Source organism: Acinetobacter sp. (genome assembly GCF_041919735.1).
GTDB lineage: Bacteria > Pseudomonadota > Gammaproteobacteria > Pseudomonadales > Moraxellaceae > Acinetobacter.
The window spans coordinates 173,015-230,685 of the sequence record NZ_JAYRTF010000001.1 but is presented as its reverse complement, the minus strand read 5'-3'; the positions used below and the strand labels follow the sequence as shown (position 1 = coordinate 230,685).

The 57,671-nt window shown below is 46.5% G+C and carries 51 protein-coding genes (2 of these 51 running past the window's edge); 25 read left to right on the top strand and 26 right to left on the bottom strand.

The annotated features are described in order from the left end of the window. The 4 genes from ACE3T3_RS01000 to ACE3T3_RS00985 all read right to left on the bottom strand — a co-directional run. Positions 1-327 carry the beginning of an amino acid permease gene (locus tag ACE3T3_RS01000; RefSeq protein WP_374663176.1) on the bottom strand. 1,080 nt of this gene lie to the left of the window's left edge, so only the first 327 of its 1,407 coding nucleotides appear in the window; it begins with the start codon at positions 325-327; its stop codon lies off the left edge, out of view. A 190-nt stretch (positions 328-517) separates the two neighbouring features. Further along, positions 518-1,579: a 4-hydroxyphenylpyruvate dioxygenase gene (hppD, locus tag ACE3T3_RS00995; RefSeq protein ID WP_374663174.1), complete on the bottom strand. Its 1,062-nt coding sequence runs from the start codon at positions 1,577-1,579 to the stop codon at positions 518-520. A gap of 542 nt (positions 1,580-2,121) precedes the next feature. Beyond that, complete coding sequence (locus tag ACE3T3_RS00990) at positions 2,122-2,577, bottom strand: very short patch repair endonuclease (protein ID WP_374663172.1); 456 nt, start codon at positions 2,575-2,577, stop codon at positions 2,122-2,124. 390 nt (positions 2,578-2,967) lie between these two features. Continuing rightward, positions 2,968-3,162 (bottom strand): hypothetical protein, encoded by a 195-nt coding sequence (locus ACE3T3_RS00985; protein ID WP_374663170.1) that lies wholly within the window; start codon positions 3,160-3,162, stop codon positions 2,968-2,970. Between the two features lie 572 nt (positions 3,163-3,734). On the opposite strand from ACE3T3_RS00985, the gene sbmA reads away from it, so the two are divergent. After that, the gene (gene sbmA / locus ACE3T3_RS00980; RefSeq protein WP_374663168.1) at positions 3,735-4,931 is read left to right on the top strand and encodes a peptide antibiotic transporter SbmA; all 1,197 of its coding nucleotides are present in this window, start codon (positions 3,735-3,737) and stop codon (positions 4,929-4,931) included. 250 nt (positions 4,932-5,181) lie between these two features. Then, the gene (locus ACE3T3_RS00975) at positions 5,182-6,159 is read left to right on the top strand and encodes a hypothetical protein (protein WP_374663239.1); all 978 of its coding nucleotides are present in this window, start codon (positions 5,182-5,184) and stop codon (positions 6,157-6,159) included. 146 nt (positions 6,160-6,305) lie between these two features. Here the strand turns inward: ACE3T3_RS00975 and ACE3T3_RS00970 are convergent, their stop codons facing one another. Next, on the bottom strand, positions 6,306-6,884 hold the full coding sequence (locus tag ACE3T3_RS00970) for a DJ-1/PfpI family protein (RefSeq protein WP_374663166.1): 579 nt from the start codon (positions 6,882-6,884) through the stop codon (positions 6,306-6,308). A gap of 770 nt (positions 6,885-7,654) precedes the next feature. Between ACE3T3_RS00970 and ACE3T3_RS00965 the strand changes: the two genes are divergently transcribed. The 3 genes from ACE3T3_RS00965 (at position 7,655) to ACE3T3_RS00955 (ending at position 9,353) form a co-directional block, all read left to right on the top strand. Continuing rightward, positions 7,655-8,110, top strand: a complete 456-nt coding sequence (locus ACE3T3_RS00965) for a hypothetical protein (RefSeq protein ID WP_374663237.1) — start codon at positions 7,655-7,657, stop codon at positions 8,108-8,110. A 139-nt stretch (positions 8,111-8,249) separates the two neighbouring features. After that, complete coding sequence (locus ACE3T3_RS00960; RefSeq protein WP_374663164.1) at positions 8,250-8,546, top strand: hypothetical protein; 297 nt, start codon at positions 8,250-8,252, stop codon at positions 8,544-8,546. A gap of 309 nt (positions 8,547-8,855) precedes the next feature. Further along, positions 8,856-9,353 (top strand): DUF2505 family protein, encoded by a 498-nt coding sequence (locus tag ACE3T3_RS00955; protein WP_374663162.1) that lies wholly within the window; start codon positions 8,856-8,858, stop codon positions 9,351-9,353. Between the two features lie 140 nt (positions 9,354-9,493). Here ACE3T3_RS00955 and ACE3T3_RS00950 read toward each other — a convergent pair whose 3' ends face one another. The 3 genes from ACE3T3_RS00950 to ACE3T3_RS00940 all read right to left on the bottom strand — a co-directional run bounded on the left by ACE3T3_RS00950 (position 9,494) and on the right by ACE3T3_RS00940 (position 11,996). Next, positions 9,494-10,807, bottom strand: a complete 1,314-nt coding sequence (locus tag ACE3T3_RS00950; RefSeq protein WP_374663160.1) for an MFS transporter — start codon at positions 10,805-10,807, stop codon at positions 9,494-9,496. Between the two features lie 170 nt (positions 10,808-10,977). Next, positions 10,978-11,181, bottom strand: coding sequence for an amino acid transport protein (locus ACE3T3_RS00945; protein WP_374663158.1), 204 nt, complete (start codon positions 11,179-11,181; stop codon positions 10,978-10,980). A 239-nt stretch (positions 11,182-11,420) separates the two neighbouring features. Further along, positions 11,421-11,996 carry a DedA family protein gene (locus ACE3T3_RS00940; protein ID WP_374663156.1) on the bottom strand — a complete coding sequence of 192 codons (576 nt, stop codon included), beginning with the start codon at positions 11,994-11,996 and terminating at the stop codon, positions 11,421-11,423. 488 nt (positions 11,997-12,484) lie between these two features. Here ACE3T3_RS00940 and def point away from each other — a divergent pair, with 488 nt between their 5' ends. Beyond that, complete coding sequence (def, locus tag ACE3T3_RS00935) at positions 12,485-12,970, top strand: peptide deformylase (RefSeq protein WP_374663154.1); 486 nt, start codon at positions 12,485-12,487, stop codon at positions 12,968-12,970. Positions 12,971-12,984: 14 nt separating this feature from the next. Here the strand turns inward: def and ACE3T3_RS00930 are convergent, their stop codons facing one another. Beyond that, complete coding sequence (locus tag ACE3T3_RS00930) at positions 12,985-13,767, bottom strand: helix-turn-helix transcriptional regulator (protein ID WP_374663152.1); 783 nt, start codon at positions 13,765-13,767, stop codon at positions 12,985-12,987. Positions 13,768-13,872: 105 nt separating this feature from the next. On the opposite strand from ACE3T3_RS00930, the gene ACE3T3_RS00925 reads away from it, so the two are divergent. From ACE3T3_RS00925 to ACE3T3_RS00910, 4 genes are all read left to right on the top strand, one after another. Beyond that, positions 13,873-15,093: an MFS transporter gene (locus ACE3T3_RS00925; RefSeq protein ID WP_374663150.1), complete on the top strand. Its 1,221-nt coding sequence runs from the start codon at positions 13,873-13,875 to the stop codon at positions 15,091-15,093. Between the two features lie 158 nt (positions 15,094-15,251). Further along, the gene (locus tag ACE3T3_RS00920) at positions 15,252-15,695 is read left to right on the top strand and encodes a hypothetical protein (RefSeq protein WP_374663148.1); all 444 of its coding nucleotides are present in this window, start codon (positions 15,252-15,254) and stop codon (positions 15,693-15,695) included. A 95-nt stretch (positions 15,696-15,790) separates the two neighbouring features. Beyond that, positions 15,791-17,905 (top strand): 3'-5' exonuclease, encoded by a 2,115-nt coding sequence (locus tag ACE3T3_RS00915; protein WP_374663146.1) that lies wholly within the window; start codon positions 15,791-15,793, stop codon positions 17,903-17,905. Between the two features lie 181 nt (positions 17,906-18,086). Then, the gene (locus ACE3T3_RS00910; RefSeq protein ID WP_374663144.1) at positions 18,087-18,449 is read left to right on the top strand and encodes an endonuclease domain-containing protein; all 363 of its coding nucleotides are present in this window, start codon (positions 18,087-18,089) and stop codon (positions 18,447-18,449) included. Positions 18,450-18,540: 91 nt separating this feature from the next. On the opposite strand, the gene ACE3T3_RS00905 is transcribed toward ACE3T3_RS00910, so the two are convergent. Then, the gene (locus ACE3T3_RS00905; protein ID WP_374663142.1) at positions 18,541-18,936 is read right to left on the bottom strand and encodes a hypothetical protein; all 396 of its coding nucleotides are present in this window, start codon (positions 18,934-18,936) and stop codon (positions 18,541-18,543) included. A 425-nt stretch (positions 18,937-19,361) separates the two neighbouring features. After that, entirely contained in the window at positions 19,362-23,051 is a 3,690-nt protein-coding gene (metH, locus tag ACE3T3_RS00900; RefSeq protein ID WP_374663140.1) for a methionine synthase, read from the bottom strand. Between the two features lie 487 nt (positions 23,052-23,538). On the opposite strand from metH, the gene ACE3T3_RS00895 reads away from it, so the two are divergent. Further along, the gene (locus ACE3T3_RS00895; protein WP_374663138.1) at positions 23,539-25,161 is read left to right on the top strand and encodes an inorganic phosphate transporter; all 1,623 of its coding nucleotides are present in this window, start codon (positions 23,539-23,541) and stop codon (positions 25,159-25,161) included. Positions 25,162-25,314: 153 nt separating this feature from the next. On the opposite strand, the gene ACE3T3_RS00890 is transcribed toward ACE3T3_RS00895, so the two are convergent. Continuing rightward, the gene (locus ACE3T3_RS00890) at positions 25,315-26,859 is read right to left on the bottom strand and encodes a hypothetical protein (protein ID WP_374663136.1); all 1,545 of its coding nucleotides are present in this window, start codon (positions 26,857-26,859) and stop codon (positions 25,315-25,317) included. Positions 26,860-27,528: 669 nt separating this feature from the next. Here ACE3T3_RS00890 and ACE3T3_RS00885 point away from each other — a divergent pair. Continuing rightward, positions 27,529-27,822 carry a hypothetical protein gene (locus ACE3T3_RS00885; RefSeq protein ID WP_374663134.1) on the top strand — a complete coding sequence of 98 codons (294 nt, stop codon included), beginning with the start codon at positions 27,529-27,531 and terminating at the stop codon, positions 27,820-27,822. A gap of 187 nt (positions 27,823-28,009) precedes the next feature. Here ACE3T3_RS00885 and ACE3T3_RS00880 read toward each other — a convergent pair whose 3' ends face one another. Beyond that, a complete protein-coding gene (locus ACE3T3_RS00880; protein ID WP_374663132.1) occupies positions 28,010-28,627 on the bottom strand; it encodes a rhomboid family intramembrane serine protease in 618 nt (205 codons plus the stop codon). Positions 28,628-28,785: 158 nt separating this feature from the next. On the opposite strand from ACE3T3_RS00880, the gene nfuA reads away from it, so the two are divergent. Beyond that, on the top strand, positions 28,786-29,424 hold the full coding sequence (gene nfuA, locus ACE3T3_RS00875) for a Fe-S biogenesis protein NfuA (RefSeq protein WP_374663130.1): 639 nt from the start codon (positions 28,786-28,788) through the stop codon (positions 29,422-29,424). 167 nt (positions 29,425-29,591) lie between these two features. Next, complete coding sequence (locus tag ACE3T3_RS00870) at positions 29,592-31,652, top strand: TonB-dependent receptor domain-containing protein (protein ID WP_374663128.1); 2,061 nt, start codon at positions 29,592-29,594, stop codon at positions 31,650-31,652. 49 nt (positions 31,653-31,701) lie between these two features. On the opposite strand, the gene ACE3T3_RS00865 is transcribed toward ACE3T3_RS00870, so the two are convergent. The 3 genes from ACE3T3_RS00865 to ACE3T3_RS00855 all read right to left on the bottom strand — a co-directional run bounded on the left by ACE3T3_RS00865 (position 31,702) and on the right by ACE3T3_RS00855 (position 34,168). Further along, on the bottom strand, positions 31,702-32,709 hold the full coding sequence (locus ACE3T3_RS00865; protein ID WP_374663126.1) for a hypothetical protein: 1,008 nt from the start codon (positions 32,707-32,709) through the stop codon (positions 31,702-31,704). Positions 32,710-32,749: 40 nt separating this feature from the next. Beyond that, positions 32,750-33,811, bottom strand: coding sequence for an alpha/beta fold hydrolase (locus ACE3T3_RS00860; RefSeq protein WP_374663124.1), 1,062 nt, complete (start codon positions 33,809-33,811; stop codon positions 32,750-32,752). Between the two features lie 228 nt (positions 33,812-34,039). Further along, positions 34,040-34,168, bottom strand: a complete 129-nt coding sequence (locus ACE3T3_RS00855) for a hypothetical protein (RefSeq protein WP_374663122.1) — start codon at positions 34,166-34,168, stop codon at positions 34,040-34,042. A gap of 58 nt (positions 34,169-34,226) precedes the next feature. Between ACE3T3_RS00855 and ACE3T3_RS00850 the strand changes: the two genes are divergently transcribed. Beyond that, positions 34,227-34,841: a carbonic anhydrase gene (locus ACE3T3_RS00850; RefSeq protein ID WP_374663120.1), complete on the top strand. Its 615-nt coding sequence runs from the start codon at positions 34,227-34,229 to the stop codon at positions 34,839-34,841. Between the two features lie 148 nt (positions 34,842-34,989). Here the strand turns inward: ACE3T3_RS00850 and ACE3T3_RS00845 are convergent, their stop codons facing one another. Beyond that, positions 34,990-35,631 carry an arylesterase gene (locus ACE3T3_RS00845; protein ID WP_374663118.1) on the bottom strand — a complete coding sequence of 214 codons (642 nt, stop codon included), beginning with the start codon at positions 35,629-35,631 and terminating at the stop codon, positions 34,990-34,992. Between the two features lie 32 nt (positions 35,632-35,663). On the opposite strand from ACE3T3_RS00845, the gene ACE3T3_RS00840 reads away from it, so the two are divergent. Further along, the gene (locus ACE3T3_RS00840; protein WP_374663116.1) at positions 35,664-36,389 is read left to right on the top strand and encodes an ABC transporter ATP-binding protein; all 726 of its coding nucleotides are present in this window, start codon (positions 35,664-35,666) and stop codon (positions 36,387-36,389) included. A gap of 1 nt (position 36,390) precedes the next feature. Beyond that, the gene (locus ACE3T3_RS00835; RefSeq protein ID WP_374663114.1) at positions 36,391-38,883 is read left to right on the top strand and encodes an ABC transporter permease; all 2,493 of its coding nucleotides are present in this window, start codon (positions 36,391-36,393) and stop codon (positions 38,881-38,883) included. Between the two features lie 73 nt (positions 38,884-38,956). Here the strand turns inward: ACE3T3_RS00835 and ACE3T3_RS00830 are convergent, their stop codons facing one another. Continuing rightward, a complete protein-coding gene (locus ACE3T3_RS00830) occupies positions 38,957-39,772 on the bottom strand; it encodes a rhomboid family intramembrane serine protease (RefSeq protein WP_374663112.1) in 816 nt (271 codons plus the stop codon). A gap of 76 nt (positions 39,773-39,848) precedes the next feature. Between ACE3T3_RS00830 and mtgA the strand changes: the two genes are divergently transcribed. Together mtgA and ppk1 are read left to right on the top strand one after the other, a co-directional pair. Beyond that, positions 39,849-40,523, top strand: coding sequence for a monofunctional biosynthetic peptidoglycan transglycosylase (gene mtgA / locus ACE3T3_RS00825; protein WP_374663110.1), 675 nt, complete (start codon positions 39,849-39,851; stop codon positions 40,521-40,523). Between the two features lie 127 nt (positions 40,524-40,650). Beyond that, the gene (ppk1, locus tag ACE3T3_RS00820; protein WP_374663108.1) at positions 40,651-42,732 is read left to right on the top strand and encodes a polyphosphate kinase 1; all 2,082 of its coding nucleotides are present in this window, start codon (positions 40,651-40,653) and stop codon (positions 42,730-42,732) included. Positions 42,733-42,787: 55 nt separating this feature from the next. Here ppk1 and ACE3T3_RS00815 read toward each other — a convergent pair whose 3' ends face one another. The 5 genes from ACE3T3_RS00815 to rubA form a co-directional block, all read right to left on the bottom strand. Further along, a complete protein-coding gene (locus ACE3T3_RS00815; RefSeq protein ID WP_374663106.1) occupies positions 42,788-43,432 on the bottom strand; it encodes a LuxR C-terminal-related transcriptional regulator in 645 nt (214 codons plus the stop codon). A gap of 703 nt (positions 43,433-44,135) precedes the next feature. Next, complete coding sequence (gene oxyR, locus ACE3T3_RS00810; RefSeq protein ID WP_374663104.1) at positions 44,136-45,041, bottom strand: LysR family transcriptional regulator OxyR; 906 nt, start codon at positions 45,039-45,041, stop codon at positions 44,136-44,138. Between the two features lie 13 nt (positions 45,042-45,054). After that, positions 45,055-45,993 (bottom strand): esterase EstB, encoded by a 939-nt coding sequence (estB, locus tag ACE3T3_RS00805; protein WP_374663102.1) that lies wholly within the window; start codon positions 45,991-45,993, stop codon positions 45,055-45,057. A 56-nt stretch (positions 45,994-46,049) separates the two neighbouring features. Further along, positions 46,050-47,231, bottom strand: coding sequence for an NAD(P)/FAD-dependent oxidoreductase (locus ACE3T3_RS00800; protein WP_374663100.1), 1,182 nt, complete (start codon positions 47,229-47,231; stop codon positions 46,050-46,052). Between the two features lie 76 nt (positions 47,232-47,307). Continuing rightward, on the bottom strand, positions 47,308-47,472 hold the full coding sequence (gene rubA / locus ACE3T3_RS00795) for a rubredoxin RubA (protein WP_005008208.1): 165 nt from the start codon (positions 47,470-47,472) through the stop codon (positions 47,308-47,310). A 506-nt stretch (positions 47,473-47,978) separates the two neighbouring features. Here rubA and ACE3T3_RS00790 point away from each other — a divergent pair. Next, on the top strand, positions 47,979-48,521 hold the full coding sequence (locus ACE3T3_RS00790) for an adenine phosphoribosyltransferase (protein WP_374663098.1): 543 nt from the start codon (positions 47,979-47,981) through the stop codon (positions 48,519-48,521). 43 nt (positions 48,522-48,564) lie between these two features. Here the strand turns inward: ACE3T3_RS00790 and ACE3T3_RS00785 are convergent, their stop codons facing one another. Then, the gene (locus ACE3T3_RS00785) at positions 48,565-49,071 is read right to left on the bottom strand and encodes a YqiA/YcfP family alpha/beta fold hydrolase (RefSeq protein WP_374663096.1); all 507 of its coding nucleotides are present in this window, start codon (positions 49,069-49,071) and stop codon (positions 48,565-48,567) included. A 468-nt stretch (positions 49,072-49,539) separates the two neighbouring features. Between ACE3T3_RS00785 and lysS the strand changes: the two genes are divergently transcribed. Both lysS and ACE3T3_RS00775 read left to right on the top strand, forming a co-directional pair. Then, a complete protein-coding gene (gene lysS / locus ACE3T3_RS00780; RefSeq protein WP_374663095.1) occupies positions 49,540-51,069 on the top strand; it encodes a lysine--tRNA ligase in 1,530 nt (509 codons plus the stop codon). 243 nt (positions 51,070-51,312) lie between these two features. Further along, the gene (locus ACE3T3_RS00775; protein ID WP_374663094.1) at positions 51,313-52,776 is read left to right on the top strand and encodes a capsule assembly Wzi family protein; all 1,464 of its coding nucleotides are present in this window, start codon (positions 51,313-51,315) and stop codon (positions 52,774-52,776) included. 413 nt (positions 52,777-53,189) lie between these two features. On the opposite strand, the gene trpS is transcribed toward ACE3T3_RS00775, so the two are convergent. Beyond that, positions 53,190-54,203, bottom strand: coding sequence for a tryptophan--tRNA ligase (trpS, locus tag ACE3T3_RS00770; RefSeq protein ID WP_374663093.1), 1,014 nt, complete (start codon positions 54,201-54,203; stop codon positions 53,190-53,192). Positions 54,204-54,393: 190 nt separating this feature from the next. Between trpS and ACE3T3_RS00765 the strand changes: the two genes are divergently transcribed. After that, positions 54,394-55,314, top strand: coding sequence for a DUF808 domain-containing protein (locus ACE3T3_RS00765; protein WP_374663092.1), 921 nt, complete (start codon positions 54,394-54,396; stop codon positions 55,312-55,314). A gap of 54 nt (positions 55,315-55,368) precedes the next feature. Further along, a complete protein-coding gene (locus ACE3T3_RS00760; RefSeq protein WP_374663091.1) occupies positions 55,369-56,274 on the top strand; it encodes a neutral zinc metallopeptidase in 906 nt (301 codons plus the stop codon). An 84-nt stretch (positions 56,275-56,358) separates the two neighbouring features. Here ACE3T3_RS00760 and ACE3T3_RS00755 read toward each other — a convergent pair whose 3' ends face one another. After that, on the bottom strand, positions 56,359-56,913 hold the full coding sequence (locus tag ACE3T3_RS00755; protein ID WP_374663235.1) for a hypothetical protein: 555 nt from the start codon (positions 56,911-56,913) through the stop codon (positions 56,359-56,361). 225 nt (positions 56,914-57,138) lie between these two features. Between ACE3T3_RS00755 and ACE3T3_RS00750 the strand changes: the two genes are divergently transcribed. After that, a protein-coding gene (locus ACE3T3_RS00750) for a cation:proton antiporter (RefSeq protein WP_374663090.1) crosses the window boundary here: on the top strand, positions 57,139-57,671 show its 5' portion. The gene runs 967 nt beyond the window's last position; only the first 533 of its 1,500 coding nucleotides appear in the window; its start codon is at positions 57,139-57,141; its stop codon lies off the right edge, out of view.

Genomic DNA, 57,671 nt, shown 5'->3' with positions numbered 1-57,671 from the left:
GACCAAAATATTCAGCACCCAGTAATTCCAGCCCGACATAAAGCCGGCAAATTTGCCCCAGTATTTATAGGCAAAATGGCTGAATGATCCGCTGACGGGTTCTTCCACAATCATTTCGCCTAATTGGCGCATCATTAAAAAAGCGATCAGCCCGGCGATGGCATAGCCTAAAATGACCGAGGGGCCAGCCAGTTTGATGGTTTGCGCGATGCCGAGGAAGAGTCCGGTGCCGATAGACCCGCCAAGCGCAATGAGCTGAATATGGCGGTTGCTTAAACCCTTTTTCAGGTTTCCTTGAGGAGGTTGATGTAGAGGTGTTTGAGACATGTGTTTCTATCATCCGTGTCGTGATGGTACTCTATCATTGAATATCCGCTTTGTTCTTGTTTTAGCTGCGGCATGAGAGCAATATCGTCATTATTTGAATATCCTGTCTACAAAATACGCAGGTCTGGGCATCACATGAATGCAAGCGCCTAAACCTGCTGCGCTGCTGTTTTAAGCCGCGCGCATGCAATCAGGCATTGGAAATATCCAGCACGCCGCGCTTGATCTGATCGCGTTCAATCGATTCAAACAGGGCTTTAAAGTTGCCTTCGCCAAAGCCGTCATCGTCTTTGCGCTGAATAAATTCGAAGAACACAGGGCCGAGCATATTTTCAGAGAAAATTTGCAGCAGCAGGCGGTTGCTGCCGTCTTTGGTATTGCCGTCCAGCAGGATGCCGCGTTTTTGCAGTTCCTCAGCCGGTTCGCCGTGATTCGGCAGGCGTTCGGGCAGCATCTCGTAATACGTGTTTGGCGGCGGGGTCATAAACTTCGCGCCGAGCGCTTTGAGCTTATCCCAGGTGCTGATCAGATCGTCCGTAATAAACGCAATATGCTGAATGCCTTCACCATTAAATTCATTCAAAAATTCGGCAATTTGGCCGTTGCCTTTGTCTGAGTCTTCATTCAGCGGAATGCGGATTTTACCGTCCGGCGCTGTCAGGGCTTTAGAGGTTAAGCCGGTGTATTCGCCTTTAATGTCGAAGTAGCGGATTTCCTGAAAATTGAAGATTTTTTCATAAAAGTTGGCCCAGTAATCCATGCGGCCTTTGTAGACATTATGAGTTAAATGATCAATTTCGCGCAGGCCCGTGCCCGCAGGGTGCGGGTCTTGGCCGACTAAGAAGATAAAATCGCTTTCGTAGATGTCGCGGTCAACCAAGAAAATAGGTGAGCCGCCAATGCCTTTAATCGCTGGAATATTCAGCTCCATCGGGCCGATTTTGCTGTAAATAGGCTCTGCGCCCAGCTCGATGGCTTTATGAAAGGCTTTGGCTGCATTTTGGGTTCTAAAGCCCATCGCGCAGGCGGATGGCCCGTGCTCTTTAAAGAAATAATCCGCATAAGACTCCGGCTGGTAATTCAAAATAATATTGATGCTGCCCTGACGCCATAAATGCACATTTTTAGATTTATGCTTCGCCACTTTGCTGAAGCCGATGGTCGAAAAAATATCGTCCAATGCACCGTCTTGAGAGACAAACTCAATAAATTCAAAGCCGCAGAGTTCTAAAGGGTTTGCTAACTCATTCATAAAACGTCCTCATTTTATTCAGGCAATCCAATTGCCTTATTTTCAACTTATTGTCATGAGCAAATGGATTTCATATCCACGATATCTATACGCAATGATATCCCACTAATTTTTATGACAATTCCATTTGCCCGAAGCTTGATTTTCCAGACTCTCTTCCAAGAGTCAGATCCGATAAAATCAATATCTGTCCTCATCATATCGGCTGATAATAATTATTCAATACATAAATCAATTATGTAATTCGTAATTTTTAAAAGTTAAGTTTTATTTTTATAACATAAAGTAATGAAATAAATAACAAAAAGTTGAATAGTGCCTGCGGGTTTTTAATTTCATGAATTGTTAATTTTTGTAAACTTTAAATTGCTATCCAGCATGGCTGAGGAAAAGAAGGTTCTGCCTTAAGCCTGTGATGAAGATGCTCAAAGCTAATGACAAACAGGAAAGAGGAATAAGCGGCCTGCAGGTTTTTAAGTTTGAACAGCCGGAACAAAAAGAGGGGGGCACTGCTGGGGATCGGATCAGCAGCCATCCTGCATTTAAAGCTCTAAATATTTATTTCCAGCATCCGGCAGCCAGTCCAAAAAGCGCTGCAGCGACCATGCAAAATCATCAGGCTTGCGGGTGGAGCATTCCCACCAGATGCAGACTTTCCAGCCATGGTGCAGCAAGCTGAGGGTCTGCGCAGTATCGCGCTCCACATTTCTTAGAATCTTTGGCTGCCAGTAATCCAAATTGCTTTTCGGCCAATGAAAATATTTGCAGTCATGCTTATGCCAAAAGCACCCATGCACAAAGACGGCGGTTCGGTATTTTTTCAGCACAATATCCGGTGTTCCTGGCAGTTTTTTATCGTGCAAGCGGTAACGCAGTCCAGCGTGATGCAGCGCTTTACGGATTTTAATTTCAGGCGCGGTGTTTTTAGAATGAATGGCGGCCATATTTTCTGAACGGGTCAGCGGCGGGTGCGGTTTCTGCTGAATGCTGTCCGGCATGGTATTTCCTTGATAAGATCAGCGCAGTAAATGCTGAACGTTCTGACGTAATAATCATTGGACGGACGGTAATTTTTATTGTGCTGTGGGCCGTTGAGAATATGCAAGCAATGCAGTTCTGATCTGAGAAAGGCCGATTCTAAAGAATCGGTTTAAAATAATCGGGTGTGGATAAAATACCGCGGATATTTAAATACCGCTAGGGGCGAAAAGATAATCACGAGATGCCGTATATTGCGTCCCGCCCGGCTTAAAGGGATTGTACCGGATGATTTTAAATAAATGCTGTCTTTGCCCAGCAGGCGTTTCAGCCTATTGCCAGATATTGCATCTATTTTCGGGGAAAATAACAAGACATAGATGCAATATGCGGTGAAACGGCGGGCCGGATTAGATTTCGCGCCAAACCGTATTTTGATCTTTGAGGGAAACCAAAAAGTTAAAGTTATTGTCATTGCTGACAAGAAGGCCCTTAGGCGTTTGCATGACCACTTTGAGCACCGTGCCTTCTTCAAAAGTTAAAGGTTCGCAGTTTTCTTTTTCAAGCGTTACCGGTTTCAGCAATTCTATAATTAAGTTGTTCATTTTAATCCCCTTAAGTTTTATATCGATTATTTAAATATATTAGCATATTCTAAGTTTTTTTAACGGTCGTTGTAAATACTGCCGACTGCGTCATATAAAATTCAATAATTGCAGGGGAGTTAATATAAAAATCCAGTAGTATTTTTAAGCACAGATTCATTTTTGCAGGATAGGCAAGCAAAACGCCGGCAGTATTTGGCGGCGGGATTGGTGCAATTGCTGCTGAATGGTGCGGATCGCGGCAGCAAGCAGCAGCGCAGGTCATTTTTTAGCATTGCTATGGCGGGAAGGGCTTATTGCGCATTAGGACTAGGCAGATTTTTACACGCAGTATTATTGCCGCATTAAAAGCCTGCTCCGCAGGCCGTCAGCTCAAGTTGCCTGAAGAGTCATCTAATTTTTTGCGCAGTGAATGTGCAAATTGGGATTAAAGCGTAACATCAGCAGCAGGACGTTGAAAAAAATCAACAAAATATCTGAAGAAATTGCAAATTTTTAAAAGAAAAATTAAGGTTTAAGTTTTATGATCGGCTCATATTTTCAAAGCAATAATAAAGGAGGCCTGCAGCAGAATGTTTAAATCCTTTTTTCCCAATCCCAAATGGTTTTTTGGATCATTGGTCCTGTGGTTCATCATCAATATCGCGCTTTGGTATAGCGGCGGCAGCGGCTGGGGGACTTTTCTCGGCATGCCGCAAGGCTATGACTCGGCTGAATTGCCCATCGGCGTCAGCCGTTTTTGGTCGCCGGCCTTTATTTGGTTCTATGTGTGGTTCTTGGCTGCAACCATCATTTTTGCCTTGTTCTGGAAATTGAAATCCAACAACCCTTGGCAGCGCTGGTCGGTGTGGGGTTCCGCCTTTATTCTGTTCAATATCTGGTTTGGCGTGCAGGTCAGCGTTGTGGTCAACGCATGGTACAACCCCTTTTATGACCTGATTCAAAAGATGCTCAGCAATGGCGGCGGAGATGCCGCAGAGCTGTATAGCGGCACGCTGACTTTTTTATATATTGCAATGGTTTACGTAACGACTGCGGTCTTCAATCTATTCTTTGTCAGCCATTATGTGTTCCGCTGGCGTACGGCAATGAATGAATACTACACTGCAAATTGGAAAAAACTGCGCCATATTGAAGGCGCATCGCAGCGTATACAGGAAGACACCATGCGCTTTGCCAAAACCATGGAGGGGCTGGGGGTGAGCTTGGTGGAGGCGCTGATGACGCTCTTGGCTTTTCTGCCGGTGCTGTTCAGCTTGTCATCCCATGTTAAGGCGCTGCCGATTGTCGGCGAAATCCCGCATGCCCTGATGTGGGCGGCAGTCACCTGGTCCATTGCCGGTACAGTGATCTTAATGGCTGTGGGCTATAAGCTGCCCGGATTGGAATTCAACAATCAAAAAGTGGAAGCGGCTTACCGTAAAGAATTGGTTTACGGTGAAGATCAAGCTGAACGCGCAGAGCCTTTAACTTTGCAGGAGCTGTTTTCAAAAGTCCGTTTCAACTATTTCCGCCTGTATTTTCACTATGCCTATTTTAATTTAGTGCGCATTTGGTACATGCAGCTGGACAATCTTTATGGCCTGTTCGTGCTGTTTCCAAGCATTGCGGCAGGTGCGATTACGCTCGGCTTGATGATGCAGATTTCTAATGTCTTTGGCAAAGTGCGTGAATCTTTCCAGTATTTGATTGCCTCTTGGCCAACAATTATCGAATTGCTGTCGATTTACAAGCGTTTAAAGGCTTTTGAATCGACCTTAGATGATTAACGCTGCTGCGCAATGGCCCGCAATCTGCGGGCTTTTTTTCGCGTGATGAAAAAGATCAAAATGCATGAAAATTTAAATCGCTGCTTTTTGGCCATTTAAAAATGATGATTGATTCAAAAAATTGTGCGAATCAATTATGGAATTGGCGCTTATTGTTAAAAAGATCAACTGCATCATTAAAAATGGGTATAAAAAACAATATGTTGTATTTGAGCTTTAGATGCTTTTGGTATATGTTCAATTTCTCAGCATGATTGAGAATGTATGTGTGAATTTCAAAGCAATAGTGTTGATGGGCAGCTTAGGCATGCTGCTGCACGGCTGCGCCAGTGTCGGAAAAATAGGTTCAGAATCTTGGGGCAATTATGATTCTGCAGAAGAATTAATCGATAAAAAAAATTTAAATGACAGCAATGGCCGTGCCAAAGACTACGTGTATGCATGGGGGCGAAAGCAGGGCAATGCCGAACCGCAATCGCTGTATCCGCGCAAGTATTTAAGCAATTACTGCAGCGCTCAAAAAGGCAGTTTTTCTTTGCTGTATAAAAGCAATTTAAGTCTGGTGAAAGACAGCAGAGCCAGAAATACGCTGGCTGCGAATGCCAATGTGAAGCAAGGCATCGGCGCGTATCAATGCGTGCAGAATAATGGCAAGCGCTGGATTGTATCCATTGAGCCTGTTTCTGAGTCCGGCTCTGAACAATATGCCGGCGCGCGTGAAGTCGCGTTAAAAACCGATGTCATGAGCGCTGAAGAAGCGCGCAAGTTTTATAAGTCCAGCAGTACTGTCGCGCAAAATAGCGCTGCCAAAAAATCTGCACCTGCAGCGCCGGTAAAAAATACCGCTGCAGCCAAAACCGCAGTGAAAGAGGTGGAAGAGAAAAAAGAAGCGCCAGCAGAGCCCGTCAAATCAGCGGCGGTTGTGCTGACACCGCAGCAGCAGCAAATGAAGCTCTATGCCGATGCGCGCAGGGACATTAACAGCGGGAAAAATGTGAACAATGCCTGCAACAATGCGCAGCTGGCATATAATTACGGCAAATTGCAAGGCACGGAAGGCACACGGGTCTATACCGAATCCGGCATGCTGGTGGCGCGCTGCCTGACCAGCACCTCGTATAGCCGGCGCTTTCCCAATGCCAAAGCGCAAGCGCAGCGGGTGCTGCAGAATTTAGCCACGAATTATAACCATGCGGGCGCAAAGCGCATGCTGAAGCAGATCAAGTAAGCATAATCCTGACGCTTCTTCAGGATGGGGCTCAGAGGATGATTTAGAACAGGCTTTGATGCTCTGATGATCGATTCAAAAAAAGCTCAGCGCCAAGGCGCTGAGCTTTTTTATTTATGAGCTGTTTAAAAGTGACGTATCAGCGCTTAAATGCTGATGCTGGCGCCCAAGGCTTTCACATATTGCGCCATCCATGCTGGATGTGCTGGCCAAGCCGGCGCTGTCACCAAATGGCCGTCGGTGACGGCTTCAGTGACGGCAATATCAGCATATAGGCCGCCAGCCAATTTAACCTCAGCGGCGCAGGCCGGATAGGCAGAGCAGGTTTTGCCTTGAAGAATATTGGCTGCGGCCAATATCTGCGCGCCGTGGCATACTGCCGCAATCGGCTTTTGCGCTGCATCAAACTCGCGGACAATTTCCAGCACGCGCGCATTCATGCGCAAATATTCAGGCGCACGGCCGCCCGGAATCACCAATCCCACATAATCCTGAGTGTTCACTGCGCTGAAATCATAGTTGATGGCAAAATTGTGGCCGCGTTTTTCGCTATATGTCTGCTCGCCTTCAAAGTCATGAATGGCGGTGGCGATGCTGTCTCCAGCTTTTTTATCCGGACAGGCCGCATGAACCGTATAGCCTAGCGCCGTTAAAAACTGAAATGGCACCATGGTTTCATAATCTTCAGCATAGTCGCCTACCAGCATCAAAATGTGTTTAGACATGATTTTTCCCCTCTGTTTTATGCATTTATCGTCGTTATATGATTGTGCTTCAGCTTAGCATAGCAAGATGACGTTTTTTTAACAGGGCTTGTTTATAGCCGGTTTTTTTTGAATCACTTGAATGAAATCATCAGCTTGAGGGTAGCATCCGGCAGAAAAATGGCACAGATCGCTGAGGCCCGCGCGGTTTATTGGCGCATGCGCTGCGGGCCAGCAAGCGGTTTAAGCAAGATGCTGCACATCAGGATAAAAATGCCTTTCAGCATCAGTCCGATCCTATGCAGCCGGTCCATGATCAGCATTTCCCAGAGCAGATGGCCGCAGGCAGCTTCAGAATTTGAAAATCATCAAGATGGCGTTATAGAGAGCATAAATAGGGAAAAATAGTGCATTCAGCGCCTTGCGTAAAAAAACAAGACAGCCCAAACCCAAACCGCTGTTCAGGCGCATGCAGGGATTTATGGTGATGAAAACAGTAATGAAAGCAGTAATGAGAAATTGCGGATAGGCCCATCCGCTCAAATGCTATCAATCTGGCTGCAGTTCCCCAATTGCGATCGTCTTTTTTGAATGCAGATTGTTTCGGCGCTGATGATCGGCATTGGACTGCAGTATTTTCAATCTGCCTAAATCCAGCGTTACAGAGTCAGCATAGGCGCATGCCCAATAATTGTGTTACAAGAGCTGTAAATTTGAGGAGTCCGCTCATGCCGTTTCAAAATAAACCAGCTGTCATTTCCAACGTTTTAAACTTATGCCGTGCCCTGTGCATGGCTGGCGCCGCATTGGGCGCAAGTCAAATGGCTGCTGCAGGCCCAACCGTTGACCAGCTCAGCGACTGCTTGGTGAAATCCACGACGGCTGCGGACAAAACTGCGGTTTTGCAGTGGACGTTTGTGGCGCTGTCTGCGCATCCAGAGCTGAAAAAGTTCAGCAATGTCAATGAAGAGCAGCGGACTCAGCTGGATAAAAACTTAGCGCAAGTGCTGCAGCGCATTTTGACAGAGCAATGTTCTGCGCAGGCCAAAGCCGTGATTCAGGCGGAAGGCATGCAAGCGGTCGGCGACAGCTTTCAAGAGCTGGGCAGCATCACCGGCGAAGAGATTTTGAAAACACCGGAAGTCAAAGCTCAGCTGAAAGGCGTCGTGCGCTATATCGATTTGAATAAATTGGTCATGACATTTTTAACGCCTGAATTGTGGAATAAGCTGGGCATTATCCGTTAGACCTTTGCCGGCGCGCTGGCAGGAAAAATGATAATCCAGATGCAATGAATCGGGCGGCAGATGGACCTCCTCAACAGGGCAAGCCATCTGCGCTATACTGCTTGAACAGGTCAAACCGGCTTCAGCACTGAGGATTAAAATGCTCATCGATTTTCATTATGAACAGCAGAAAAAATTTGATGCGCTGGTATCAGAAATATTGCAGCGGCCGAAAGCCTATCTGCATTTTGACAGCATCCATGATTTTTATCAGGCAGACTGGCTGCAGCGCTTTCCGAAAGGCACGGTCTGGTCCGTGACCGGTTTGGACGATGGCGCAGAAGAATACTGCATCTGCATTGAATATAAAGCCCATCGCCTGTTCATTGATTATGCTGAAACTCGACTGTCATTAATGTATGAGACACTGGGCGTAAAGCAGCATTATCAATTTTAACTGCAGCGGCGGCTGTTGAGCGTTTTTCATAGCAGGTTAGGGCGACGCCGTATTCTTTATCTATTTTGATTCGATCTTCATTTTTAATGCATCTGAATTGTGCAGCGCCTGCGCTTTTGAGGCGCTGTACTAAGTGTTTCCCAAACATCTAAAACCAGCTGAGCGCAGCGGCATTGATGTGGCAGGGCTGCGCAGGAACATTGCCCTTACAGTCAATGACAGCAAACGGACAACAGGATTTAATGTGCTGCAGGCTTACCGAAGATAAGCAATAAAAACAACGAAAAATATTTCAAACAGGAAAGTAAAATGGCGCATCAATTTACTGTACATGCCGACATTCAAGGCGTTTCATTGGATGATTTCAAACGCTTGGCGGCAGATATTTCACTGCATGAAGCGGTGTGCAAGCGCATACCGGGAGACAATCTCCAAATTCTGGAGTCGCAAAAAGCTGGAGATATGTATACCTTAAAGCGTGCATACAATTTGGATGTCAACATTCCAGACATCGCTAAAAAATTTTTAAAAGACGCTTTCCGCTTAACGCGCACCGATGTCAGCGATTTATCACAGATGACTTCTGTGGTGACTTTAGACCCGAATCTGCCTTTAGAGGCCCATTGCCAGCGCAGCGTGACTGGCGATGCATCGCAAATTAAATTTCAGCTGGAATGGACCGTGAAGGTCAAAGTGCCTTTAATTGGCGGCATGCTGGAAAAGCATGCGGAAGGTGAAATCCGCCGTTTCAGCCAGCTTGAAATTGAGATCGTGGCCGATGAGCTGCGCAAAAATCTGCAGGCTTAAGCCGAATAGATTTGCTCTGGCTTTTGCAGTGAATCATCCATGAAAAAAAGAGCGCTATTCCGCTCTTTTTTATGCTGTTTTTTTCGGCTCAAGATCTGCCTTCGCAGAGCAATGCCGCAGCGAGAGGCTGGCCGCGGCACTTAGCCGAAGTCCGCTTCTGCAGGGCTGGCGCTGGGCTGCGCCTGCTTTTCAAAGCGCGAACGGTAGACCAGCGCGGTCAGGAACGCGACGAGGCAGACCACCCAAATGTAATACAGCGCGCCGATTTTGCTGTAAACGCTGAGCCATTGCACCAACGGCAAAGTGATGCCGCCGGCAATTGCATAGGCAAGGTTATAGGAAAATGAAATGCCCGAGAAACGGATTTGCGCAGGGAACATTTTCACCATGCTGTAGGACACCATGCCGACAGTGCCTGAACTCAAGCCCAGAAGCATATACAGCATGAATATGGTCGATGGCGCTGCATGGCCCAAGCTATTGTAGAATACAGCGGCAAGGGCAGCCACAATCAATGAACCGAACAGCATGACTCTGCCGGCGCCGAAACGGTCGGCCAATAAGCCTGCGCCAATACAGCCTGCCATTTGCATAACAATTGCGGCGCTTTGCATTTTAAAGGCATCTGCGCGTTCAAAACCGAATGCGCCCGTCAGCAAGTTCGGCATGGCTAAAATCAGCACCACCACGCAGCCGGTGAGGAACCAAGTGAATAGCATGCCGATCACCACCGCAGTTTTATGCTGCGCCAAGACCTGTTTCACCGGCAGCTCTTTCGCCAGCGCTTTTTTCTCCTGCATGGCTTTGAATACCGGTGTTTCTTTCAGATAGCTGCGCAGGTACAGCGCAACGAAACCGAAAAGGCCGCCGACAATAAACGGAATGCGCCATGCCCAGTCATGAATTTCGGTTTCATTGAATTTCAGTGAAATAAACAGCGACATTAATGCGCCCAGCAAAATACCGAGGGACAGGCCGGCCGTCAGCAAGCCATTGGCGATGCCGATTTTCTTTTCAGGTACATGTTCAGACACGAAAGTCCACGCTGCTGGAATTTCTCCGCCAATGGCAATGCCTTGCACGACGCGCATGAGCAGCAGCAGCAAAGGCGCGGCATAACCAATGGTTTCAAAGGTCGGCATGACGCCAATCATGAGGGTCGGCAGCGCCATCAGTAAAATAGACAGGCTGAACAAGCGCTTGCGTCCAATTAAATCGCCAAAATGCGCCATCACGACACCGCCAAGCGGACGGAAGAAATAGCCTGCGGCAAAAATGCCGTAAGTATTCAGCATGGCCCAAAAGGGACTGAGTGTGCTGGGGAAAAATAATTCAGAAATGATTTTGGCGTAAAACACGTAAATCACAAAATCATAGAATTCTAAAGCGCCGCCGAGAGAGGAAAGCCCCAGGGTGCGTTTGTCTTCATTGGTTAAGCGTGGCTGAGCGTCCATGTCAATTGAACCGGTGCATAGGCAAATAAACGCGATTTTAAAGAATGGAGAAATGGTTGAATAATCAATCTTTATTGCATGGTAAATAACTTTTTTTTATAAAATTTTGAAATTTATATTATTGTTAGTTGTGGAAATGATCCTTAAGGATTTTTTGGGGCGATGATCCGTTAAATGCGGATCAGCCTTGGCGCAGCAATCAGCACCAAACCGATCGCGCTCATGAGGATTGCGCTGTCAAAAAAGTAGGGATAAATCATCAGCGCAATACCGCAGATCAGCGGCAGCATCTGCTGTTGTTTTTTGCCGTAAATAAAATAGCCTAAGCCAATCGAACTGAAAATCACACTGAGCAAGAGTGAGGCGGTATTCATGATGCTTTTCCCAAAAGGTGCGAAGAACTTAAATTGTTTAAGTTATAACCGCCTTTGATGAAGTCAGCCTTAAAGATGCATCCAGCTGATGCCGGAACAGACAGGCGGCATGATCAATGGGTGGAAAAGCCTATGTAAGAGGTCTGTGGAACGATCAGGCTGAATGGTTTTAAGGGGGGCGGTTTTAAAGGAGCGGTTTTAAGGGAGTTGAGTTGCATAAACTGTGCAGGGCGGGCGCTTCAGGGAGCATCCTGCAGTTTCACAATTCTGCCGTAAATGATGCGGGCAATAATAATGCAGCTGATGACTGCGGTAATAATGATGATTTTCTTTTGATGCGGCAGCAGCAGATGCCAGAACACATGCAGCCAATGGCTGACTTGCATGCCTACGCTGATGACCACAAAAGCCCAAAGAAAACTGGCCAGTAAATTGACTGCCAAATAGCGCAGCGCAGGGTAGCGCAGAATGCCGAAACTCATAGGAATAATGGTTCTCAGCCCCCAAAGGAAGCGCATCAGCAAAATCGACAGCGTCGGAAAGCGTACAATCAGCTGGCTGGCGCGCTTAAATTTGCTGTTCAGTTTGGGCCGGCTGCGGATAAAGCTGTAGCCGTATTTATAGCCCAGATAGTAATAAAACTGATCGCCGAGAAAACCGCCAATCATCGCAATGCTGACCAAGGGCCAAAAAGATAAAATATGCTGATGCACCGCATAGGCGCCCAGCATCAGCACAGTTTCTCCTTCAAAGAAAGAACCGATGAGAACAGCCAGGTAGCCGTAATGCTGCACCAGAGAAGACCAGTCAAACATAGCGAATATACTTAAAAATGAATGAAGAATCGTGCAGAAACGGCCTGTTGTACCTGATGAAACTTAAACTATGATTAAAGAATTGAATTGGCTCAAGGAAAATGCGGCATTTTCATAAGGTATCGCAATTTTATCGCCGGCGCTGTATGCAGGAAGCTGTCCGCGCTGGAGTTTTGATGCCGGGATTCAAGCTCGAGAGGCATATAGGAAAAGCAAAAGAGGCGGGTTAAAAGCTTAACAACTAAAAACTGAATGATTCAGCCTAAGTAGCCAAAGCCGATTGATTATAAACAAGTGATTTAAACCCAATGATTAAAACACAGCAATTTCAATCCGCGCTGTTTTCTAAATGAGGCCACTTAGCTATATTGAATATTCAGACGGAACATTTTTAGATTCGAGACTTTAAATCAAAGCATTGCAACGTGCGGCATGAAAAATTAAATGTACGCATCACCCTGATAATGCTTTTCAGCATGAGAGACCCTATGGACATAGTATTGGCGGTTGCGCAGCGCGGCGAAGGCATTTTAAAGCTGACGGCGGCGCCTGTTGCAGATGATGAGTTCGGTTCAGCATGGCTGCGTGGTTTAGCCGATGCAATGCAGGCCACCATGCTGGCGCGCAGCGGTGTTGGAATTGCCGCGCCGCAAGTCTATGTGTCGAAGCGGGTGATCATTGTGGCTTCACGGCCAAATTTGCGCTATCCCGATGCGCCGGATATGGAGGCTGTGGTAATGGTGAATCCGGAGATTCTGCGTTTTTCAGACGATTGCTTGCTGGGCGAGGAAGGCTGCTTAAGCGTGCCGGATCAGCGCGGGCAAGTGGCGCGGGCGGCGCAGATACAGCTGCGCTATTTCACTCTGGATGGCGTGCAAGTGGTGACAGCATTTTCAGGCTTTCCTGCGCGCATTGTGCAGCATGAGGTAGATCATCTGAATGGCGTGCTGTTTGTTGAGCGCTTGAGCACTTAAAAGCATTTTCGCTGTCAGCTGCCGCCATGCTTGAATTGCTGCGGCGTTTGCCCCAAGTGGCGCTTGAACATGGCGCTGAATGCGCTGGGGTTGCTGTAGCCCAGCGTTCGGGAAATCTGCGCCACGGATTCGCCGCTGGAAATTTTGCTCAGCGCATGCGCAATGTGCATTTGCTGAATCCATGCCCGATAGGACAGTCCGGTTTCTTTTTGAAACATGCGCATCAGGGTGCGCGCGCTGGCGCCGATTTCATCTGCCCAAGCGCTTAAATCTTTCAGCTGGCCCGGCGCGCTCAGCATCGTCGTGCACATCTGCAGCAGGCGCTTATCCTGCGGCCAAGGAATCTGAATCGGCAGCAGATTGGCTTTGTGAATCTCATCAAAAATTAAAATCTGCAGGGAACGTGACAGCTCATCAGCGCTCAGCACCGCAGAGGGCGGCATGCTTTCAAGGGCGTTTAAGCGGATCAGCAGTTCATGCAGCAGCTTGCTGACGCGAATAATAAAACAGTGCTGGCCCATCAGCTTGGCCGCAGCGGTCTCGACCAGCGCGGTATTCATTTTTACATGGCTGAGGGAAATGACGCTGTGCTCAATGCCAGCAGGAATCCACAGCGCGCACATCGGCGGCACAATCCAGACGTGGTTCGGTGTAAAAACCTGAATCATGCCGCTGGAAGCATACAAAAACTGCGCCCGCGAATGATGATGCGGCGGGGTGATTTCCCGATAGCTGTGCTCTGAAGACAGGCCAATCACCAGTTCAGACATTTCCGTTTCAATCAGCAAGCTGTGCATGCAGGCCTCAATGTTGTCACTTATGCAATGATTATTGGAAGATAACAGCATGAGCGACAATTTAAAATCGCAAACTGATCAATACAGACATGGAGTGAGCGGGCAATGAACTCTTCAATACCCGTGAAGAATGATGCTGGCGCAGCAGCAAGCCTGCAGCCGCAAGGCATGGTGATTAAAATTGTCGGCGCAGTCGCGGTCGCGCATTTGCTGAATGATTTGATTCAGGCGGTTCTGCCGGCCATTTACCCGATGCTGAAAGTCAATTTTTCACTGAGTTTTGCAGAAGTCGGCCTGATTTCACTGGTCTATCAGCTCACCGCTTCATTGCTGCAGCCATGGATTGGCTTATATACCGATAAGCATCCGAAACCGTATCTGCTGCCGATGGGCATGGCCGTGACATTCAGCGGCATTCTGCTGCTGGCTTTTGCGCCGAGTTTTGCCGTGCTGCTGCTGGCTTCGGCGCTGATCGGCGTCGGTTCATCGACTTTTCATCCTGAAGCTTCGCGTGTGGCGCGCATGGCCTCAGGCGGGCGTTTCGGCACGGCGCAATCGACTTTTCAGGTTGGCGGCAATACCGGTTCCGCCATTGGGCCTTTATTGGCGGCCTTGATTATTGTGCCTTTTGGCCAGCATGCAGTGGCATGGTTGGTGATCTTTGCCTTGCTGGCGATTTGGGTGCTGTTCGGCGTCAGCCGCTGGAACATCAAGCACAGCCAAACTCAAGCCGCAGCGCGGGCGCAGCAGGTGCAAAGCAAGCTGCACGGCAGTCAGCTGGTCATTGCCTTGGCAACCATCTGTGTGCTGATGTTTGCCAAATTTACCTATATCGCCAGCATCAGCAACTACTTCACGTTTTATTTGATGCATAAATTTGGCTTGAGCCTGCAAAATGCGCAGCTGCATTTGTTTGCCTTTTTGGCCGCGGTTGCGCTGGGCACTTTTGCCGGCGGCCCCATTGGCGACAGAATTGGCCGTAAAGCAGTGATTTGGGTGTCATTTGTCGGCATGGCGCCCTTTGCGCTGATGATGCCGTATGCCAATTTATTCTGGACCACGGTGCTGTCGATTATTGTTGGCTTGGTGATGTCATCGGCCTTTGCCGCGATGGTGGTGTATGCGCAGGAAGCGGTGCCGGGCCGCGTGGGCATGATTGCGGGCCTGATGTTTGGCCTGATGTTCGGTGTCAGCGGCATCGCTGCAGCGGGCTTGGGGTATTTGGCGGATATGAATGGCATTGAATGGGTGTTTGGCGTCTGTTCATTGCTGCCTTTACTGGGCTTGGCAACGTTCTTTTTACCAAAGACGCAGGTTAAAGTTTAAGGCTGCTGTTCTAGGCTGATTTTTGCTTTTGCTGTCATGATTAATGCGCCGTCTGATAGGATGAATCAGGCGGCGTTTTTTATTGCTTTAAGGCTAGGTTTGAAATGTGAGACGCAGGCTGAAAGCAGATTGCCGCCGTGAAAAAGGAGATGATGCAAATGACCCATCCGCAAGCGCTTATCGTATTTTCACTGACGGCTGGCCAGCTGCATTTTGATGTGGGCAGGCAGCCGATGGACATCGGTCAAGGCCTGGATTTTATTGTTGCGCAAAGCGTGCGTTTTGGCCGCATAGATGCCTTAGCCATTGAACATATGATTTATGTGATTGAAGAATTGCTGGAGCGGCTGAAACTGGATTATCACACCCAGCGCACTGCGCAAACTGCAGATGAATCGATGCGGCAATTATCCCAATTATTTTTTAATGGCGTGCAGCGCATTGACCGGGTCATGCTAGAGCATGCATTTAACGAGTGTGTGGAGCGGCTGGAATATTATGCAGCCAAAGCAGGGAATGATTTTAAGCTGCTGGCTTATTTTGTGCTGATTCGGGAAATGATGCATCATTTAAATGTGACCGAGATATATTTGAATAATTAGTTGATATTCAACATATAAGATAGTGGACTATTTAACATTTCTGATTATAATTCGTCTAATTTATCAATCAATTACGATTTAGAGAAGACATACACGTGGCTGAACTGATTCCCCCAAGCATACAACAATTAAAATCAGCCAGCAGCGGAGAGCGTAAAGTCTATCAATTGCTTGAACATGTGTTTCAAGATGAAAATGCCATTATCTGGCATGAGCCTAAGGCCTTAAACCGTTATACCGATTTCATCGTTTGGCTGCCGAATCATGGTTTGCTGGTCATTGAAGTTAAAGACTGGTCCAAAGAACGATTTAAAACACTGAATCCAGAAACATTTACTGGAAATTTCTACCTTAAAAATGACCATAAAACGGTTTCAGTGCAGAACCCAGAATTGCAGGTACGCAAGTGCATGCTCAATATTCTGAATCAATTCAAAAAGACCGCGGCATTTTTGCAAAACAGCGGGCCTTATCAGGGCAATGTGAAATTTCCAATCAGCAGTTGCGTGATTTATACAGAATTAAAGCAAGAAGAAGCAGATGATATTGGGCTGAGTTTCCCTGCAATTAGCTCCGAACATAAAACCATTTATAAAGATGATTTACGTTTAATTGCTGAAAATAAAACTTTTAAGCAAAAGTTGATTCATGCATTTAAGGAGGTGGCTTTTCCATTTGAGCCTCTGAATTTTGCTGAAGAAAAACTGCTGCGTTATATGATTTTTCCTGAAATTCGTGTGAATGAATTCAAGCAGGACGAGCTATTTGCTGTTGAGCCGCAAGAGGTGAAGGCGTTAGATTTATCACAGGAATCCATTGCGAAAAATATCGGTGATGGACACCGTATTTTAAAAGGTGTGGCGGGCAGCGGTAAAACGCTGGTTTTGGCCTGCCGCGCCAAATATTTAAAAACCATCAATCCCGAATATAAAATATTGGTGGTCTGTTATAACAATTCCTTATGCAATCACTTGCGTCAGATGTTTGGCGATGACTTCAATGACAAAATAGAAGTCCTTAATTTTCATGCTTTGGTGAAGCAGCTGACCCGCGCCAATTTATCCATGCTGCCGCAGGAAAAGCAGTCAGACTATAACAGCCGTGTTGGGCAAATCTTATTGGATTATCTAGAACAAGATAGCCTTGCTGAAAAGAAACAGTTTGATGCCATTTTAATTGATGAAGGGCAGGATTTTGCTCAGGAATGGATTATTGGCTTGTCTAAACTGGTCAAACCAGAAACCAATAATATTTTGTTCTGCTATGACCCAGCGCAGAATATTTTTAACCGTAAGAAACCAAGCTGGCGTTCGGTAGGATTGCAGGTACAGGGTAAAAAACCAGTTGAGTTGTATAAGTGTTACCGCAATACCAAAGAAATTTTAGATATTGCCAAAGCATTTTTGAACCCTAAACTTTTAGATAGTCTACAAAATAGTGATGAATATGACCGTGTTTTAGACCCCGATACGGGCGAGTGTAAAACAGGAGAATATCCAAGCATTTATCATGAAAATGATGTCCGTCATTTAGCAGATTTGATTGCCCGAAAAATCCGACAATTATTAAAGTTAGGAACTGAGCCGCGGGATATTGCAGTTTTACAGGCAAAATCTGCGGAATACGATATTTTTGTGAATGAATTGAAAGCAAAGTTAAATCGTTATGTGCCTGATGCAGAAGCTGAATTCATTTTTAGCAGTGCAGATAAAAAAGCTTTAGATTTAAATAAAAACTCAATCAAAATTATGAATGTGGAGTCTTCTAAAGGTTTGGAGTTTCCGCATGTGTTTTTTGTTGGCTTAGATTATATGCCACGTCTAGGGGAAAACCGAGACTTAGATTCTGAGCGTAAACTGGCCTATGTGGGGATGACACGCGCACAGAATAAGCTGTTTATTTTAGGTTGTGAAAATAAAGGCTTTCTTGCAGATGTGAAAGAAATTTATGAGCAAACCGCACATTTGGCTGAGCTTGCAGAGAGTCCAGTAGAAGTCAGTATTGAAAAAGCTGAAGAGGTTCTTTTAGAAGAAGATATTGAAACTGCAAATGATTCCATGATTGGGCAGAAATGGACTGAGGATGAAGAAGTCCGTTTGATAGATGCTTTTATGGATGAGAAACTGTCGATTAAGGAAATTGCAAAACGGCACAATCGTCAAGCGGGTGGGATTCGGGCGAGGTTGAAGAAATTAAGGTTGGTGGAGTGAGGTTTAGTAACCTCTTATTTTAAGAAAATCTGATGTTGGTGTAAGAAAACAATTTTTCTGATTAATGGGGAGAGATTAGGGAGTTTTTGAGTACACTTATTTTCTATGTTGAATCCCTCTCTTTTATTTTGTGCTATAGATGGCTCAGGGTTGTGGAGGGAGATTAAAAATGAGAATAATAATGAAACCCTATAATAAAAATTTAAAACAAGCTTCTCGTGACTTACGTAACAATATGACTGAGGCTGAGAAGTTTTTGTGGTCGAGGATTCGTGGCAAGCAGATTTTAGGACTTCAGTTTTATCGTCAAAAACCGATTTTAAATTTCATTGTAGATTTTTACAGCCCAGCTGTAAACTTAGTGATTGAGTGTGATGGTAGTCAACATTATACAGATGATGGTTTAGACGCTGATCGGGTGAGAGATGAGGCTTTGGCTCAACTTGGATTGACTGTTTTGAGGTTTGATAATTTACAGATTTTAAATGAGATTGATGTAGTGCTTGAGGCTATTTATCTTTATTGTCTTAAAGAATCTCCCTAAATCCCTCTTTAAAAAAGAGGGACTTTCCGCAAATTTGATGTGGTGTTGGATTTGCGGTGTTCCTCCCCTTTTAAAGGGAGGTTAGGAGGGATTAAGATTTTGAAAAAGCTTTTAGAAAATTGGTTGGATGTTGATGAAAGCGAATGTGATTTGTAGCTTTTAAATTCCTTTTTCGTTCTTTAAATGCGGGAACGATATAGCCCCAATCAGCATTTCTTGAAAAATATATAATATAATCAATATCAGCATCATCCCATTTATTTTCTACAACAATATTATCATTCGCAGAATCTAAGCTTTTTACTTGAATGCGATAAAGAGTACGGCCATCTAAAATTTGAATGTCGGTTTTAGCATAGATATCTAAACTTGGCATACTTGCGTCCCAACCATCACTTAATAGCCAGGAAAGTAATAAAAATTCGTAAGAATGGTTTTTATATTGAGATAAAGTTTGTTCTTTTAGCGCAGTCTGACGAACAGGCATAAAAACTCCTTAAAGTTTTAAATGCCGTAGCTCGTTTTGGCTATCGATTTACGGATACATGGGATTTGAAATTACTCCGGATAAGACCATGTTCTTACGTTGGAGGCACTACTGCATTTACGTATGTAAAATGCCCAATTGATATCGGTTACCAAACCCTTATTAATTAGAATCACTCTAAATTAATATTCATCAATATTCAGCTCTTATGAGACTGTAGTGTCTAAACTCCCTATGAAGCTATAGGATTTATCTTGTTATGTCAATTACTAATTCCTCCCAACCTCCCTTTAATAAAGGGAGGAGCTGTCACGTAATTCTTTTGATACGCAAAAATTCCCCTCTTTGAAAAAGAGGGGTTAGGGGAGATTAAGAAATAAAAAAAGCCCTCATTAAGAGGGCTTTTTTTATTAGGTATGATTCAATTAAGAAACCGAATCATCCAAATTTGGTGCTAACCAACGTTTCGCTTCATCCAAAGTCCAGCCTTTACGCTTCGCATAATCCTCAAGCTGATCACCTGCAATTTTGCCCACGTTAAAGTATTGGCTTTCAGGGTTCGCATAGTAGAAACCGCTGACAGATGAAGGTGGCCAAATTGCAAAACTTGTGGTCAATTGCGTACCAATCTTGTCGGTCGAACCTAACCAGTCAAATAGTGACGCTTTTTCAGAATGCTCAGGACAAGCAGGGTAGCCCGGCGCAGGACGGATACCGACATACTTCTCTTTAATCAATTCTTCATTGCTTAAAGTTTCAGACGCTTGGTTGCCCCAGAACTCTTTACGGATGCGCTCATGCAAATGCTCCGCAAAGGCTTCGGCAAAACGGTCACCCAAAGATTGCGCCAGAATCGCAGAGTAGTCATCGCCTTTGGCCTTGTACTCATTCGCCATTTCTTCTGCACCAAAGATAGACACAGTGAAACCACCTAACCAGTCTTCCGCTTGCTCTTTAGTTGCGACAAAATCAGCCAATGATAAGTTTGGTTTACCAGTGACTTTATCCGACTGTTGACGGATATGCTCAAAAGTATGCGTCACGGTTGCGCCAGTTTCATCATAAACTTCAACTGAATCCGCTGCTGAACGGTTAGCAGGGTAGATGCCAAACACTGCACGTGCGTCAAAACGTTTATTGTCAATAATGTCTTTCAGCATGGTCTGTGCTTGCTCATACAAGTCAGTTGCTGCTTCGCCCACCACTTCATCTTTTAGAATCGCAGGGAATTTACCTGCCAAACTCCACGAAATGAAGAACGGTGTCCAGTCAAAATAATCGACCAATGTTTCAAGCGGATAATTGGTCAGCGTTTGCGTACCAATAAAGTTTGGCTTCACAGGCGCATTGGCTGCAAAGTCAATTTTCAAGCCATTTTCAATTGATGCTGCATAAGTTAGTTTGGCTGCTTTCGGCTGTTTGTTGGCAATACGCTCACGCACTTTTTCATATTCAGCGCGGGTATCTTCCACAAACTTCGGCTTCATTTCTTTCGACAGCAATGTCGTTGCCACACCTACCGCACGTGACGCATCGGCCACGTAAATCACCGCATCATTGGAATATTGCGGGTCAATTTTTACGGCAGTATGCGCTTTAGACGTCGTTGCGCCACCAATCAAGAGCGGTACATTGAAGCCTTTACGCTGCATTTCTTTAGCAACGAAGACCATTTCATCCAATGACGGTGTGATCAAACCTGACAGACCGATAATATCGACGTTTTCATCAATAGCCGTTTGCAGAATTTTCTCAGCAGGGACCATCACGCCGAGGTCAATAATGTCATAACCGTTACAGCCGAGGACCACGCCAACAATGTTTTTACCAATGTCGTGTACGTCGCCTTTTACGGTCGCCATCAGTACTTTACCTTTAGACTGACCGCCAGATTTTTCAGCTTCAATGAACGGGTTCAGCCATGCCACCGCTTGCTTCATCACACGGGCAGATTTCACCACTTGCGGCAGGAACATTTTACCCGAACCGAACAGGTCGCCGACCACGTTCATGCCGTCCATTAACGGACCTTCAATCACATCTAAAGGACGTACAGACTTTAAGCGCGCTTCTTCAGTATCTTCATCAATAAATGTCGTGATGCCTTTCACTAAGGCATGTTCAAGGCGTTTTTCTACCGATTGCTTACGCCATTCAAGGTCTTCCACTTGTTTTTGCGCAGCGCCTTGACCACGGTATTTTTCCGCAACTTCAAGCAGTTTTTCAGTGGCATCTTGATGACTTTCACCCTGATTTTGGTTCAGGATGACATCTTCAACCGCAGCTTTAAGTTCTTTGTCGATATCATCGTAAATCGCCATTTGACCTGCGTTGACAATCCCCATGGTCATGCCTTGCTTGATGGCATAGTACAAGAACACTGAGTGAATCGCTTCACGTACAGGTTCATTGCCGCGGAATGAGAACGATACGTTGGACACACCGCCTGAAATCATCGCATGCGGCAGATTCTGTTTAATCCAGCCCGTTGCTTCAATAAAGTCCACAGCATAGTTGTTGTGCTCTTCAATACCAGTTGCCACCGCAAATACGTTCGGGTCAAAGATAATGTCTTCAGCAGGGAAGCCGACGTCATTGACAAGGACATCATAAGAACGCTTACAGATTTCTTTTTTACGCGCAGCGGTATCGGCCTGACCATTTTCATCAAAGGCCATGACAATCACGGCTGCACCATACTGACGGCATAGGCGCGCTTTATGTACGAACTCGTCATAACCTTCTTTCAAGGAAATTGAGTTCACTACAGCTTTGCCTTGCACGCATTTCAAGCCTGCTTCAATGATCTCCCATTTTGATGAGTCAATCATGATTGGCACACGAGAAATTTCAGGTTCAGATGCCACAAGATTCAAGAAATGCACCATTGCACCTTCTGAATCCAGCATGCCTTCATCCATGTTGATATCAATGACCTGAGCACCGGCTTCAACTTGCTGCTGTGCAACGTCTAACGCTTCGGCAAAGTTTTCTTCACGAATTAAACGCAGGAATTTTTTAGAGCCAGTCACGTTGGTCCGTTCACCGACGTTCACAAATAACGATTCATTGGTAATGTTGAACGGTTCTAAACCACTGAGACGACATGCAGGTTTAGTTTCAGGCACTTGACGTGGCTTGATGTCTTTAACGGCATTGTAAATCGCGCGGATGTGATCTGGTGTGGTCCCACAGCAGCCGCCTGTGATGTTGATGAGGCCGCTTTCAGCAAATTCTTTTAAGAAAGCTGCTGTTTGTTCTGGGGTTTCATCATAACCACCGAAGGCATTTGGTAAACCCGCGTTTGGATGGGCAGAAACAAAAGTATCGGCTACATCGGAAATGGTTTTCACGTGCGGGCGCATTGCGTCTGCACCAAGCGCACAGTTGAAACCAATCGACAGCAAATCACCATGACGCACGGAGTTCCAGAAGGCTTCCGCGGTTTGACCGGTTAAGGTACGGCCTGAAGCATCGGTAATGGTGCCTGAAATCATCAATGGTAATTCGTAGCCAAGTTGATTGAAGACTTCTTTGACTGCAAAAATTGCCGCTTTACAGTTTAAGGTATCGAATACGGTTTCGATCAGCAGAATATCCGCGCCGCCTTCAATCAGGGCATGTGCCGCTTCAATATAGTTTTCTTTCAGTGCATCGAAAGTAATGTTACGGAACGCAGGGTCATTCACGTTTGGTGAAATTGAACAAGTGCGCGATGTCGGCCCAAGTACACCTGCCACAAAACGTGGTTTGTCTGGAGTTGAATATTTTTGGCAAGCTTCTTTGGCAAGACGTGCGGCTTCACGGTTAATTTCCGGAACCAAATCTTCCATGTGGTAATCTGACATGGAAACGCGTGTACCATTGAATGAGTTGGTTTCAATGATGTCTGCACCAGCGTCAAGATACGCTTCATGAATGCCTTGAATGATCTGTGGCTGCGTCAGAACCAAAAGGTCATTGTTGCCTTTGAGATCGGATGCCCAATCTGCAAAACGCTCACCACGATAGTCAGCTTCTTCGAGTTTATGACGCTGAATCATGGTGCCCATCGCACCATCAATAATCAGAATCCGTTGAGCGAGCAGCTCTTTTAGGGTGGTAAGCGTGGACATAAATAACCCCGATCCGATGGAATATAAAATCGGCAAATATATTAACAGAATTCAGTTCATTTTTTTGATATTCATGACCAGTTTCAGGGCCGGTTTGATCACTTTCGTGCTTCGGTGGAATTTAACGCGTCCATTTTTGCAGCCGGACGGCCGCTGCGCTATGCAGAATTGGGGAAATTTCTCAGTTCATGATTTTGCAGCAATGATGCGTCATCATATTCACCGGCAGAGGATTTGCAGCAATGATGACAGAAATATTTCAAAAAATTCAGTATTGAAATATTTCAAAAGACGGCCTGAACGCAGTCTTGCTTTGTTTTTAAGTTGCTGATAAATATCTTTAAAATTAGAATAATTGGGTTTAGGGAATGCGAAAACAGATGCAATAAGGGATGAAATACTGCTTTATATGACAGCGCTTTGTCATATAATTGTCACAATTTAACTGAACAATATGGGGATTCTTAAATCCTCCATTCCTGCTTGCATGAATTCTAATCAAACTCCCGTAGATTCAGCACAACCCTCGACTGCAGTTAAGTCGACGAATGTTCATGTGCCTACACCGAAATTTTTTGTGCCGGTATTTTTGACGGTCATTATTTCGACGCTGATTTATATCGGCTTTCAATTAACTTCTGATTTGGCACACGTTCCCGCATTAAGTCTTTATTCCATGATCTTATTGGGAACAGCTTTATTTATTGCACTCGGTTTTGAGTTTGTGAATGGTTTTCACGATACAGCCAATGCTGTAGCAACGGTAATTTATACCAACGCATTGTCTGCGCCTGTCGCTGTGATGTGGGCAGGTTTTTGTAATTTTCTTGGCGTAATGGTCGCCAGCGGCGCCGTGGCTTACGGCATTATTGCCTTGCTGCCGGTAGAACTGATTATGAATGTCGGTTCTGGCGCAGGTTTCGCCATGGTTTTCGCCATGCTGATTGCAGCGATTTTATGGAATCTCGGCACTTGGTTTTTGGGGATTCCAGCCTCCAGCTCACACACGTTGATCGGGTCGATTTTGGGTGTCGGCATCATGAACTATATTCTGCATGCCGGCGCTGGCGCCAGCGGTGTGGATATGGAACAAGTGCTGAAAGTGGGTAAAGCGCTGCTGTTTTCTCCTTTGATTGGCTTTGCATTTGCTGCGGTTCTGTTCTTGCTGGTGAAAAAAATCTTCAGAAAACAGCTGGAGCTGTTTCATCCGCCTGAAGGCAATAAGCCGCCGCCGCCGCTGATCCGCGCGATTTTGATTTTCACTTGTACGGGTGTCAGTTTTGCGCACGGTTCAAATGATGGTCAAAAAGGCATGGGCCTGATCATGCTGATTTTGATCGGCTGCGTTCCGCTGGCATATTCTTTAAATAAGAATTTAGACAACCAGCATATTCAGTCTTTTCATCAGCTTTCTGAACAGACTGCGACTGCAATTTATGCGCAGCATGCCGATATTCCAGATGAAAAAGCGCGTGCAGTGATCACCAAATATATTCAAACCAAAGAAGCCAACCCTGAGGTTGTGCCTGCTTTGGCCAGTTTGACTGATCATTTGGGTGAGCGCGTGGCGCAGTATGGTGATGTGCATCAGATTCCTGAAAAAGAAATTTCAGTGATCCGCAATGACATGTACCTGAGCACAACAGCATTCAAGCGTTTGGATAAAGCCGATCAGCTGCCGGCGCTGAATGCTGAACAGAAGAAAACTGTAAAAGAATACCGCAGCAATTTGGATTCATTCCTGCAGTATATTCCGACGTGGGTGAAAGTCGCTGTTGCGCTGGCATTGGGCTTAGGCACCATGGTGGGCTGGAAGCGTATTGTGGTGACGGTGGGTGAGCGTATTGGTAAAAACCATATGACCTATGGTCAAGGGATGTCTGCCGAGCTTGTGGCGATGTCAACCATTGCTGCTGCAGATGGCTTAGGCATGCCGGTTTCGACCACACACGTTTTAAACAGTGCGGTGGCGGGTACTATGGTGGCGAATAAATCAGGCCTCAACCTGCAAATGGTGCGGACGATTTTATCGGCGTGGATCTTTACCCTGCCGGCAACCATCTGTTTATCAGGCGCTTTGTACTGGATTCTTCTGAAAGTTTTTGCTTAAGGGCATCAGGCTTTCCAATAAAAAACGCTGCATGAGCAGCGTTTTTTTATGTCTGGGCTTTTTTGAAGGACGCCTCTGTCTAAATGATGCCGTTATTTTGAACGGCGCTCCCAAGTCCTCTCTGAGCAGGAGAGGACTGAGGCCGTCAGCGCATTAAGATTGAAACTTTTTCATTAAGCCTTTCGGCAGTTTTTCTGCGGCAAAGCCGTAGACTGCGGCAAAAGGCAGCGCAGTGCGCGCCAAGTACGCCACGCGCCATAAGCCGCCATGGTTTGCGCCTTCCATCATCAGCTCTAGCGGATGTTCTAATTCGACTTCCGGATTGGCTGCTGATTTTGGATTGCGCAAGTCATGAATCCACAGCGCCGCCATAATGGCATTGGTGGTTTCAGGTTTAAAGGCTTCAACATCAAACAGGCTGGCGCCATTAAAAGCCGCTTTCAGCAGCGGATTTTTCGTGACCGAATGGGTGGTGGTGGACGGCGCAATATTGATGCTGACGCGCTGTCCTTGCTGGCGGGCCAAGGTTGCGCGCCATTGCTGGATGCGTTTGGCCAGAGCATAGTTCGGACCCTGTTCGACCACCAAGCAGTCGGCAATGCCGTATTTTTGCCCATTGTCAGAAGGCGCCAGGCTGTGCAGGTTTTTCTTGAAAAAGTGCTGGCGCGAAAGGGCTGAAATGCCTGAGCTCAGCAGCTGCTGGGCTTTCGAGCGCTGCGAGAACTTGTCTGCCGAGGCGCGGATGACTTCTTCAGGCACGGCATACACATCGGTAGGCGTGCACATATACATCAGGCTGGTATTGGCTTTTTGCGCGCTGACGTACTGCATGATGGCATCCATCGCCATCGAAACCCGCACGTGCTTTTCGCCGTCCAAATAGGCAATCGCGGCCAAATCCAATTGGTGTTCATTGCTTACCAGCCACTGGGCAATTTCCGGAATTTGCGTCAATAAATTGGCGCCTAATTTTTCTTTTAACACCGCCGTTTCGGTCTGCTCAGACAGCGCTTCTGCAGAGGGCGCATATAAGGTTGCGTTGCCTTGCTGCACGATATCTAAAATTTTGCCCCAGACCCGGCTGTTCGGCAGATCAACTGCAACAATATTGGCTTTCCATTTAGATAGCCAGGTTAATGGGCCAGCTTCAGAGGCTGCTCCAAACAGCACCATGGTGCGGTCAGACAGATCAAACCACTCTGGATGAGCAACGGCTTCGCGCAGGGCATCCGCATGGCTCGGCTCTACAATGCCGTCATCCTGCCATTTTTGAATTTGCGCCAGCAGCGCATCGCCTTGCAGTTTTTGGCCATGATAGGGCACATACCACTCAGGCGCGGTTTCGCTTTCGCCTTTAAGCTTAATGGTGTGCAGCGGCTGAGCGTCCAGCTGCATGACATCTTTCAGTAAATGCTTTTCGCCGTTGCGGAAAAATTCAAATGTCTGGTGAGCTTTATTCAAGCCGGCTTGCGCAATGTCAATCGGGTTCTGGCTATTCTGAATGCCATGCTCCACCAGTGCTTTAAAATATTTTGGGTATTGCTTGCGCCAGTTTTTTTCCTGAGATGCTTGAAGCGACGTGCTGTGATCTACACAGGCCAAGGCTTCTGCAATAATATCCCGTCCTGTTTTTGAGGTGCTGGGCTTTTGCTTTTGAAATGGGTTTGGAAATTGAAGACCGTCTAAAGAACTGGACATGCAAAATATCTCACGTGATCGAATCATTGCTATACATATGTATACATTATCTATGCCAAATTAATTTGTGGGCTGGCATAAACTGCCAAATTTAGGCAATTCTTTATAAGAAATGAGCCGGAAAAAGTCGCCGAAGCATCCTGCTGCATACCTTCGGAGCTTGTATGGAATAGTCTTTTTCTGGTTGTTTAGCATCCATGGGGGCGGTTTAAACCTGCGCCTGTTCAGGCCTCTGCATCGCTATGCAAAGCAATCGGTTTGCATCTTTGACAGACGGATTTTGGCTTGATGCGGTGTGCTGGAAGATATTGTCCTTGGCCCGATGGGGCTGTGCCTTGACTGCACTGTGCTCTGCCGATGAAACTTCACTTTGGGCTGCCGGGATTTAAATTGCAGCAAAGCGCGGAAGATGATGCGCTAAAGCGTGTTTAAAGCATTCAAAAATCAAGTCAGACCAAGATCAAGCCAAGCCCTAGCTTCAGCAGCCCTTGATTGAAGCGTTGCAACCAAGCAAAGCAATAGAGGAATGCGCCGGAGTATCGATGATTCAATTGCTCAGGATATTGCTGTTTACAAGTTGTTAATATTAGTCGCAAATTCATATTGAATTGTGATGCGTGTCTCATTTATTGTGAATGTAATCCTTGAAGTTTATTTAGGGGGCTGATGATGAATAACTCAAATCAAGTGTATGTCTTCAAAGGGCAAAAATCCGGTTTTGCTTCAGCAGTATTCTCCAGCTATCCTCAAGCAGAACGCTGGATTCAAAACAATGATTTAAGTGGCATTCTGATGGAATATCCATTGAATGAAAGCTGCTACGACTGGGCCAAAGAGCGAGGGCATTTCAAAGAAAAATCCGCCCTTGACCGGGCGCCGGTGTTTATTGCGCAGTTTGTGTCTGCTTATCAGCGCAACTGGCATTTTGAGCATGGGGCCTTGCTGGAAAATGTGGACGTTTGATCGGTGAATTTGACTTACTAGAACGATGAGTAGGGGCGCAAAGCGGCCGAATAGGTTTGTGCATAGGCGATTGCGCATTTAAAAATACTATAGCGTTTGGCGCTTCAGCTGCTGATCATCCTGTTTGAATGCCTATAAATAAAAAAAAGAATTCACTGGAGAATTCTTTTTTTCGATGCAGATGCAATTAAAACGGGATTTGCGCCAGTTTGTTCAAGAAATGCGGCAGCAGGCGCGGTTCAATAATGATGGTCATAATCACACCGTAGGCTGCGCCCCATAAATGCGCGCTGTGATTAATGTTTGAATTGCCGCGTTTGCCTGACCAGATGCTGTAAGCCACGTACAGCACCGCAAAAATAATGGCTGGCACAGGAATGAAGAAGACAAAAATCAGTTTCCACGGTTCAAACAGAATATAGGCGAACAGCACCGCAGACACTGCGCCGGATGCGCCTAGGCTGGCCCAGCGCGCATCATTTTTATGCTGCAAATAGCTGGGAATAATGGCGGCAATCAGACCGCCCAAATAAAACAGCACAAAGCCCAAATCAAAAAAATACTGGCGGTAAAAAGACTCAATCACGCTGCCGAAAAAGAACAGGGTAATCATGTTGAATAGAAGATGAGCGCCATCGGCATGCACAAAACCATGGGTGATAAAGCGGTCATATTGCCCGCGCTGCATGGCCGGCGGCCAGAAAATCAGGCGGTTCATGATGTTCTGATTTTGAAATGCAAGGAACGAAACAATGACCGTAATAATAATGATTGTCACGGTATGATTGATGGGTAAATCCAGCATAAGGTGTTGGTCTATTGATCAATATTTAAGATGCATAATGCCACTAAATGCAGGTCAAGCGTTAACTTTCAATTTAATTCCGACAATTTTGGTTGATTTTTTCGTATTGGCCCGCATCTTCAGTTAAAATAGCGGCTTCAGCATGAGGAAAAATTGTTATGTCGACTGAAAATGCCAGCACTGCAGCTGCAGAAGAGATTCCAAATTTATTGATTACACCCAATGCGCAAGAGTATTTAAAAGATTTATTGGCAAAGCAAAACACGCCGGGCATTGGTGTTCGTATTTTTGTTGAAAATCCTGGTACACCGCGTGCTGAATGCTGTATGGCTTACAGTGCGCCTGAAGAAGTCGTACCGACAGATTACAAACAGGATTATCCAGATTTTCCTGCTTTTGTAGATGCGCCATCTATCCCTTATCTGCTAGATGCGGTGATTGATTATAATAAAGACCGTTTTGGAGGCCAGCTGACGTTCCGTGCGCCGAACTCTAAAGTGCCGCGTGTAGGGCCGGATGCTTCTGTAGAAGAGCGCATTACGTATGTGCTGCAGTCTGAAATTAATCCAGGCTTGGCAGGTCACGGCGGCAACTGCGCATTGGTGGAAGTGGTTGAAGATGAAGAACACGGCTTAACTGCTGTGCTGAAATTCGGCGGCGGCTGCCAAGGCTGTTCTTCTATTGACTTAACCTTGAAGCAAGGCGTAGAAACCACGCTGAAACAGCATGTGCCTGAACTTGCACGTGTTGTTGACCAAACAGATCACAGCAATACTGAAGGCGCTTATTTCAAATAAGACGCGTTTGATATCGCTTATAGCCTCTATTGCAGAGGCTATTTTTTTGCTTGCTTAAAACTATTAAATGATAATAATTATCAATATTAATTGCATTATGTTTGTTATTTGTTAATATCTGTCCATAAATTTACTTTATTTCTCCATTATTTATTGGGCCTTTGTATATGAATAAACCCTTATTGCAATCTGTTTTGGCCGGCGCAGTCATGACGGCTATGAGCGCCGCTGTTCAGGCAAATAACAATCAAAACAATCAAGTAGAGCAGGGCAATGTGACTCGGCTGGAAACCATTGTTGTTACAACTGCGGGCGGTTTTGAGCAAAATATTGCGGATGCTCCTGCGTCAATCTCAGTGATCACTGGTGAAGAGCTGCAAAAAAAATCATATACCGACGTGATTGATGCGGTAAAAAACATGCCGGGTGTCTCTGTTCAGGGCGGCGGCAATAATAAAGAAATCACCATTCGCGGCATGGGCGCAAGCTATACCAAATATCTGATTAATGGACGTCCTGTCAGCGCAGGCAGAACAGTGAACGGCAATGGTACAGATGGTGGGAAAATTGGCGCGTATTTGCCGCCAATCGACATGATTGAGCGTATTGAAGTGGTTCGCGGCCCAATGTCATCACTGTATGGTTCAGATGCCATGGGCGGCGTCATTAACATCATTACCAAAAAAGCCTCTTCAAGCGATTGGCATGGCAGCATTTCTCCAGAATACACAAAATCAAATAATGACTATGCCAATGACAGCTATGGCGTTGGTTTTTATGCCGCTGGCCCATTAATTAAAGACAAATTGTCATTAAGCTTGGACGGCAATTTCCAAGGCAATGATGAAAGTGACTATATTGGCGGGGAGGGGCAAAAATCAGGTTCCAGTGAATCTGAAAAGAAAATCAGAAAGTTAGGCACTGAATTGGTTTGGAATGTCGATCAGCACAATGATATTGGCTTGCGCTATGATTTCACGGGCCAGCAGTACACCACAACACTGGGCAAAAGTGTGGGTGTTGATACTCAAGCATCGACCAATGAAAATGAAAAAGAGATGTATACCTTAACGCATAAAGCGCAATACGATACATTCAATATCGATTCATACTACCAAGACGAAACCACTAAAAAAGTGTATAGCGGGGCAGTGGCCGATCAAAAACAAGAAGACCTTAAAGTATTCAATACGCAAGGTACCTTCTTCTTGGGGGATCATACGTTGACTGCGGGCGGTCAATATCAAACAGAAAAAATTACCGATACCACCAATGGCTTGGCCAGCGTGACGGGCCTGACCACGCTTGACCGCTGGCTCTTTGCTTTGTACGCAGAGAATGAGTGGAACATTACGGATGATTTCGCGTTGACGCTCGGCGCCCGATACAATAAAGACGAATATTTTGGCGGGGAAATCACCCCGCGAATTTATGGCATCTATCATTTCAATGATGTCTTGACGTTTAAAGGCGGGATCAGCACAGGCTACAAGCAGCCGACGATTAGCCAAATTTCTGAAGGTTTTGGCAGCCGGACGGGCAAAGGCAGCGCCGTGATTATCGGCAATCCTGATTTGTCTCCAGAGAAGAGCACCAGTTACGAGTTAGGCTTGAATTTTTCAGATCCGGAGCTGGGTTTAAGCAGCAGCTTCATAGTCTTTAAATCAGACTTTAAAGATAAGATCGTAGAAGACCGTTTGTGCGAAACTCCAGGAACAACAAACAGCTCACCTGTTCAGGACTGGAAATGTTCAGCGAACGGCAAACCCTACCGTTTTGTCAGCCAAATGAAGAACATTGCAGAAGCTGAAATGAAAGGCGTTGAATTCGCTTTAGATTATGATGTGCTTGATCACTTGCGTTTGAGCACGAGCTATACCTATACGGATTCGGAGCAAAAAAGCGGTGAGTTTAAAGGCCAGCCTTTAAATAAAATGCCCAAACACATGCTGAATGCCGGTGTAGATTATGATGTTTCAGAGCGCTGGAATACCTGGATGGATTATAACTACCGCGGTAAAACCAGCGATTATTTAAGCCGTACATCGATGAGCAGCGGCACACCGGCTTATGGCACTGTTGATGCAGGCGCAGTGTATAAAGCGAGTGAAAAACTGAGCTTAACTGCAGGCGTCTATAACCTTGCAAATAAAGAAATTACCAATAGTGAATATGATATTGTCCTGGATGGCCGAAGATATGCTGTAGGCATGAATATTAGATTCTGATCTGCAATAAAAAAAGCCGCATGACGCGGCTTTTTTTATTGTTCAGAATTTATTCAGAGACAATTAAAATTTTTAATGCCTCTGCAGAATAATAGAACTGCGCTAAATAATGCCGCGCGCGTTCCCGCAAATATTGCGAACTGATCATCTGCTGAATGACTGGATTCAGCAAGCCTTGCAGTTCAGTTTCAATCAGCGCTTCATCAATATTCAAATCACGCAGCAGCAGGTCGAAAGGGCGTTCGGCATTGCGGATATACCACGCATAGACACCATCATGTACTTGCTGCTTTAAGTAATCGCTTTGACGGATAAAGTCCCAAATTTCTGCGCCCATGCTCACCGTTTGCGGCAGATCCTGCACTTCAATATAGTTTTTTAGGACGGAAACCGGCATGCCTTTGATTTTGTGCCATAAATTGGCTTGAAAATGATACAGCTTGTGGTCATCAAAATGCTGATTCAGCACCGTTTCGCTCATTTGGCTGAGCTTGAGGATGTTCTTCTGCAGATATTTGCCGACCGCATCATCCAAATTGGTATCGGTGACATTTTCCAGCACTGACTTGCCCATTTTCATAAAGCGCGAAACGCCGGGCACGCTTTTGGCAATCACCGAATTGTCTAAATAATCCTGAATCGAGTGCTGGATCAGCTGGCTGATCATCGCCGAAAAGGCTGGGTTGTTGACCACGGTTTTAATCAGGCGCTGGCGGTGGCCGCTTTTGCTGGCCACGTATTGCGCAATTTTATCAATGGTCAGTACAGGAATGATGTCCGCAATTTTGGCAGTATCATTGGCCGGATGAATCAGCGCAAATTTAATATGCTCAGCAATTTGCTCAATCAGAAAACCGCTGGCGGGCGTTTGCAGAATCTGTTTTTGAATCAGCGCATTAATTTGCTCAAAGGTCCACAGCTGCTGTAAAGGCTGCTTTCGGAACCAGTGATAAAAACTTAAAAATTCGGATTGCGTCTGGTCTGGCTGAGCAAAGGTCTGCTCTAAAAATTGAAGATGAGCATCAATAAGCTGCTCAATCATAGGATTTTTTTGCATGCTGTCCTGGTAAAGCCTGTTTGCGGGCAAACGAGGGCAATTAGTTTAAAGGAATAAGTTTATCCGTAAGCGGATTTTTAAACTTTTGGCTTTTTGCAAGGAAAGGCAAGTAATGGTTTGCAACTTCCTGCTCAGCTTCAATAATCGGCACATGGCCGACATTGTTTAGAATGACAGGAGCTTCAGCGCGTTTCAATAAGGTTTTCAGTTCATTCGCCGCTTCAACATTAATGATTTTGTCCTGCTTGCCCCAAAGAATCAGGGTCGGCGCTTCGACTGCTTTGGTCAGGCGGGCAAAGCTATCCGGCGTATAGATCCGGTTCATGGTCACCACTTGATCAATCATTTTGCTGGTTTGCGCCGCTTGCGCAATCAGGTGCTGTTCTTGCGCCTGTTTTAATTTAAAAGGCACCGCAGGCGGGTTTTGCATCAGCTGATGCATTACGCTGTCGAAGTCGCCGGGCTTAGAGACAATCAGTTCTTTAAGTGAAGATGGATTCTTGGTATACGGCGTCAGCGCATGCTTATAAATGCCCGCGCTGTTCAGCAGAAACAGGCTTTGCGTATCAAAAGGATATTGCGCCGCGTACACCGTCGCAATCGAACCGCCCAGTGAATGGCCGGCAATATTCAGCTTGTCTTCAATATCCATTTTTTCGGCAAACTGGCGCAGCTGCTCAGTGACATTGGGGACAGACACATCAAAATTTGCCGGGACTTTGGTATCGCCATTGCTCGGCAAGTCTGGAATGATCACGTGATAATACGGCGTCAGATAATGCGCAACGCGGTTCCAGTTATCGCGGTTGCCGGCCAAGCCATGAATCAGCAGAATGGAAGGATTCGCGCGTGAACCGCCTTCGCTGTAGCTCCAGGTGATATTGCCGATTTGCACCGTTTTAGAGACCAGTCCTGCGGCTTTGCGTTCCTGCACTAAATAATTCTGCAATATTGCCGTTGGATTGGCTGCCGATCCTGAAGCAAAATTCTGCGCCGCAGAAGGAGCATTGCCTGCTGCAAAGCTGTTGTGCGCGCACAGCAGCAGTCCGCATAAGCTGGCTGACTTTAAAGCGCGGCCGAAAGTCGAATGTAGTCCCTTCATTGACTGATGTAACCCCTAAAATACGGCATAATTTGTTATTTCATTTATTTAAGAATTATTTGAATTAGCGCATTCGTCTAATGGAAACTTTCTTGAAGAACATTGTAGATTAAATATTTGGTTTGTCACACTGCGCTTTATGACCGGGTTAGTCGAGCTGAAATAAAGTGTGCGCTGCATCTTGAAAATAAACAAAAATATTCTGCAGATATCGCATGCTTTGGCATTTTAGCTCATCTTTTTGTACGGATCTTTTATCTTTGCTGGAAATAGCAGTCGTTCTGCATAACTGGCGGCTGAAATTTCGGCAGTCAAAATAGCAGGCTCAGAAAAAACTTTTCCTAATTGTTTTTGCAAGTGACATTCAACGGGCAGAAGATTAAAATATTTCAACTTCAAACCAGGGTAGAAGATCATGCTAACAGCAGAAGAAGCTTTAGATCGCTTAAAAGAAGGGAATGAGCGTTTCGTAAATGGCCAAACGCAGCACCTTAAGCTTTTGACGCATCAGCAGCGTGCAGAAATGGCGGAAAACCAAGAACCATTTGCGATTGTATTGGGGTGTTCCGATTCACGCGTTCCAGCAGAAATGGTTTTTGACCAAGGCCTGGGTGATTTATTCGTGATCCGTGTTGCCGGCAACATTGTCGCGCCGTCGCAAGTGGGCAGCGTAGAATTCGCAGCCGACAGTTTCAGCTGTCCGGTGGTGATTGTTTTGGGCCATACGCACTGCGGCGCGATTCATTCAACTATTGAAGCCTTAACCAATCCAGCATCTCCGCCATCGGCAAACTTAATGTCGATTGTGAACCGCGTGCGCCCATCGGTTGAAATTCTTTTACAGACAGAATTGAAAGATGATTTGGACAAGCTTTCAATCCATGCTGTGCGTTCAAATGTATTTGCGTCTGTGAACCAGCTGCGCCACGGCTCTGCGGTATTGGAAAACCTGATTGCTCAAGGCAAGCTGAAAGTGGTCGGCGCTGAGTATTCTTTGGAAACCGGCAAAGTAACGTTCTTCGATTTCTAATTTTTAAGCATGATTTTCATGTTGCAAAAGCCGGCAAATATGCCGGCTTTTTATTGCCTGGTTTTTTATTATCTAGCTTTTTTATTGTCTAGCTTTTTCATGGTTCAGTGATAGGCATTCAATCCGCTCAAGAACTTCTCACGATGCATTAAAGCGCGCTTTTAATCAGCGGGTAGGCATTGTTCAGCAAGATCGGCTGAGCTTTGGCATTGGGATGAATCTGATCATTCTGCATCAGATCTTTATGCCCCGCGACCCCCTCTAAAAAGAAAGGCAGCAGTTTGACGTTGTATTGCCGGCTGACCAGCTTATAGCTGTTTTCAAAGGCGGTGCTGTAGGCCGTGCCATAATTCGGCGGAATTTTCATGCCGAAAACCACAACATTTGCTTTGGCTTTTTGGCTTTGCTGAATCAGCTGGGCTAGATTTTTCTGCATCATTTGCGGCGGCTGTCCGCGCAGGCCGTCATTGCCGCCCAGTTCAATCACCACCACTTGCGGCTGATGCGTTTGCAGCAGTTTCGGCAGGCGCGCCAAAGCGCCGCTGGTGGTTTCGCCGCTCACACTTGCATTGACCACTTTATGCGCTTTCGGATACTGTTGGTCTAAGCGTTTTTGCAATAGCTGCACCCAGCCTTGCTGCGGCTGAATGCCGTAGCCGGCGCTTAAGCTGTCGCCGAGCACCATGATGGTTTTTGCGCTGGACAGCATGGGGAACAGGCCTATGCCTAAAGCAGCCGTTAAACAACATATTCGAATTTTAAGACCGCGTTTTTGTATCAAACTTTGCATAAGAATCTGCTAGACCTGTAGATAGGAAAAATATGAGCCAAATTTCGACTGATTTATCCATCATGCCACAAGCCATTATTTCTGCACAGCAATTGACGCAAAAGATAGCGTTGGGTTCTAAAGAGCTTTGCATTTTTGAAAATTTGGATTTAGATATTTTTGCCGGTGAGCAAGTGGCCATTACCGGCCGTTCCGGTTCTGGCAAGTCCACCCTGCTGGGGATTTTGGCAACCTTGGATCAAGCCAGCGCAGGGCATCTGCAGGTCTGCGGGCACGCGGTTGATCAGCTCAATGAAGAACAGCGCGCGGCTGTGCGCTTAAAGCATATCGGTTTTGTGTTTCAGTCTTTTCAATTGCTGCCGCATCTCAGCGCGCTGGAAAATGTCATGCTGCCGCTGCGCCTGCATCCGAATTTTCACTATGCCGAAGCAGAGCAAAAAGCGCTGGCCTTGCTGGAAAAAGTCGGTTTAGCGCGTCAGGCGCTGCAAACTCCGAAAGTGCTGTCTGGCGGAGAGCAGCAGCGTGTTGCGATTGCCCGCGCGCTGATCAGCGAGCCGCAGATTATTTTTGCAGATGAGCCGACAGGCAATTTGGATGGCGCGACCGCCAAAGACATTGAACAGCTGCTGTTTCAGCTGAACCGTGAATTGGGCACCACACTGATATTGGTCACGCACGATCCCAAGCTGGCGACGCAGTGCCAGCGCCATTTTGAACTGGCGGACGGCCAGCTGACTGAACATCAGCACGGAGGATGAAATGAATCCATTATTCCATCCGCTGCTCAGGCAGAGCTTTAAAAGCACCGGCATTTATCTGCTGCTGATCGCCTTGACCTTAGCCATCAGCGCAACGACCGCATTAAAGTTCAGCAATGCGCAGATTCAAAATGCCGTTGCCTTGCAAGCCGCGGAAATGCTGGCGGGCGATTTGGTGCTCAGTGACAATCAACCGATTGCGCAGCCTTGGAAAGAACGCGCGCAGCAGCTCCAATTGCAGCAGTCCGAAGTCACAATGTTTGGCACCATGGCGCATACAGCAGATCAGTTTGTCATGGTGAATGTCAAAGCCATTGATGGCCGGTTTCCGCTGCGCGGTGAGCTGAGCGTAACGCCCGCAGCCAAACAGATTCAATCCGGGGAAATTTGGCTGAGCCAGCGCGCCATGGATCTATTGCATCTGAAAATCGGCGACAGTGTGCAGATTGCCGATGGCCGCTTTAAAGTGACAGCGCAGATTATCCATGACAGCAATCAAGAGCTGGGTTTCAGCGGTTTCTCACCGACAGTGATTATTTCCAAGCAGGATGTGGCCAAAACCAATGCCGTGCAGACGGGCAGCCGCATTGAATACCGCTTGCTGCTGGCTGGCGCTCCTGCGCAAACCCGGCAATTTGAGCAGCAGTTTAGACAGCAGCATCCGGATAGACCGGGGATGCCTGCTGCTGGGGCTGCCGCGGATGATTCTTCTGCCGATGCGCAAAGCAGCCTGCGCCTGCGAAATGCCAGTGAAGGCAATACCCGCTTAATGAAGCCGATTGCCAATTTGGATACCTTTTTGCAGCTGGCGAATATTTTGACTATCTTTCTGTGCGGGATTGCCATCGCACTCACCAGCCAGCGCTATGTGCAGCAAAATCAGGACCATATTGCTTTGATGCGCTGCATGGGGGCATCCAAGCAGCAAATCCTGTGGGCCTATCTGTCATTGCTGGCCGTGGTGTTTGGCTGTGCAATCGTTTTGGGAAGCGCCGCAGGCATTGCTTTGGGCTATGGGCTGCTGCAGCTGATGCTTGAGCTGATTCCACAGCTGAATGTGGCTTTCTCGGCAGCAGATATGCTGCTGGGACCGCTGCCGATTGCCATGCTGACCAGTGCGGTGGTCTTGCTGGGTTTTGTCTTGCCAAGTTTATGGCAATTGCTGAATACAGCGCCTATCCGCGTGATCCGCCAGCAGGAGAAACCGGTGCAGTCCATGCTGTGGATGCTGCTGACAGGGACGGCCAGTCTGGTGCTGTTTAGCGTGGTGCTCACTGAAAACCTGATGCTGACAGCATGGGTCATCGGCGCGATTATTGTCTTGTGTGCAGTCTTGTATGCATTTATCTGGGCCTTGCTGAAATTCATCCGCAATCTCAAGCTGGGCATTTCCGCCTATGTGCGCACGCCGTATCAAACCGCTTTTCAAATTACCGCATTGGCCTTGGGGCTGAGCCTGATTACTGTGCTGGCGGTATTGCGCACCGATCTGCTGGAGCGCTGGCAGCAGCAGCTGCCGGCAGGCACGCCGAATCAGTTTGTGTATGGCTTGCCGCCTATGGACATGCCTGCTTTTCAGCAGCAGCTGGATGCGCATGGCTGGAAGGGCACGCCGCTGTACCCGAATATCCGCGGGCGTTTGGTGGCGAAAAATGATCAGCCCTTTAGTGATGAGCTGCTGAAGAACAACAATTCTTTACGCCGTGAATTGAATTTGACTCAAGCCAGCGCTTTTCCTGCGGACAATCAAATTGTCAGCGGGGCCGTCAAATTCAGCCATGCCAATGAAGTTTCAGTCGAAGCCAAAACCGCGGCGGAGCTGGGCATCAATATTGGCGACCGCCTGACTTTCAGCCTGCCTGAGGGCTTGCTGCAAGCCAAAGTGGTGAATCTGCGCAGTGTAGAGTGGGAGAGTTTCAGTCCAAACTTCTTCTTTATTTTTTCACCGAAGAGCATGGATGAAAATGCCGGCAGCTATCTGGGCAGCTTTTATGTGCCGCCTGCGGAAAAACCGCAATTGATTCAGCTGATTCAGCAGTTTTCCAATACGGTGTTTATTGATGTGACTTTAATTTTGGATGAGGTCAAGCGCATCGTCAGCCTGCTGGTGCAGATCATTACCATTTTGGCCGTGCTGGTGGCTTTGTCCGGTATTTTGGTGCTGATCGCCTGCCTGAATCTGCTGATGGATGAGCGCAAGCGGGAAGTAGCGCTGCTGCGGTCATTCGGCAGTTCCAAACAGAAGCTGAAACGCATGCTGAGTTTGGAAATTGGCTTTATGGGGCTGATTGCAGGCGTGGTGTCCTGCTTATTTGCAGAAATCATCAGCGCGATTGCCAGCTACCGAATGGAATTGGCCATTCAGCCGCATGGGGAAATCTGGCTGATTCTGCCGGTGCTGATGACGCTGCTCTGCGCGCTGATTGGACGCTACCGCCTGAGCTATTTAAGCGATATTCCGCCTTTGCAAAGCCTGCGCGAAATGAATCAGTGATTCATTCCGGCGGCAGCGTATAGGATTGTGTTTTGAGGGCGGCGGTGCTGGCGTGTCAGCCGGTTTATGCCGCTTAGCGGATTGCGCTGTTCATCATATTCACCAGCTCTTGCCACAGCGGCTGAATATACACCACCAAAGACAGGCAGTATTGATAGGCAAACCAGCACAGCGCTGCGCCGATCAAGAGGCTGATGGGGTTGATCAGCGCGCTGCGCTGCATTTTGGCGCCGGCATACCAAGCGGCCGCCAAGAAAGCGCCCATGAGCATGCCGCCAATATGGGCCGCATTGTTGATGCCGCTGATCATAAAGCCCATGGCTAAGTTGATGCCCATGACGCTGAGCAAGGTTCTTTTATCCAGCAGAAAGCGCTGCTGCGGCAGCACCGGAAACAGCGACAGCACTGTCAGCGCTGCGCCAATCCCCATCACCGCGCCAGATGCGCCCGCGCCGACGCTGGGCAGCAGCGCGCGGTTGGCTTCGCCGATGCGCAGGAGTTCATAGCTGTCTTGGATGGAAATATAGCCGCTGAGCAGTGAACCGCTGATGCCGGTTAAAAAATACAGGCCGATAAAATACGCGCGGCCCAGCATCTGTTCCGCAATGCTGCCGAAAATATACAGCGCCCACATATTCAGCATGAGATGGATGATGCCGAAATGAAAAAACATGCTGCTGACAAGGCGAAATGGTTCCGCTAAAAAACTTAAAGGCGCATAATCAGCACCCCAGCGGATTGCATCAGCGGTGCTCGGGCTGCTGATGTTCATGCCATGCAGGACTTGCCAAGCAAATAGCCCGACATTTGCCGCAATCATGAAAGCGGTAAACCACCAAAGCTGAATTTCCAGTTTACGGTTTATCTGCGGTGGATGAAGTTCTGACATGCTATGCTTTGGGTCATTATTGATTTAATAACAAGCTTAACATGAAAAAAGCAATTTTCAGGAGCATCTGATTGACATGAAAGCCTTTCTTGTCCGTACTCTACTTATTCTTGTCAGTTTGGTGCTTTTAGTTCAGCTGTGGATTTTTGCCAGCTTAGCGTGGTGGCGCACGCATCCTGTAGATACCACCATGATGATGCGGATTGATTATTGGTCTGATCCTTCGGAACCGATTAAGCATCAATGGCGGGACTATGACCAAATCAGTGATTATTTAAAACATGCAGTGGTTGCAGCCGAGGACGGAAAGTTCCTGCAGCATCACGGTTTTGACTGGGCGGGCATGCAGTTCGCGCTGGAGCGCAATAAAGATAAAGGCAAGGTAGTGGCCGGCGGATCGACCATTTCCCAGCAGCTGGCAAAAAATCTGTTTTTATACAATAAGCGTTCCTTTGTTCGCAAAGGCCAAGAAGCTGTAGCGACCTGGATGATGGAGCGCATGTGGTCGAAAGAGCGCATTTTAGAGGTCTATCTGAACTCAGTGGAGTTCGGAAATAATATTTATGGGGCAGAAGCGGCCTCGCAGCATTATTTTGGCAAGAGTTCACGCAGTTTAAGCCGTGAGCAGGCAGCTTTCTTGGCCGCGATTTTGCCGAATCCGAAGTATTATCAAGACCACCGCAGCGATGCCAAGCTAAAATACCGCAAGCGGATGATTCAAAAATATATGCGTTACAGCCATATTCCTTAAAATCCGCATTTGCACTGTCCTTATGCTTAAAAAAAGCCTGGTTTTCTAGGCTTTTTTTATGAAATTGTCATAAATTTGAAGCATACTAAAAGATATGCACCGCACTTTCAAAAATCATAGGTTAGACATGAATACGGCAGCTGACGCTTCTCTAATACCCGCAGAATATACTTATAATGATCGTTATATTAACCGTGAGCTTTCGATTTTAGATTTTCATCTGCGTGTTCTTGAGCAGGCGGTCGATCCTTTGCATCCGCTGCTGGACCGCATGAACTTCCTGTTGATTTTTTCCCGCAATTTAGATGAGTTTTTTGAGATCCGCGTTGCCGGCATGATGGAGCAGCTGGATCTGGGCAATGAAAGCCATACCCCAGACGGTTTAACGCCCAAGCAGGTCTTGGATCAAATTTCTGAAACCGCGCATGCCGCAATTGAGCGCCAATACCGTATTTTAAATGAAGAGATTTTGCCGAAATTGCGCGAGGAAGATATTTGCTTCTTGCGCCGCGGTGAACTGACACCGGCGCAATCGGCATGGGTCAAAAAATATTTTCAGGAACAGGTCGCGCCGGTTTTGACGCCGATCAGCTTAGACCCTGCGCATCCATTCCCGCGCTTGGTCAATAAAAGCCTGAACTTTATTATTACGCTGGAAGGCAAAGATGCCTTTGGCCGTCAGATAGATTTGGCGGTTGTGCCTGCGCCGCGCTCATTGCCGCGCGTGGTGCGCCTGCCGGATGAGCTGACAGGCGGCAAAGAGCATCATGTGATGCTGTCCGCCATTATTCATGAACATGTCTCTGACTTATTCCCAGGCATGACGGCAACAGGCTGCTATCAATTCCGTGTCACCCGCAACGCCGATTTGGCGCTGAATGAAGATGTGGAAGATTTGGCTAAAGCGCTGAAAGGCGAGCTGAACTCACGCCGGTTTGGCCGCGCGGTGCGTCTGGAAGTCACTGAAAACTGTCCAAAGCATATCTATGATTATCTGCTGGACGAATTCGATCTGGACGAAGAGCAGCTGTATAAGGTCGATGGCCCAGTCAATTTGGCGCGCCTGCTGTCTAATTTTAAACGTCCGCATTTGCGTTATGACTCGCATACGCCGGTTATTCCAAAAGTCTTGAAAAAGTCTGAGAATATTTTCAGCGCGATGCAGAAGCAGGACATTTTGCTGCACCATCCCTTTGAATCTTTCGCGCCGGTGATTAACCTGCTGCGTGAAGCCGCACGCGATCCTCAGGTATTGGCGATTAAGCAAACCTTATACCGCAGCGGCGCAGATTCTGAAATTGTGCAAGTGCTAGCGGAAGCGGCGCGCAACGGCAAAGAAGTCACGGCAGTGATCGAGCTGCGCGCGCGGTTTGATGAAGAATCCAATATCGCGGTGGCGAATGTGCTGCAGGAAGCGGGCGCAGTCGTCGTGTACGGCATTGTCGGCTATAAAACCCACGCCAAAATGATTTTAGTGGTGCGCCGTGAAAACAATAAGCTGGTGCGCTATGTGCATTTGGGAACCGGCAACTACCATGCCGGCAATGCGCGCATTTATACCGATTACGGCCTGCTGACGACCGATAAGGATCTCTGCGAAGATGTGCACCGTATTTTCCAGGAACTGACAGGCATGGGTAAAATGGCGAAGCTGAAAAAACTGCTTCATGCGCCTTTTACCCTGCATGCGCAGCTGGTGAATTATATTGATGATGAAATTGCCAATGCGAAAGCGGGCAAGCCTGCGCAAATCATTGTGAAAGTGAATGCGCTGACCGAAGTGCAGCTGATCAATAAGCTGTATGAAGCCTCGCAAGCCGGCGTGCAGATTGACCTGATTATCCGTTCGATTTGCTGCTTGCGTCCAGGGCTGCCGGGCCTGTCGGAAAATATCCGGGTGCGTTCTGTGGTCGGCCGTTTCTTGGAACATACCCGCGTGTATTATTTTAGCAATAACGGTGATGCCCGCATCTATTGTTCAAGCGCCGACTGGATGGACCGCAACCTGTTTAACCGTGTAGAAGCGTGCTTCCCAATTGAGGATACGGGGCTGAAAAAACGGATTTATCAGCAAGGCTTGGTCAACTACCTTAAAGATAATCAGCAGGCTTGGCAGCTGCAGGGCGACGGCACTTGGGTGCGGGTGCAGGCGGAGGAAGGCGCAGAACTGCATAATGCGCAGCGCATTCTGCTGAATCTGATTAAATAACAGGGTTTGATCAGTAAAAAATCAAGCTGATTGAATACTGCAAAAGGAAGCTGGCTCAGCTTCTTTTTTGCTGTGCATGCTGCCGATTCAATTTACGGAAGATATTCTTAATAAAGCTATAGACCTGATATTCCGATAACTTTAATGCCGATGCCGTTTCGGCCGCAGATTGGGTTTGGCTGATGTGCTGAATAATCTGTATTTCGGCATTGCTCAATAACGGCTGTGACGGTGATTGAGGATTATTGTGCAGCGGTTTACGCAGCTGCTGAGCCAACTGCGGATGCAGTATTGCGCCGCCGCGTAAAATCCATTTAACGTGCTGGAATTGCTGCTCTGCAGGCGTATTTGACAGCAAATAAGCATCAGCACCCAATTGAATGGCTGTCAGCAGCTCTTCAGGCAAGGAAGCCTGTTCATGCATTGTGACCAAATAGCTGGCTGGGTAAATGCCTTTCATTTCTTGAATAAACAGCAGGTCATCTGGGGTTTGAACGGTAAAGAAAATCAAATTAGGAAGGTGTTCGCTTATCGCTGTTTTTGCTTGCTGTTTGTTTTCTGCTTCTAATAGCAGTTCTTCGGGATAGCCCAGATCTTTTAAAATAGTTTGCAAGACGATTTTATGCTGCTGAAATGCAGGCGTGATTCTGCCCGGATGAATCATCAGTACGGGGACAGGCAGAATTAATTCGTTATGCATCAATAGGTTTTCTCTTAATGTTGAATATTAAAAAAATATGAATACAGTTTCTGCATTTGCTTTCGCTTTATTTTAGAAACTTTGCCTCAAAGCGATATGGATATCTATCCCTAGAAATAGGTATTTCACCATTAGAGTTAAATTTAAGTATTTGTTGAATAATATTTATTTTAATAATTGTAGTTTTTTGCGGGTTATGTAGTAGTCATGCATCCATAGGTAAACTTATGTGAGCGCTATGAGTCCATACAGTTTTAGAATTGGCGTTTTGCTCGATTCACGGGAGATTTGTCGAGACAGCAGGATAATGCATCGGCAGTTAGAGCGCAGAATGAGATTAAAAAATTAAAACGTGATATATGTCTCTAATTTGTTTGATATTGTTAATTTGTTTTTATAGTGCTTTGATTTTAATTGAATAATTATTCAAAAATACCCAGAAATAGGGATAGGCCAATTTTTCAGTGAACATTATCATACCCCCATCTTCTGACTTATCTGGCTAGGAAGAAGATTTATAAAGGTTATAGATGATTTCGTATTTCCAGTTTGAAATCATCTGTATTTTTCCTTAAAAGGGCAACCATGTTGGTTTGCCCTTTTTCTTTTGTGTGCCCTCTAAAAATATCCATAAAAAAAGGAGCTTTTCAGCTCCTTTTTATCGATCGTCATGCCAATCAATCGGCAAATTTTGCCGTGATCCTCAGTGCAAATTATGCATAATCTTTTGCAGGATTTGCAGCAATACGTCAAATTCGCTTTGCAGCGGTGTGCTTTTGCGGGTAATCAGCGCTAAAGTCCGGCTCGGGCCTGCAGTGATGGGTTTTACCGCCAAGTTGGCATCAGCTTTGAGCATATTGGTATGCAGTGAAATTTCCGGAAGCAGGGTAAAGCCTAAATCGGCAGAGACCATTTCCACTAAAGTCGGCAAAGAACTGGCTTTTAAACGGTGATCATTTTTGCGTTCGCCAATTGGGCAGGCGCTTAGCGCATGATCGCGCAGGCAGTGGCCTTCTTCCAGCAGCATCAGGCGGGATAAGTCCAAATCATCCAGCGAAACCGCATTGGCTGCGTTTTGATCCGCGCGGTTATACACCAGATATAAGCTTTCTTTGGCAATTTCCGCAACTTTTAAACTGCGTGTATCAAATGGCAGAGCCAAAACCACCATATCTAAATTGCCGTGTTCCAGTTTTTCGACAATTTTTTCACTTTGCGCTTCATGTAAATGCAGCTGAATTTTCGGCAGCTGCTTATGCACTTCATCCAGCAGCTGAGACAAAATAAACGGCGCGATGGTCGGAATAATGCCCAGATGCAAATCGCCTGTCAGCGGCTCACTCATTTCACGGCTCAGGCGCATTAAGTCCTGAGCATCGGCCAAGAGAACACGCGCCCGGGCAACAACCTGTTCGCCCAGCGGCGTTAAACGGACATTTTGACGGTCACGTTCTACGAGTACGCCGCCTAACAGACGCTCAAGCTCCATGATGCCGCCCGACAATGTAGACTGGGTGACAAATGAACGGCGCGCAGCTTCAGTAAAATGCAGCGTTTCAGACAGCGTTACGAGATATGACAGCTGTCTTAAAGATGGTAATGCAGCCATAGTGTCCTAATGTTTATGAATTAAAGTGATCGGCAAATAAACCGCTAATATATGGAATAAAATGCGGAGGGATATCATGCCCCATTCCATCAATTAATTCAAATTTAGCGCCTGAAATTGCCTTAGCTACAGCTTTGCCATGGCTGGGCGGGAGCAAGCGATCGCGTGATCCATGCACAACCAAAGTCTGCTTCTGTATTTCTTTGTCCAGCTTCAGCAGCGAACCTGTACATAATATTGCTAAAAACTGCTGAAGTACACCCGCAGGGTAGTAACTTCGCTGATATAGCCGCCGCGCATTCTGAATGGCTTCCAGCTGATTGACATAGCCTGGAGAGCCGATCATGTTGAAAACTTTCAGGCTGTGGTTGACGATGCCTTCTTCATCATGCGATTCCGGCTTGCCGATCAGGCTGAAGAGCTGCTTTGGATAGGGCGGCGGCAGCAGCGGCTGATTATTGCTGGTAAACATTAAGCCCAGCTTATTGATTTTTTCCGGATATCGCGCAGACAGGATCTGGGCGATCATGCCGCCCATGGATGCGCCAATGACATTGACATTTTCCAGGCCCATACGGTCAATCAGCAGCGAGGCATCATCGGCCATATCATACAGATTATAAGGCGCGCCTTGGTTTTCCAGCCCCAATGCGAAACGCCCCATCAACTTGAATGTGTTGAGGCGGGGACCTTTGTTTCTGATTTTTGAAGAAAGGCCAATATCGCGGTTGTCAAAACGGATAACGCGGTAGCCTTGGTCAATGAGGGATTTGCAAAAGAAATCAGGCCAGTACAGCATTTGCGCGCCTAGGCCCATCACCAGAAGGATAGGCGGGTGGTCTGGATTTCCCCCAGCTTCTACGTGCAGTTCAATGCCATTGCCTAAATCGACTTTGGTTTCGTGCATAAAGGCTGTGTATGGAGACGTGCTAAATTGTAATGCGCTATTCATTATTATTCTCCCCATCATAAGGACGTTTTATTAAAAAACGTCCTTATATTAAACGCTTAAACTGATAAAGGAATCAAGTCTGGAACCAGCTTGGTTAATGCCAGGCGCTGTTTGCCTGCAGCTGCGCCCAATAAGACAAAGCCGCGCAGGGTGCCTTCACTGTCGGTTGCTTTTGCCAGCATGCCGTCTTCGGTTTCGTCGGTTTCCCAAGTCACTTCCGCCGTCAAAGGCGCCGGCAGAACGGTCAGAGGAGCTGCCGGTGTTTTTACCGCAACCGGCATGGCTGGATAATGCACCGCAGTCCGGTCGCCATTCAGGGTTTTTGCCAGCGCGCGCGCCTGCTGCATGATCGGCATCACATACGGTAGCAGGGTTCCGTTGACTTCCGCACAGTCGCCCATGGCATAAATATCCGGCTGATTGGTTTCTAAACCGGCATTGGTTAAGACGCCGCGGCTGGTGAGGATGCCCGCATCTTTGGCCAGTGCGATGTTCGGCTGCAGGCCAATTGCAGATAAAACGATATCCGCTTTAAAGTTTTGGCCGTTGGCTAAAGTCACCAGATAATGTCCCGCGCTGTCTTTGCTGACTTTTTCAACGGTGGTGCTTAAGGCGAAGTGAATGCCTGTGTCTTCTAAATTCTGTTTAAATGCTTCAGCCACATGCGCCGGCAGCAGACGGCCCAGCGGCAGCGGCGCAAGGTCAATCACCGTGACATTATGGCCAGTATTCTGCAAATCATTGGCGAATTCACAGCCGATTAAGCCTGCGCCCAAAATCACCACGCGCTTTTCTGCGCATTGATCGATTTGCCCGCGGAAGGCTTTATAGTCATTGAGATTATTCACCACATGAATATCATCGCTGCCGTCGCCGGAAATCGCCAAGCGGATAGGATTGGCGCCTACGGCTAAAACCAGTTTGGAATAGGCCTGCTTGGATTCTGCGCCATCTGCCTGCTGAAGCAGGAGCTGATGCGCAGCGGCATCAATTGATTTCACCCAAGTATGATTGCGGATCTGCATATTCAGCTGAGCAGCCATTTTTCCGGCGTCGCCCAGCGCAATCTGTTCTGGCGCTTTTTTGCCGGTATAGGCATTGGACAAAGTCGGTTTAGCATAGTTTGCAGCATCATCAGAGCAAATCATGATAAGTTCTTGCTCAGCATTCAGCTTGCGGAATTCACGTGCGGCTGCATAGCCCGCCATACCTGAGCCAATGATGACAATCGGATGCATACTTTACTCCAAGCGCATTAATCTATTTTTGGGGCAAAAAAAAGACCATAATGGGATGGTCTTCTAGTGTGATGTATTAAATTTCAACCATTTCGAAATCAGCTTTTGATACGCCGCAATCCGGGCAAGTCCAGTCATCTGGAATGTCGTCCCATTTTGTGCCAGCTACGATGCCATCCTGCGGCCAGCCTTCTGCTTCGTCATAAATCCATCCACAAACGATGCATTGATACTTTTTCATTTGATTCTCCAAAAACTGATCGAAAAAGGGGATCAGTCAAACAACTCACTACTGTAAGACTCTAATAATTTGACTTTGACAGCAAACTCTTGCGTAAATTTTTACGCAGTTCTGAGCATAAAGTAAAGTGAATAAGAGTTTAAGCAGCGAAATAAAAACCAGAATGTTCAGCTGGGACAAAAAATGTCATCAAATGCACGATTTATCAAATTATTGTCTGACAATATATCGGTATTAAACGGCGTGGAGGCACTGCCTGAAACAGGATTATTCAATTTTTTGAGGGCGCTATAGACTAAAGTCGTGAAGCTTTACGCAGTATTTTTTGTTAAATTATGATCAGATTATTCTATATCTATTATTTATTAAATAAATGGTAGTAATAAAATCAATAGCTTAGTTAAAATTGGCAATTGTGAATCTATTTTTAAAATGGCAATTGGCTGTTCTTTATTCAAATTTAGCGTTAAAATTCACGCATTCCTTTTTTAGATTATTTTTCTCCTATGAGCAATTTGTCTGCTGTATTGTGGTCGCACATTCGTACTGTTCAAGATTTTCCAAAACCAGGGATCTGTTTCTTTGACCTTACGCCGTTATTTATGAATAACATTGGCCCGCTGACAGATGCTTTAATTGAAAGTATTCCTGCTGATAAGCTTGCTGAAGTCGACAGTTTTGTTGCGGTTGAGGCGCGCGGTTTTGTTTTGGCGAGCCTGCTTGCCCAGCGTACCGGCAAAGGCCTGATTTTGGTCCGTAAAGCGGGCAAATTGCCGCCTCCAGTGGTCGGTGTTGGCTACAGTTTAGAGTATGGCATGGACCGCTTGGAAATGTCTGCGGAAATTGAAGGTCAAAAAGTCATCGTGGTGGATGACGTGCTGGCGACTGGCGGCACGCTCCGCGCAGTGAAGCAGCTGGTTGAAAAATGCAATCACCAAGTGCTTGGCGCAAGCATCTTCTTGGACTTGCCGGATTTGCATAAAAATTTAGGGATGGAGATTTGGTCTGTACTGGATGATAAATCGAAGCCTGAATCTCAAGCCGCTTAAGCGCTGAAGCGATTCAATCCAAGCCCTGCTCATGCGGGGCTTTTTATTTGATTAAAAAGGCCTGTTCGATTTGCTGAATCAGCTTATTGATGTTTTCAGGCGTATTTAAGCGGTGATGGCCGCCTTCAATCGCTGCGACCTGCATATAATCTTCCAGCTGTTCCTGCACGATATGCATGTCCAGCACTTCATCCCCGAGTTCCAAATAGGCGAACTGGGGAATGTCATTGTCCAAATCGGCATCGCAAATTGCAGGATAGTCGTCCCTGAAATTAGGCGCCAGGCTAGGATTGGCAACAACGCAGGGAAGGCTGTGAGCGGCAGACATTTTTAGCGCCCAATAGCCGCCTAAGCTGTGCCCGACAATGATTTCCGGTTTAATCTTGTCAATAATTTCATGATAAAAGTCAGCAACGGTCTGAAAATTCAGGTTGCGGTAATCGACATCAATGCAAAATTTCTGCTTTGCATCAATGGCATGGAATTTTGTCGATTCACGGGATGAATCTAAACCATGCAGAAACAGTATTTTTGAGACACAAGCACTCATTTTTTTGTTCACACTGACTATATATATAGAAAATGAAAAGTTGAATATAAGTTACTTTTCAACAAATTGATTTCATCATTGTAGTGCGCTTTGGCAAATAAAGAATTTAGCTTTTGGTCTAAGCAGGCGGCATGGAAGATTGGGCGGTTTGTCCCTTTTCTGTGCGCTTTTAATTGTGCTAAATATTTGAATTCAGATGCAATCGATGCGCTTGAGATCAGTCGCGCAAGGTGTGGGAGAGCATCATTTTGAGATAGCGGGCTGCAATTATTTAACTCGATGCTGATCTTTTTCCAGCCCAGTGATGCTGGCTGAGCTGATTTTTTGAATGGATCACTTTAGTGCTGAAAGCTGAGGCCGCATGATTCGAGGATTCTTCATTGAAAATATCAGATTGCCTACGAATTTGGCTGCAATTCTGCTATGCTATGCCACTTCCAATTTTATTTAATTTTATTCGAGGCAGAGATGACGCAAAATAACGCTCAATCGACTTCTGAACAGCACATTTCCGAAAACGATTTAATTGCACAGCGTCATGCCAAGTTAAAGCAAATTCAAGATCATGCCAAGGAAACCGGTGTTAGCCCTTGGCCAAATACCTTCAAGCGCGAGCATTATGCGCAGGATTTGCAAGATCAATTTGCTGAAAAATCAAAAGAAGAAATTGAAGCTGGCGAACAGGTGCATGTCAAAGTGGCTGGCCGTGTCATGCTGAACCGCGGTTCATTCATTGTGATTCAAGACATGACTGGCCGTATTCAGCTGTATGTTGCGCGCAAAGAATTGGCGCCTGAAGTGCTGGCAACCATTAAAGGCCTTGATCTGGGCGATATTATTGCCGTTGAAGGCTATATTGGCCGTTCAGGCAAAGGCGATTTGTACGTTCACATTGAACACTTTGAACTGCTGACAAAATCACTTCGTCCGCTGCCTGATAAATTCCATGGCTTAACTGATACTGAAGTCAAATACCGCAAGCGTTATTTAGACTTAATTGTGAACGAAGAAACACGCAAAACCTTTGAAATCCGCGCCAAAGTGGTGTCTGGCATTCGCAGCTATTTAAGCAATGAGCGTTTCATGGAAGTTGAAACGCCAATGATGCACGTGATTCCAGGCGGCGCATCTGCGCGTCCATTTGAAACGCATCATAATGCTTTAGATATGCCATTGTTCTTGCGTATTGCGCCTGAGCTTTATTTGAAGCGTTTGGTGGTGGGCGGTTTTGAACGCGTATTCGAAATTAACCGCAACTTCCGCAACGAAGGTGTTTCGACCCGCCATAATCCAGAATTCACCATGATTGAATTCTATCAAGCCTATGCAGATTATAAAGATTTGATGGCTTTGACTGAAAACATGCTGGAAAAATTGGCAATCGACATTTTAGGTTCAACCGATGTGCCTTATGGTGACGAAGTCTACAGCTTCAAAGGCCCATTCAAGAAAATCTCAATGTTTGATGCGATTCTTGAACACAACCCGACATTCACGCCGGAAAATGTATCAGACCGTGAATTCTTGGCAAAATTTGTGCGTGAAGAGTTGAAAGAGCAAGTCAAACCTGGTTTTGGTCTGGGCAAACTGCAAACCATCGTTTTTGAGGAAACGGTTGAAACTCAGCTTCGTCAGCCGACATTTATTACCGAGTATCCTGCGGAAACTTCTCCATTGGCCCGCCGTAATGATGACAATCCGCACATTACGGACCGTTTTGAATTCTTTATTGGCGGCCGTGAGCTGGCCAATGGCTTCTCAGAATTGAATGATCCGATAGACCAAGCGGAACGCTTCCAGGCGCAAGTTGCTGAAAAAGACGCCGGCGATGATGAAGCGATGCATTATGATGCAGACTTTATTGAAGCGTTGGAATATGGCTTGCCTCCAACAGCGGGCGAAGGTATTGGTATTGACCGTTTGGTGATGCTGTTCGTCAATGCGCCAAGTATCCGTGATGTGATTTTGTTCCCGCATATGCGTCACAAAAATGCTTGAATAGTCAACTAAAAAAAGACCCGCTTGATGCGGGTTTTTTTATATATGAATTTTCTGCCGCTAAGATAGATGCAATAGTTACATAAAAAAATAAAAAAGATAGCCTTTTAATGTAGGTGTTTAGATTGTGTTTTTAAAATTTGAACTTGTGTATGCTTTAATCATAAAAATGTAATATTAACGTAATGAGTGACATTAATAGGGCTAAATATGGATGAAAAATAAGCCAGATTAAAGTCATTTATGTTCTTTCAATTAAAAAAAACTGTAGTCATGCTGTCTTTGGCCGCAATGGGTTCTTATGCTGCTGCACAAGGCATTGTTTTAAATGACGAGGCGCTCCGTGCAGATTTAAACTGGCTGAATCAGCAGGGCGTGATTCAAATCAGCACTTCAACCTGGCCGATGAGCGGCGATGAAATTCAGCGCGCTTTGGCTCAGGCAAACGTTCAGAATAGCGCACAGCAGAATGTGATTCAGGCTGTGCAAAATAAGCTGAAAGCTGATAATGCCATGCTGAAGGCGGAGTTATTTGCCGAGTCAGACCAGAAAAATATTCCGCAAAATTTTGGCGATCACCAAAAATCGCAGTATCAAGGCGCATTGGAATTGAATGCCGGCGGTGAAAACTGGGATGTCAGGTTGCGCGCCAATGCCGAAAAAGATCCGCAAATTGATAATAATCAAGATGTAAATTTAGAAGGCTCCTATTTGGCTGGAAAATTATGGAACCAATGGCTGATTGCCGGGCAAATCCCAACTTATTGGGGGCCTGGGCATGACGGCAGTTTAATCCGCGGTGATGCCAGCCGTCCTGTGTATGGCTTCACCATGCAGCGCGCAGGCCAAAGCGCGTTTGAAAGCAAATGGCTGTCTTGGATTGGACCATGGCAATATCAGGCATTCGGCGGCCAGTTGGATGATTATCGGGCTGTGCCTGATGCTAAATTAATTGGCTTGCGTTTAACTGCTCAGCCTCTGCCTTATCTGGAACTGGGCGCGTCGCGCGCTATTCAGTGGGGAGGTGAAGGGCGTCCACAAAGTTTTAGCTCTTTATGGGATGCCATGATTGGTAAGGATAATGTGTATGGAGAAACGCCTAATCCATCTAATCAAATTGCCGGTTTTGATGGCCGCTTGAATTTGCAGCCGTTAATTCAAGTGCCTATAAGTCTGTATGGCCAATATGCAGGTGAGGATGAGGCGGGCGGATTACCGTCTAAAAAAATGTATTTAGCGGGTCTGGATTATTCGTCCGCTGTCAAGGCTATGCCGTATCAGCTGTATGCCGAGTGGGCGGATACGCGTACCAATGGAGAGGCCCGCGGCATTTCATATCACCACAGTGTTTATACCGATGGTTATTATCAGCATGGCTATCCGCTGGGTCATGCCATGGGCGGCGATGGTCAAATGGTTTCTGTCGGCGGCAATATCCGCATTGATCCAATGAACCGTGTCAACGGGCGGGTGCTGTTTGCGAAATTTTCAGATGCAGAAAACCGCCCGGATGCGCGTAAAATCAATATGGCATTCCCAATGGCAGATGAGATTAAAGCTTTGGACTTAACATGGACACATTATCTGCGTCCAGATTTGCCGCTGAAGCTGAATGGCTGGGTCAGTGATTCGGATCAGCAAGGCAATGACGCAGGCGCATCTATCGGCATTGAATTGCCTTTAGATAAGCGCTTATTGAGTTACTAAGCATTCTGTACCTCAAAATCCCAGCCTGCTGGGATTTTTTTGGCCTGAAGCTTGTTGAGCGTGCCGATCTAGAAGATTTAATGCGCTGTTTGCGGTTACGGTATTGTGGAATTGCAGGCAAAAAAAATACGCAATGATTGGGGTTGTCATTGCGTATAACAACGAATCTGCTTGCGCAGGTTCGGTAAAGGAGAAATGTATGACTTCAGGTTTCCCTAAAACATGTATGCAGTTTAAGATGAATGGTGAGTCACTTCAGCTGTATTCAGGTTACTGCGTGTTAATCAACGTTAATAGATGGATGTTTTTGTGACGCAATTCTCCATAATTTATTCATAATATAAATTAATGCTGAAAAAAAAGCCTTTCATGCAGAAAGGCTTTTAAGCGATGAATTAAAGCAATGATTGCGCTTAGAAGCGGAACATGCCTAAACCGGATTTAACTTCATCCAAGGTTTGCTGGGTAATGTCGCGGCATTTGTCGGTGCCGGTTTTTAAAATATCCATGATGTAATCAGGATCTTTGGCCAGTTCTATGCGGCGTTCACGGATCGGGGCGATCAGCTCTTTCAGTACGCCTTCCAGACGCTTTTTCACCGTACCGTCTCCCAAACCGCCGCGGCGGTAATGTTCTTTCAGTTCTTCAACTTCTTCTTTGTTTGGGTCAAAGGCATCTAAATAGGTAAAGACCACATTGCCTTCCACTTGGCCCGGATCTTCAATGCGCAAGTGATTTGGATCGGTATACATTGAGTTGACCGCTTTTTTAATGTCTTTATCTGATGCATCCAGCACAATGGTATTGCCGAGGGATTTAGACATTTTCGCTTTGCCGTCGAAGCCCGGCAAACGGCCCATGTTGGACAGAAGCGCTTTGCATTCAGGCAATACATCATGGCCAATTTGACGGTTCAAACGGCGCACAATTTCATTGGTCTGCTCAATCATTGGAATCTGATCTTCGCCTACGGGCACAACAGAAGCTTTAAATGCCGTGATATCGGCAGCCTGCGCGACCGGATAGCATAAGAAACCAGCAGGAATATCGCGTTCAAAACCGCGCATTTGAATTTCAGACTTGATGGTCGGGTTGCGCTCTAAACGCGACACAGTCACAAAGTTCAAATACAGCATGGTCAGTTCATTCAGCGCCGGCAGGCAAGATTGAACGCAAATTGTTGTTTTTAAAGGATCAATACCAACAGCTAAATAGTCTGTCGCCACTTCAAGAATATTGCGGCGGACTTTTTCAAAATTATCTGCATTATCCGTCAGCGCTTGGGCATCAGCGAGCAAAATATGCTGATGGTGAGAATCCTGCAAGCCTACGCGGGAACGTAAAGAACCGACAAAGTGACCCAAGTGAAGTTGTCCAGTTGGACGGTCGCCAGTCAAAATCACTGGACGATTATCGAGATTGCTCATTATTCATTCCATAATAGCAGCCAGCGCTGCAGTGCATTTTCAAACAATGGCAACATTGTACGGCATTATTTTTCAATATGTCAGCCACATTAAAACTCAGATGAAAAATATCCATGAATTAATCAAGTAAATACAATATAAATATGGAAAACCCATTAGAATTGCAAAAAAATGATCAGGAAAAAGAAGAATGGCCAGCAGCCTTTTATTGCTTTTAGATGATATTGCAACCGTGCTCGATGATGTGGCCGTGATGAGTAAAATGGCCGCAAAAAAAACTGCGGGGGTGTTGGGGGATGATTTAGCTTTAAATGCACAGCAGGTCAGCGGTGTGCGTTCAGACCGCGAACTGCCGGTGGTGTGGGGCGTGGCCAAAGGTTCATTTATCAACAAGCTGATTTTGGTGCCTTTGGCGCTGCTGATCAGTGTGGTTGCGCCATGGGCGATTAATCCCTTGCTGATGGTCGGCGGTTTATTTCTGTGCTATGAAGGTGTAGAGAAAGTCCTCCACAGCCTGCATCATAAAAAAGCGAAAACAGCTGAAGATGCGCAAACTGAATTGGAACATACTGAAATCGATCTGGCCGCTTATGAAAAAGATAAAATTAAAGGCGCAATCCGGACAGATTTTATTTTGTCAGCGGAAATTGTGGTGATTTCTTTAGGCACTGTGGCTGCCGCCGGCTTTCTGACCAAAGTCAGCGTGCTGAGCCTGATCGCTGTCCTCATGACGGTTGGTGTTTACGGCTTTGTCGCGCTGATTGTCAAAATTGATGATATTGGATTGTATTTGACAGCGCAGGCATCCAGCCTCAAGCAAGGCATCGGCAGAGGCCTGCTGGCTTTCGCGCCGATTTTAATGAAAACATTAACCGTGGTGGGCACCATTGCCATGTTTTTGGTGGGCGGCGGCATTATCAATCATGCGGTGCCCTGGATGCATCATTTTTCAGAAGAGACGGTGGAATATGTGCAGGAAATTCCCAATTTAGGCAGTATTGTCGGGGCTTTGACACCGACCATGCTGAACATGCTGGTTGGGTTTATTGCCGGCTTAGCGGTATTGCTGGCGCTCAGCGCGATAAAAAAAGTTTGGCCAGCAGCTAAATAATCCGGCTGATAAAAGCCTGCAAAGCAATCAACAATAACGAAAAGGATAATCACTATGCGTTGGAAAGGTCGTCGAGTCAGCAGCAATGTTGAAGATCGCCGCGGCGGTGGCGGAGCCAAAGCTGGAGGCATCAGTATTTTGGGGTTGGTGGTTGCATTTGTCGCATGGAAATTTTTCGGCGCAGACCCGCAGCAGGCTTATCAAGCTACGAAACAAGTGACACAGCAAACCTCCCCGGCTGAGGTGAGTGGGCTGGATAGCCCAACGCCTGAGCAGCAGGAAGCCATGGATTTCGTCGGCACGGTATTGGCTGATACCGAAGATACGTGGTCAGAAATTTTCAAAACACAGCTGAATGCGCAATATGCGCCGCCAAAACTGGTGATGTTCAGCGGCGCAGTCAATTCCGGCTGCGGCACGGCGCAGTCTGCGATGGGGCCGTTCTATTGTCCGACAGACCAGAAAGTCTATATTGATACCGCTTTCTTTAAGGATATGCGTACGCAAATGGGCATTGGCGGCGAGCAGAATCAGACGGAATTGCAGCGTCAGGATCAGGCCGGCGACTTTGCGCAGGCTTATGTGGTTGCGCATGAGGTCGGCCATCATGTGCAAAATCTGCTGGGCATTTCTTCACAGGCGCAAAAGGCGCAGGCGCAGAGTTCCAAAGTTCAAGCCAATCAGATTTCAGTGCGTGTGGAGCTGCAGGCAGACTGCTTTGCCGGCATTTGGGCCAATAAAAATCAGGAGCGCACGCAATTTCTGGAGCCGGGCGATATTGAAGAAGCGATTGATGCGGCGCATAAAATCGGTGATGACTATTTGCAGAAAAGCGCAACAGGCCAAGTGGTGCCGGACAGCTTTACCCACGGCAGCAGCGCGCAGCGTATGAAATGGTTTGAAATCGGCTTGAAATCAGGAAAAATTGACAGCTGCGATACCTTCAATACCCCAATCTAGCGCATGATTGGGAAGCGATTTAAAAGCAAAAAAAGAGGAAGCGCATTCCTCTTTTTTATTGATAAAAGCTGCAGGGTTGAGCGCTTATTTTCGGATGAATTTCTTGAAATTCCGCAGAATGCGGAAACTGACAAAGACCGCCGCCAGTGCGAATAAGCCGATGCCAAATGTGGCATATTTTAGGCTGGAAACATCCGCCTGATAAAATTGCTGAATTTGTTCAGGTGTATAGCTGAACGTATGATGCTGCTGTGTCCGGCTGTCTGTAAAGCTCACTTTTTCAATATAGTGAAAATTTCCGGCATGCAGCAAATCGATAGTCTGAATTTGCCGAGTCTGCTGCTGGTTATACTGATCAAGGCAAATCTCAGGGTAGTGGCTGCAGCTGGATTTGGCGATGTAGCCATTTTGAGCAATCACCACATAAACCGCCTCATCCGGCTTTTTATTGTTGGATAGCAGCGCAAACTGCTGCTGCGCAGTTGATTGCAGATGTATTTTTTTTGCCTGTTCAAAATTTTGCGCAGCATGGAAAATTTCACTGCTTTTGGCAAAGCCGGTTAAAATTAAGGCTGCTGTCACAGTGAAGATGACTGCGGCAAAGCAAATTCGGAAAACGAGCTGTATAGTTTGATGCATAGTCAGAGTGCAGGCAATAAAGTCAAAAACGGGCGCATAAAAACTGCGGTAGGCTATATGGTATAGCAGCATTCGCTCCTTTGTGAAATAAACTGAATTGATACATGCCGTGGATTTGACTTTCAGTACAATATTTTAAATATAAATGATGTCTAAGATGTCATTTACCCATTGAATAAGTGTGTAGATTCCCTCTAGAGCGCGCAGCAGAACATTGGATACAGCATGGGAAACTTTTTTTTCTTACAGGTTTTTACCGTCATTTTTGCACTTTCCATTGCAACGACGATTTTTAATAAACGGATTTTGGGCTTTCCGCAAGCCATCGGCGTGCCGCTGGTCTCTGCAATTTTCGTCTTTATTTTGCAGTGGGGCGCCAGCCTGCTGAATGGCAATCAATTTGTAACCATCAACATTCACAATATTGAAGAAGCCGTGCGTCATATTGATTTTTATGACTTTTTAATCAATGGTGTGATCTGCTTTATTCTGACGTCTTCTGCGCTGAAATTTAAAGTTTCGGATCTGCGCAGCTATTGGAAACCCATCAGTATTTTAGCCAGTATTGCCTTGGTGCTCTGCGCCACTTTTTTCGGCTTGGCGCTATACGGCTATCAATTTTTGGTTGGCCAGCATGTGGACCTGCTGGTGCTGCTGCTGCTGGGCGCGGCCTTAGGGGCAACAGACCCGATCGGCATCAAAGGTGTGCTGAGCTCTGTGCGCGCGCCGCATCATTTGATGGTCAAGCTGGAAGGCGA

Coding starts and splice junctions, on each gene's coding strand:
- ACE3T3_RS00870 (WP_374663128.1), top strand. CDS start 29,592: ATGAATAAACCCTTATTGCAATCTGTTTTGGCCGGCGCAGTCATGACG.
- ACE3T3_RS00930 (WP_374663152.1), bottom strand. CDS start 13,767: ATGCACAGCTTGCTGATTGAAACGGAAATGTCTGAACTGGTGATTGGC.
- ACE3T3_RS00960 (WP_374663164.1), top strand. CDS start 8,250: ATGCTCATCGATTTTCATTATGAACAGCAGAAAAAATTTGATGCGCTG.
- ACE3T3_RS00965 (WP_374663237.1), top strand. CDS start 7,655: ATGGCTGGCGCCGCATTGGGCGCAAGTCAAATGGCTGCTGCAGGCCCA.
- oxyR (WP_374663104.1), bottom strand. CDS start 45,041: ATGGCTGCATTACCATCTTTAAGACAGCTGTCATATCTCGTAACGCTG.
- ACE3T3_RS00850 (WP_374663120.1), top strand. CDS start 34,227: ATGCTAACAGCAGAAGAAGCTTTAGATCGCTTAAAAGAAGGGAATGAG.
- ACE3T3_RS00760 (WP_374663091.1), top strand. CDS start 55,369: ATGCGTTGGAAAGGTCGTCGAGTCAGCAGCAATGTTGAAGATCGCCGC.
- ACE3T3_RS00920 (WP_374663148.1), top strand. CDS start 15,252: ATGACCCATCCGCAAGCGCTTATCGTATTTTCACTGACGGCTGGCCAG.
- ACE3T3_RS00835 (WP_374663114.1), top strand. CDS start 36,391: ATGAATCCATTATTCCATCCGCTGCTCAGGCAGAGCTTTAAAAGCACC.
- ACE3T3_RS00785 (WP_374663096.1), bottom strand. CDS start 49,071: ATGAGTGCTTGTGTCTCAAAAATACTGTTTCTGCATGGTTTAGATTCA.
- ACE3T3_RS00840 (WP_374663116.1), top strand. CDS start 35,664: ATGAGCCAAATTTCGACTGATTTATCCATCATGCCACAAGCCATTATT.
- ACE3T3_RS00845 (WP_374663118.1), bottom strand. CDS start 35,631: ATGCAAAGTTTGATACAAAAACGCGGTCTTAAAATTCGAATATGTTGT.
- ACE3T3_RS00950 (WP_374663160.1), bottom strand. CDS start 10,807: ATGGACGCTCAGCCACGCTTAACCAATGAAGACAAACGCACCCTGGGG.
- ACE3T3_RS00940 (WP_374663156.1), bottom strand. CDS start 11,996: ATGTTTGACTGGTCTTCTCTGGTGCAGCATTACGGCTACCTGGCTGTT.
- ACE3T3_RS00765 (WP_374663092.1), top strand. CDS start 54,394: ATGGCCAGCAGCCTTTTATTGCTTTTAGATGATATTGCAACCGTGCTC.
- ACE3T3_RS00880 (WP_374663132.1), bottom strand. CDS start 28,627: ATGCTGGATTTACCCATCAATCATACCGTGACAATCATTATTATTACG.
- sbmA (WP_374663168.1), top strand. CDS start 3,735: ATGTTTAAATCCTTTTTTCCCAATCCCAAATGGTTTTTTGGATCATTG.
- def (WP_374663154.1), top strand. CDS start 12,485: ATGGACATAGTATTGGCGGTTGCGCAGCGCGGCGAAGGCATTTTAAAG.
- ACE3T3_RS00755 (WP_374663235.1), bottom strand. CDS start 56,913: ATGCATCAAACTATACAGCTCGTTTTCCGAATTTGCTTTGCCGCAGTC.
- ACE3T3_RS00925 (WP_374663150.1), top strand. CDS start 13,873: ATGAACTCTTCAATACCCGTGAAGAATGATGCTGGCGCAGCAGCAAGC.
- ACE3T3_RS00990 (WP_374663172.1), bottom strand. CDS start 2,577: ATGCCGGACAGCATTCAGCAGAAACCGCACCCGCCGCTGACCCGTTCA.
- ACE3T3_RS00895 (WP_374663138.1), top strand. CDS start 23,539: ATGAATTCTAATCAAACTCCCGTAGATTCAGCACAACCCTCGACTGCA.
- ACE3T3_RS00865 (WP_374663126.1), bottom strand. CDS start 32,709: ATGCAAAAAAATCCTATGATTGAGCAGCTTATTGATGCTCATCTTCAA.
- ACE3T3_RS00890 (WP_374663136.1), bottom strand. CDS start 26,859: ATGTCCAGTTCTTTAGACGGTCTTCAATTTCCAAACCCATTTCAAAAG.
- ACE3T3_RS00885 (WP_374663134.1), top strand. CDS start 27,529: ATGAATAACTCAAATCAAGTGTATGTCTTCAAAGGGCAAAAATCCGGT.
- ACE3T3_RS00905 (WP_374663142.1), bottom strand. CDS start 18,936: ATGCCTGTTCGTCAGACTGCGCTAAAAGAACAAACTTTATCTCAATAT.
- ACE3T3_RS00800 (WP_374663100.1), bottom strand. CDS start 47,231: ATGCATCCGATTGTCATCATTGGCTCAGGTATGGCGGGCTATGCAGCC.
- ACE3T3_RS00910 (WP_374663144.1), top strand. CDS start 18,087: ATGAAACCCTATAATAAAAATTTAAAACAAGCTTCTCGTGACTTACGT.
- ACE3T3_RS00985 (WP_374663170.1), bottom strand. CDS start 3,162: ATGAACAACTTAATTATAGAATTGCTGAAACCGGTAACGCTTGAAAAA.
- metH (WP_374663140.1), bottom strand. CDS start 23,051: ATGTCCACGCTTACCACCCTAAAAGAGCTGCTCGCTCAACGGATTCTG.
- trpS (WP_374663093.1), bottom strand. CDS start 54,203: ATGAGCAATCTCGATAATCGTCCAGTGATTTTGACTGGCGACCGTCCA.
- ACE3T3_RS00955 (WP_374663162.1), top strand. CDS start 8,856: ATGGCGCATCAATTTACTGTACATGCCGACATTCAAGGCGTTTCATTG.
- ACE3T3_RS00945 (WP_374663158.1), bottom strand. CDS start 11,181: ATGAATACCGCCTCACTCTTGCTCAGTGTGATTTTCAGTTCGATTGGC.
- ppk1 (WP_374663108.1), top strand. CDS start 40,651: ATGAATACGGCAGCTGACGCTTCTCTAATACCCGCAGAATATACTTAT.
- estB (WP_374663102.1), bottom strand. CDS start 45,993: ATGAATAGCGCATTACAATTTAGCACGTCTCCATACACAGCCTTTATG.
- ACE3T3_RS00975 (WP_374663239.1), top strand. CDS start 5,182: ATGATTGAGAATGTATGTGTGAATTTCAAAGCAATAGTGTTGATGGGC.
- ACE3T3_RS00775 (WP_374663094.1), top strand. CDS start 51,313: ATGTTCTTTCAATTAAAAAAAACTGTAGTCATGCTGTCTTTGGCCGCA.
- ACE3T3_RS00815 (WP_374663106.1), bottom strand. CDS start 43,432: ATGCATAACGAATTAATTCTGCCTGTCCCCGTACTGATGATTCATCCG.
- nfuA (WP_374663130.1), top strand. CDS start 28,786: ATGTCGACTGAAAATGCCAGCACTGCAGCTGCAGAAGAGATTCCAAAT.
- ACE3T3_RS00790 (WP_374663098.1), top strand. CDS start 47,979: ATGAGCAATTTGTCTGCTGTATTGTGGTCGCACATTCGTACTGTTCAA.
- ACE3T3_RS00970 (WP_374663166.1), bottom strand. CDS start 6,884: ATGTCTAAACACATTTTGATGCTGGTAGGCGACTATGCTGAAGATTAT.
- ACE3T3_RS00860 (WP_374663124.1), bottom strand. CDS start 33,811: ATGAAGGGACTACATTCGACTTTCGGCCGCGCTTTAAAGTCAGCCAGC.
- mtgA (WP_374663110.1), top strand. CDS start 39,849: ATGAAAGCCTTTCTTGTCCGTACTCTACTTATTCTTGTCAGTTTGGTG.
- ACE3T3_RS00830 (WP_374663112.1), bottom strand. CDS start 39,772: ATGTCAGAACTTCATCCACCGCAGATAAACCGTAAACTGGAAATTCAG.
- lysS (WP_374663095.1), top strand. CDS start 49,540: ATGACGCAAAATAACGCTCAATCGACTTCTGAACAGCACATTTCCGAA.
- hppD (WP_374663174.1), bottom strand. CDS start 1,579: ATGAATGAGTTAGCAAACCCTTTAGAACTCTGCGGCTTTGAATTTATT.
- rubA (WP_005008208.1), bottom strand. CDS start 47,472: ATGAAAAAGTATCAATGCATCGTTTGTGGATGGATTTATGACGAAGCA.